Origin of the sequence: Streptomyces sp. LS1784 (assembly GCF_020103755.1) — a bacterium.
Lineage (GTDB): Bacteria > Actinomycetota > Actinomycetes > Streptomycetales > Streptomycetaceae > Kitasatospora.
In genome coordinates this window covers 38,270-79,339 of sequence record NZ_JAHSQD010000001.1, presented here as the reverse complement: position 1 = coordinate 79,339, position 41,070 = coordinate 38,270, and the positions used below count along the sequence as shown (strand labels likewise).

Sequence of the window (41,070 nt, the reverse complement as noted above, 5' to 3'; positions counted from 1 at the left end):
TCGCGGGGCGTGGCTTGGCGGTAGGCCGTTCACCGGCGGGACAGGTGCCGGAGTGGCTCGATGCAGCAATTGTTGCCAGGCCGGACCGGTCATCGACAAGACCCCCTCGCTACGACCCACCGTCGTATCCGGAGAGGCCGGCACCGCTTCAAGGGGCGGGCGCCCGGAGCGCGCCGATCCCCGCCGACCCCTCCCGGCCTGCGCAAACATCCTCAGCCACTCACCCAAACAGTCCCAAAATGGTGCAAAACGGACACCACTATCCGTCGTCGTGCACCACATTCCCGTGTGAGCGCACTCACCACACGGGCCCCGGCAACATCACCGACCGGCCCGCCGCCACCACGCTGAGTCAACGCCGGGCGGCCGCCATTGAGACCGCCACCACACCTGGCCGACGCGGGAACGGCGCCGAAGCAGTTACCGGGCGGCTCGGCCTCGCCGTTCGCCCTGGACAGCAGCTGGTCCCGGGTCCTTCTCTCCCTGGGCATGCGAAAGGGCCCGTCTCCCCGGTGCAGTCCCGTCCGCCCTCTTTCGGGCGGCCGGGCCTGCTGCTTTTGGCGACACAGGGCCGTTACGGGGCGGCCAGCGGCGTGCCGGCCGGGCTCCGCGGCCCCGGTTCCACGGCTGGCCGCTGCATCACACGAGGCGAGCCCCGCTTTGCTCCACGGCCGGTTGAAGCCGACCAGCCCGATCAAGTACGTCGGGACTGGCTCCTGCGCCGCTCCAACACGTGGTTCCGGCTTCCACGGCCGGATCCGCTCAACCACTACACGGCCTTGCGGCAACTCCTCGTCCGGCACGCGGAGGATCTCGCCAGGGCGATCGATAGGTCTCCGCTCGGCCCATGACGGTCGGGCGAAGTCCCACCACAACTCATCGCGAAGGATGAACTGGTTCACCTGTCGCACCGCCGTGCTGCCGCACCCACAACGCGCCGCGATCTCCGCTGTCTGACCAGTCACCCGGGCTCCCTGACGTTCCACTCCCGCGGCAGGTCCTCGCCGCAGAAGACGCAGACGAAGTCCTCCTCCCGCACGATGTTGAGCTCCCGGCAGGAGCGGCATCGGCGGAAGACCACCTCGTGTGTGAACCCGGACGGGCGATGAATTCCGATCCGATCCAGGGCCTCGGCCACGGCCGGCCATGAGTCGACGTCCGGGCAGTAGCCGGTCGACTGGTTGCTGACCTCCTCGACCACCCACCGCCCGGACTCCTCACGGAAGCTCATCTCACCGGCGCTCAGCACCTCTCCGCCGCCCGCACACACCACGTGTTCGCTGCGGCGCGGAGCCAGTCGCAGCACCCCACCGCCATCGACGACGAACGTGAACGGCTCGGCCGACTCATCCAGGGTCAGCGCAGAGACCCACGCGCCGAAGTCCGCCGACGAGCGGATGCTCCGGCCCTCACCACCCGCCCGGACGAGCGCCTTCGGCTCAGCCGGACCCACATACCGATACCGCTCCCCCGCGTCTCCACGCGCACCAACCTGGTGGCTCACACCTGCACCGATACGGTCCCGTGCAGAATGCGGCCCGCCCTCTGCTCCTGTTCGAACCGCCGGGTGAACGCGTCCAGACGTTCCTCGGGCCCCAGTTCGATCAGACCGGGCGGCCAGGTGCCCGGCCGCACGAGGATCACCACGACGGCGCCCCGGCCCCCCGCTGCCGCCAGCCAGCCGGGTGAGACCTCGACGCGCGTGTCCGGCTCCCACAGCTGGCGCCCGCCGACCAGCGCCAGGCGCTTCACCCGGCCGTCGCCGACCTCCACGACCCCGCTCGTGTCCGGAGGCTCACCCGCTGCAAGCGTGAAGCCGCTGTCGACCGCGGCCTCCACCAGCTCCGGATACAGGTCCGCGCCGACCTCCACGATCAATTCCGCGAACGGCGGCCCCTGCGCCGCCTCGCGCACCGCCAGCGCCCACACCATCGGAGCCCGAGCCCTGCCGTTGTCCGTCATGTCAGTCACACCCACTCAACGAGCCACGGTCACCAGCCGCTCTGATCCCGCGCGTCGGCATGCCCCTCTCGCGCACTCCCGGCAGGCCCGCACGACCGCCGTTGTCGCCGGGTGTTCCTCCGGCCCGGGACTCGTCTCCGACAAGCCGGCCGTGACCGCGGCCGGTGCCACCTCCCCAGGGTGCCGCCCCGACGGTCACACCGACGCTCCGGACGTCCGGCGCCCCAGCGTTCGGCCCTCCGATCCCTGCCGGAGCGGCCCTGCGCGACCTTCTGCCGACTGCCACCACGCTGCCCGCCGGGTGGAGGATCGGGGGCGACGGCAGCGAGCACGACACCGGCACCTACGTCTCGGACGATCCGGCCGAGCCGACGCTGGCGCAGGAGCCGTGCACCCGGATGCGCCTTGTCCGCCGGCTGGTCACCCCTCTCACCCGGCCGGTCCGCCGCAGCATCGCCCATGTCCTGTACTGGTCCCGCCGACGCCGCCGAAGCCGACACCATGCCCGGACCGACCACGACAAATGGCGAGGCCACAGCCCAAGGGCTGTGGCCTCGTCACAGTAAGCACCGTTGCAGTACTACCGGCTCACGACGGGTCGCCCTGGCCGGTCATGGCGAGGAGGAGTCGCACGACCGCTGAGGCGGTTCGTGGGTGGTGGGCCAGGCCCAGGGTGCCGGGGACCGGGCCCGGCACCGGCACTCAGGACTGGGTGACCAGCTCCAGGTACGAGTCGTGCCACAGGTCCTCGTCCCCGTCCGGCAGCAGCAGGACGCGGTCGGGCCGCAGGGCCTCGATGGCGCCGGGGTCGTGGGTGACCATCACGATCGCACCCGGGTAGGTGCCGACCGCTGCCAGGACCTCCGCGCGGGAGGCGGGATCGAGGTTGTTGGTCGGTTCGTCCAGGAGGAGCACGTTGGCGCCGGAGTGGACCAGGGCGGCCAGGGCGAGGCGGGTCTTCTCACCGCCGGACAGAACCCTGGCCGGCTTGTCGGCGTCGTCGCCGCGGAAGAGGAACGCACCGAGCACGTGCCGCAGTTCGCCGTCGGTCAGGTCGGGCGCGGCCTTGGCGAGGTTGTCGCGCACGCTGAGCGTCGGGGCCAGGGTGTCGTGCTCCTGGGCGAAGTAGCCGAGGCGTAGCCCCGTCCCGGGGACGACGCGGCCGGAGTCCGGGGTCTCCTGACCGGCCAGGATCCGCAGCAGCGTGGTCTTGCCCGCACCGTTGGGCCCGAGGACGATCAGCCGGCTGCCGCGGTCGACGGCGAGGTCCAGCCCGGTCAGCACCGGCCGGTCGCCGTAGGCCTTGGCGAGGCTGATCGCGCCGAGCGGCATCCGGCCGCAGGGCGCGGGTTCGGGCAGCCGGATCCGGGCGGTGCGTTCGACCTGCCGGACGGGTTCGAGCTCGGCCAGCATCCGGTCGGCGCGGCGGGCCATGCTGCGGGCTGTCGTCGCGGTGGCGACGCTGGCGCGCATCCGGTCGGCCTGGGCGTGCAGGGCGGCGGCCTTGCGTTCGGCATTGGCCCGCTCGCGGGCGCGGCGGCGTTCGTCGGCCGCGCGCTGGGTGAGATAGGCCTGCCAGCCGGTGTTGTGGATGTCGATGGTGGCGCGGGTCGGGTCCAGGTGGAAGACCCGGTTGACGGTCTCCTCCACCAGCTCCAGGTCGTGGCTGATCAGTACCAGCCCGCCCTGGTGGGTGGCGAGGAAGCCGCGCAGCCAGCCGACCGAGTCGGCGTCCAGGTGGTTGGTGGGCTCGTCCAGCAGCAGGGTGCCGTGCTCGGCGAACAGGATGCGGGCCAGCTCGACCCGGCGCCGCTGGCCGCCGGAGAGGGTGCCGACGGAGGAGTCCATGACCCGGGCGGGCAGCCCGAGCCCGGCCGCGACCCGGGCGGCCTCGGCCTCGGCGCCGTAGCCGCCCCGGGACTGGAACCGGGCCTCGGCCCGGGTGTAGGCGTCCATCGCCCGGCGCTCCTCCACCGGGGAGCCGGCCCGGGCCATCGCCTCCTCGGCGGCGCGCAGCGCGCGGACGGCGGTGTCCAGACCGCGGGCGGACAGGATGCGGTCGGTGACGGTGACGGCCGGGTCGGCAGCGCGGGAGTCCTGGGGGAGGTAGCCGACCGGCCCGGTGCGGGTGACCGTCCCGGCGGCGGGTGGCAGTTGCCCGGCGAGGGTGGCGAGCAGGGTGGTCTTGCCGGCGCCGTTGCGGCCGACCAGGCCGATCCGGTCGCCGGGGGCGATGTGGAAGGTGACGTCGGACAGCAGCAGACGGGCGCCGACGCGCACGTCGACACCACGGGTGGTGATCATGGGATAACGCTCCGAAACAGCTAACGGACACACGGGTGGCGTGGAGGTGGGTCCGTCGGCTAGGAAATTCGGGGCGTAGACATGCGGGCCAGGCTAGCGGCCCGCCGAAACGGCCGCATCCGAATTCAAGTACCCAACGCCGTGGGCCAACAGCACCAGCACACGGCCGCGTTGTCACCCGCACGAGCTACCCGGCCCAGAGGCACAACTGAGCCTGACGAGGCTGGTCGATTCCGGCCAGTACGGCTGTTCGCCTCATGTCGTCCGGCTTTGAACGGGGCGGGGAGCGCGGTGTGCGCGCAGGCCTTCGGCCAGCCACCGTGGCACGAGCCCGACCCTGCGGCGGACGACCACCTGCTCCGGCTGAGCCGTGACGTCACCAGGCCGGGGTTCACCGCAGCGGCTGCCCTGGATCCCCAGGACCGCCTCATCGGCTTCGCCACTGCGTGGATCACCCCGTGGCCGTTCCCCTTCGACCGCTGCCACCCCCATGCCCTCAGCGGTCCCGGTGAGCACCGAACCCACGAACTGCCGTGCAGGGCACACGCGAAGCGACACGTGACCCGGTGTCAGGCCCGGCCGGCCGTGGACTCCCGGACCTTCAGCGCCCAGTCGTGCCACCGCACGGCTCCGGGCTCGGCCGATCCTGCCAGCAGATCGCTGAGCAGGGCCGCGCACGCGCGCCCGTACTCCGACGGGCGCAGGTCGACCGCGGTGACCTGGGGGCCTGAGCCGCGCGCCGCCGCTCCGTCGACGCAGGCCGCCACCAGGAGGTCCGTCCCGACCTGCCGGCCCGCCCGTGCCGCGGCCGCCAGCACGCCGGGAACCGCACCGTCGGGGGCGCACACCACCGCGTCCGCACCCGAGGCCCCGCCGATCAGGTCGGCCGTGGCCGCCTCGGCCTCGACCGGCGTTGCCGCGAACGGCACCGTCCGCACGGCCACCTCGACGCCCTCGCGTCGGCTCCAGGCACCAGCGGCCGCCCGGAGTGCGGAGGCCCAGTCGGAGCCGGGGCCGGGAACGAGCAGGGCCGGTCGCCGGGCGCCGCGCTCCGCGAGGTGGTCCAGCAGTGCGACCAGCGAGGCGGCGTTGTCGCACACCACGGCACCGCTCGGTGCGACGTCCCCGCCGAGGTAGCGTTCGCCCGTGACCACCGGGACGCCCGCGCCCAGCAGGTCAGGAACCTCCGGGTCGTCGACCTCCGGGTCGATCACCAGCAGACCGTCCACCCGGGCGGCGAGCCCGCCGCCGGCCGCCGTGCCGGGTGCGAGCAGGACGAGGTCCAGCCCGTCCTCCCTGGCCCGCTCGACCGCGCCGAACGCCAGGTTCATGTAGTAGTCGAGGCGGGTCGCCGTACGCGGCAGGTGCAGTCCGATCGCGCCGGTGCCGGCACGGCGCAGGCTGCGCGCCGCGGTGTTCGGCCGGTAGCCGAGTTCCCGGGCCACGTCCTGGACACGCTCGCGGGTGGTCTCGGAGACCCGGCCGGAGCCGCCGAGCGCGTTGGAGGCGGTGCTCTTGGACACCCCGGCCGCCCGGGCCACGTCGATCAGGGTCACGGAGCGGCTGGTCACAGCCCGGAAGTCTAGACGCAGCCCCGCCTCGCTCTGCCCCTCCGGTTCGCGCTCCCTTGCTGGAACGTTCCAGCAATGCTTACGATGCGCCTGCTGGAACGTTCCAGCAACGGCTGCCGACTTGACCGGCCAGTGCGACGGGAAGGGTGCCCGCCGTGTACGAGCGATCGGTCCGACGCCCGGCAGTTCGCCCTGTCCGACCCGACCACCTGGGAGACACCCGCATGACGCGCGGATTCGATGTTGTGGAGACCGGTATCGCCGACCTTCGCGCGGCGCTGGAGAGGGGCGAGACCACCGCAGTCGGGCTGCTCGACGCCTACCTCGCACGGATCGACGCCTACGACCGGCCCGGCACCGCCACCGCGCTCAACGCGATGGTCGTGATGAATCCGGACGCCCGCACCGAGGCCGAGGCCTCCGACGCCCGCCGCGCCCGCGGCGAGACGCTCGGCCCCCTCGACGGCATCCCCTACACCGCGAAGGACAGCTACCTCGCCAAGGGCCTGACCGCCGCCGCCGGTTCGCCGGCGTTCGAGCACCTCGTCGCCCAGCGCGACGCCTTCGCCATCGAGCGGCTGCGCGCCGCCGGTGCCGTGCTCATCGGCCTCACCAACATGCCTCCGATGGCGAACGGCGGCATGCAGCGCGGCGTCTACGGCCGCGCCGAAAGCCCCTACAGCGCCGACTGGCTCACCAGCGCCTACGGCTCCGGCTCCTCCAACGGCTCGGGTACCGCGACGGCGGCCTCGTTCGGCGCGTTCGGCCTCGGCGAGGAGACCTGGTCCTCGGGCCGGGCGCCCGCCTCGAACAACGCCCTGTGCGCCTACACCCCCAGCCGGGGCGTGATCTCGGTGCGCGGCAACTGGCCGCTCGTACCGACCATGGACGTCGTGGTCCCGCACACCCGCACCATGGCCGACCTCCTCGAACTTCTCGACGTCGTCGTCGCCGACGACCCGGACACCCGCGGCGACCTGTGGCGCGCACAGCCGTGGGTGCCGCTGCCCGCCGCCTCCCAGGTCCGCCCCACCTCGTACCCGGCGCTGGCCCCCGCCGACGCGGCGGCGGCACGCGCCACGCTCGCCGGCAAGCGCGTCGGCGTACCCAGGATGTACATCAACGCCGACCCCGACGCCGGAACGAACCCCGAGGGCGGCATCGGCGGCCAGACCGGGCAGCGCGTCGACACCCGCCCCTCGGTGATCGCCCTGTGGCAGGCCGCGCACCGCGACCTGGAGGCGGCCGGCGCCGAGGTCGTCGAGGTCGACTTCCCGGTCGTGACCAACTACGAGGCCGACCGGCCCGGCGCGCCCTCCCTGCTCACCCGGGGGCTGGTCAGCCGCGATTTCCTCACCGTCGAGATCGAGGACCTGTCCGCCTGGGCGTGGGACGACTTCCTGCGCGCGAACGGCGACCCCGAGCTCACCACCCTGTCCGAGGTCGACGGCGACCGCATCTGGCCCCAGCAGCAGGGTGAACTCCCCGGCCGCTACGCCGGGTTCGACGACTCGATCGGCGACTACCCGCGCTTCGTGCGCGAGCGCCCGTACGCGTCCTTCACCGACATGCCGCACCTCGAACGGGGACTGCGCGGACTCGAAGAGACCCGCCGGATCGACCTGGAGGACTGGATGAACGAACTCGGCCTGGACGCCGTGGTCTTTCCCACGGCCGCCGACGTCGCCCCGGCCGACATGGACGTCAACGAAGCCTCCGCCGACCTCGGCTGGCGCAACGGCGTCTGGGTCGCCAACGGCAACCTGGTGCCCCGCCACCTCGGCATCCCGACGGTGACCGTACCCATGGGCACCATGGCGGACACCGGCATGCCCGTCGGGCTGACCTTCGCGGGCCGCGCCTACGACGACAACGCCCTGCTGACTCTCGCCGCGGCCTTCGAGGCGACAGGCAGCCGGCGGACGGTGCCACCCCGCACGCCGCGGCTCTCGGCGGAGTGACAAGGGCGGCGCGCGGCACCGCCCTCCGTGGTGCCGCGCGCGCTGCCGTTGTGACCGGGGTGGGCGACCGGTGCCTTGAGCGAACCCGTCCCCGGGTCGGCCCCGGCCCGCGCTCTCAGGGGCGGTACCGGGACCAGAGCTGGCCGTGTTCAGTTCGGGACGGGGCTTGCGGCCGGGCGGTGGTCCGTGAGCGACGCTGCGTCGGAGCGCCCGAGTGTGAGGAGGGTGTCGGCGTGGGCCGTCACCAGGGGCAGGTCGTGGCTGACGAGGACGACGGCGAGGCCCTGGTCGGTCCGTAGGCTTCGCAGGAGTTCCATGATGTCGTCGGCGGTGTCGGCGTCGAGGGCGGAGGTGACCTCGTCGCAGAGCAGGACGTCGGGTTCGGCGGCCAGGGCCCGGGCGATGGAGACGCGCTGACGCTGCCCGCCGGAGAGTTCGTGGGGGTGGCGCTCGGCGTGACCGGGTGTGAGGCCGACGGCGGTGAGCAGTTCGGCGACGCGGGCGCCGCACCGGTCGGCGGGTCGTGCGAAGTGGAGCTTCAGGGGGCGCGTGAGGGCGGCGCCGACGGTGTGGGCAGGGTTGAGGGCGCCGAGCGGGTTCTGCGGGACAAGTTGGATGCGGCGGCGCTGGTCGCGGGTGCGCCGCCGGTAGGAGGGGGCCAGGGGCTCGCCGCCGAGGCTGATGCTTCCGGCTTCGGGTCGGTGGAGGCCGGCCAGGGTGCGTAGCAGCGTGCTCTTGCCGCACCCCGATGGGCCGGTGATCCCGGTCAGCGTGCCGGGCTGCAGCGCGAGGTCGAGGCCGGCGAGGACCTGGTGGCGCGTCCGGCCGGTGCCGACCCGGGCGTCGAGTGCCGTCACCTCGATGACAGGCTCCGGCCCGGCGGAAGCCCGAATCGGTGCGGGCGCCGTCGGCGTTGCGGGCGCCGTCGGCGTTGCCGGCGTGCTCGGGGTCGTGACCGGACGAGCCGGCCACAGCGCGAGGACGTCGTCGGCGCAGCGGGCGACGAAGTCGGAGTCGTGGCTGGTGAGGGCGATGGCGGGGCCGTCACGGTCGGCGATGTCTCGGAGCAGGTCGGCGATGTCGTCGCGCAGGGCTGCGTCGAGGCCCGCGGTGGGTTCGTCGAGAAGGAGGATCGCGGGGCGGCGGGCGAGGGCACGGGCGAGGGCGACGCGCCGCTGCTGTCCGCCGGAGAGGCTCGCGGTTCGACGGTGTTCGAGTCCTTCGTCGACCGGCAGCCGGACGGCGCGCAGCAGGTCCGGTACCGGGGTTCGGCGGCGCTGCGGGGAGGTCTCGCCGATGAGCCGGTCGACGCGCATGCGGGGGTTGAGTCCGGAGCCCGGGTCCTGGCCGACAAAGGCGAGTTTGTGCCGGCGCAGCCGGCGCAGTTCCTCGGCCGGGAGGGCGAGGATGTCGTGGCCGAGGACGGTGAGGCTTCCCGCGGTTACGCGCGCGCCGGGCGGGAGGGCGCCGACGAGGGCGCGCAGCAGAGTGGTCTTGCCGGCACCGGAGGGCCCGGTGATGGCGGTGATGCGGCCGGGTGCGAGGGTGAGCGTGGCGTCGGTGAGCAGCGGGGCGTCTCCGAGGGTGACGGACAGACCGGCGGCACGGGTGGCGGGGTCGGTGGTGCTCACAGCGGGGTCTCCGGGGTGGGCCGGGCGGGGGCGAGGGCTTCGGCGGCGAGGTTGACGCTGATGGCGAGCAGGCCGATGGCGAGGCAGGGGGCGCCGACGGCCCAGGGGTTGAGGGTGATGCCGGCGGCGTTCTCGCGGATCATCAGCGCCCAGTCGGCTTCCGGGGGTTGGGGGCCGAGTTGGAGGAAGGCGGCGACGGAGACGATGTAGATGCCTTCGACGAAGCGCAGGCCGAACAGGGCGAGGACGGTGGAGCGCAGGTTGGGCAGGACCTCGTGGACGGTGAGGTGCCAGAGGTTGTCGCCGCCCGCTGCCGCGGCTTCGACGAAGCCGGTGGTGGCGATGGGGGCGGCCGCGGCGGCGGCGATCCGCACTGCGTAGGGGATGCCGAGGATGATGGCGGCGGCCGCGACGGCGAGGCGGCCGCCCCCGGGCCAGGCCAGGGCAATGAGCATGATGGCGAGGACGGACGGCAGCAGGATCGTCAGGTCCGCGGCGCGTTCGATCCATCGGCCGAGGGCCGGACGCAGAACCGCGAGGATGCCGATGGCGGTGGCCGCCGCGGTGACGACCAGGGCGATGGCCAGAGCGGTGGCGATCAACGGTGCGCCGCCGGTCAGCAGGCGGCTGAGGACATCGCGGCCGAGTTGGTCGCCGCCGAGCGGTGCGTCGCCGCCCGCTTCGGCGTAGGGGAAGGTGACCGGGGTGTCGATCGGGTGCGGGGCGAGGAGCGGCCCGGCGAGTGCGAGGGCGACGAGGGCGAGTGCGGGGACGGCGCGGATGAACACCCGTCGCTTCCGTCGGGTGGTGGGCGAGGGGGCCGCTGTCGGGGCGTCGGCGGTCATCGTCGCTCTTCTCCGAGGGTGGTGGTGCGGACGAGGTCGGCGAGCAGCAGGAGCAGACTGATGGCGGCGCCGGCCGCGGCCACGACTCCGGCGACCAGCGGGGTGTCGCGGTCGGTGATCGCTCCGGCCAGGATGGCGCCGATGCCGGGGTAGTTGAAGAGGGTCTCGACGACGACGGTGCCGCCGAGGAGCATGCCGGCGGAGGTGGCGATGCCGACGGCGATGGCGGGCAGGGCGCCGGGGAGCATGTGATGGCTGAGGATGCGGCGGCGGGGCAGGCCGTCGAGGACGGCGGCCTGGACGTGCGGCAGGGCGGCCTGGTCGGCGAGTGCTCCGCGCACGATGCGGGTGTTCCAGCCGATCTGGGGGACCGCCAGGGAGAGCAGTGGCAGGACGATCATGGCCCACGACTCGGGTCTGCCGTCCGGGCCGGTGAGGGTGACGGCGGGCAGCCAGCCGGTCCACTGGGACAGCAGCAGGAGCAGGGCGACGGAGACGACGAACTCCGGGAGGGCGAACGCGGCGGTGGACAGGGCGTCGACGGCGCGGTCGACGCGCCCGCTGGGGCGCAGCGCGGCCCAGCCTCCGAGGGCGAGGGCGCCGACGGTGCTCAGTGCGAGGGCGAGGCCGCCGAGCAGGAGGGTGTTGGGGAAGGGGCCGGCCAGGACGTCGGTGACGTGCTGGCCGCGTGCGGTGGTGCCGAGGTCACCGGTGGGCAGGCCGGTCATCCAGTCCCAGAAGCGCTCGGCCACCGGGCGGTCGAGGCCCATGGCGGTGCGTCGGGCGGCGAGGTCGGCGGCGGTGACGCCCCGGTCGGAGCTCGCGCCGGCGGCGTCGCCGGGCAGGAGCTCGATGGCCGTGAAGACGGCAGCCAGCAGGACGACCAGCATCACGAGTCGCCGGACGGCCTGCCGGGCGACCCGGCCCGCACTGGGCAGGATGCGGGCCGGGAGGCTGCGCGGCGCGCGGGCACCGGCCGGTTGGAGCGTGGTCAACGCGCCAGCCAGGTCTTCTCGAGCTGGACGCGGCCGTAGCCGGGGAGCTTGGGCAGGTCGCGGACGGCCGCGCCGGCGAGGTCGATGCCGTCGGCCATGCCCCACAGCAGGTAGCCGGACTTGGCGAACTCGATCTCCTGGAGCTGGTGCAGCAGCTTGTCGCGCTCGACGGCGTCGGCGGTGCCCATGGCCTTGCGGTAGGTCTCGTCGAAGCTCGGCTCGTTCCAGCCGGACTCGTTCTGGCCGGCGTCCGAGAGCATCGTCTTGGAGGCGAAGAAGACCACCGAGTCGTTGGTGCCCCAGTACGTGGTGTAGAGCGTGCCCTTGAGCCAGGTGGAGTCCCAGAACACCTTGGAGTCCTGCTTCACGACGTTGATCTTCACCCCGGCCTCGCGGACCTGGGTGGCGAACAGCGTCGCGGACTCTGCCAGGCCGGCGATGTCCTCGGTGGTGACCAGGTCGTAGGTCTTCGAGGTGTCGAAGCCGGCGTCGGCGAGCAGTTGCCTGGCCTTGGCCAGGTTCCGGGTGCGCTGCGGGATGTCCTTGGCGAAGGCGGGGTCGCCGGTGCCGAGGATGTCGTTGCCGACGCTTCCGTAGCCGGAGAGGGCCTGCTTGACCATGGCGTCGCGGTCGACGGCGAGCTTGAGGGCCTCGCGCACCCGTACGTCGGCGAACGGACCGTCGGCGGTGCGCATGACGATGGGCATCGCCATGTCGTTGGGGCGCCGGACGACCCGGACGTCCTTGCGGGCCTCCGCGGTACGGGCGGCGACGGCGCCGGCGTTGGACGCGACGTCGATCTGCCCGGCGAGCAGGGCGTTGGCCATGGCCTGGGGGCTCTCGAAGAGGCGCACCTCGACGGCGTCCAACAGGACCTTGCCGCCGTACCAGTTGTCGTTGCGCACCAGACGGGCGTTGCCGTCGCGGTACCAGTCGAGCTTGAAGGGGCCGGTGCCGGGCGCACCCGCGATTGCGTCGTCCTTGGTGTCCTTCTTGAGGACGAAGGTGGTCAGACGGGTCAGCAGCGGCAGGTCGGCGTTGGCGTAGTCGGAGACCAGGACGACGGTCTTGGCATCCTCGGCCGTGATGCCCTCGGGCTGGATACCGGGCAGGCGGCTCTTGCCGGCCGGGGTGTTGCGCAGGCGCTTGAGCGACCAGACGACGTCGTCGGCGGTGACCGGGGTGCCGTCGTGGAAGGTGGCGCCGTCGGCCAGGGTGAAGCGCCAGGTCTTCAGGTCGTCGGACGGCTTCCAGGAGGCGGCCAGGCGGGGAGCGGTGTTGGTCCTGTCCCCGGGTATCGCGAGCGTGTCGTAGATCAGGCTGATGATGAGGTAGTCGCTCTCATTGGCCTGGGTGCCGTGCGGGTCCCGGGTGACGGCGGAGGCCTTGCCGAGGGCACCGATCTTCAACGTCCCTCCGGGGTGGGGCTGTTGCCCGGTTCCGCCGGAGGGTGCGGCCTCATTGGCGCCATCCTTGCCGCCACCGCAGGCGGCGAGCATGCCGATCGCTCCGGCTCCGGCTCCGGCCCACAGCAGCTGTCGTCTGGTGACGCCCACGTTCGATCCTCGTCTCGAGTCCGTACTCAATTTGCTTAGGGTTACCTACCCTAAATTCGAGACGCGTCGCAAGCCGTTCGACGGGGCGCACCCAACTTCCAGCCATGCGCCCTCACCTCCAACTTGCGCCAAGGACAGGGAAGTTACCCCTGTGCGGACCGTGCACCGCCACCCGAATCCGCGACCACGTAAATATGGACATCCAGTCAGGTAAGGCTTGCCTAACTTCTAAGTCATTGCTACGTTTCCTGTCGTCCGGCCGTTCGAACCGACCCGGACCGATGCCCCACGCCCAGCTCCCGTCGCCGTCCCACACCGGCGCGGTGATGCCACGTGCCCGCACCCAGTGCTCCTTCTCCTCTCCTGTCCCCGGAAGGTCCCACCGTGCCCACCCGCCCTGCCCCGGTACGCCGTCTCGACGCCGCTGCCGTCGCGGAACTCACCACCACCGCCGCCAAGCTGCTGGCCTTCCACGGCTCCGCGACCAGCCCCGCCCTGCTGGCCGACCTGCCCGTGATGTGCGCCCAGCTCAGCGAGCCGCTGCGCCACCGGCTGCGTCCGGTCGACACCGCCGACGGCCTGTTCGTGCTGCGCGGCCTGGAGATCGACGACACCGACCTCGGCCCCACGCCCGGCCACTGGTCGACCGTCGGTGACGCCGGCGCGCTCTGGGACGTGGTGCTGCTGCTCGTCTCCACGCTGATGGGCACCCCGATCGCGTGGGACGGCCAGCAGGAGGGCAGGTTCGTGCACAACATCGTGCCCTCCCCCGGCCACGAGAGCGAGCAGACCGGCGCCTCCAGCTCCGTCCTGCTCACCCCGCACACCGAGGACGCCTTCCACCCGGGCCGCGCGCACCTGTTGCTGCTGTGCTGCATGCGCAACCACGACGCCATCGCCACCACCGCGGCCAGCGTGCGCCTCGCCGACCTGTCCGACGCCGATGTCGAGCAGCTGAAGCGGCCCGTCGCGCCGATCCTGCCCGACGACGCCTACGAGCAGGCCCGGAAGTTCGGCGGCCGGCCCGCGCCGGTGCCCACCCTGTTCGAGACGCCCGAGGGTCTGACGATGCGCTACGACCCTGCCTACACCCCGTTGGAGGAAGCGGACGAGGCGTGGCGCGACGCATACGGGCGCCTCGGTGAGGAACTCGCCCGAGTCTCGGTCGCGGTGAGCCTGGAGCCGGGAGACGTCCTGATCGTCGACAACGACCTCGTCGTCCACGGCCGCGTACCGTTCCAGGCCCGCTACGACGGCACCGACCGCTGGCTCAAGCGTGCCTCCGTCCGCGTCGAGCACCGCCCCACCCGCCCGGCCGCCGAGAACGACGAACACGGCTACGGCCAGGCCGCCCTCACCGCCTGGGCCGCCTGAACCACCAACTGCCGCCGCCCCACCACACCTCGAAAGGGCACCCTCATGGACCGGGACGACACCACCCTGCGCGTACTGTCCACCAGCGACCTCGCCGGCCTGGACATCACCCTCGCCGACGTCGTCGACACCGTCGAACAGGCCTACCGCACCCTCGCCGCCGGGCAGTCCGAAAACCCGCGCAAACTCACCGTCAGGCCCGCCGACGGCCACTCCGTCTCCTACGCCATGCTCGGCCGCGACGGCGTGCGCAACGTCGTCGCCATCAAAACCTCCTACAAGCACGGCCTCGACGAGAGCCGCGAGAACCAGCACTACTACACGACGCTGACCATCTACGACGACGTCACCGGCCTGCCCGTCGCCATGATGGACTGCTCCCGCATCGGTTCCCTGCGCACCCCGGCCGTCTCCGCCCTGCTGGCCCGCGAGTGCGCCGCCCCCGACGCGTCGACCGCGCTCGTCATCGGCACCGGCACCCAGGGCCGCCTCGCCCTGCCGTTCCTGCTCACCACCCTGCCCGAGCTGGAGCGCCTCCTGCTGTCCGGCACCCACCCCGACGGCATCGCCGCGGTCCGAACCGAACTCGCCCGGCACTTCCCCGACCGGGAGATCGAACTGGTCACCGACCTCAAGGCCGCCGCCCGCGACGCCGACGTCATCGTCGCCACCGCCGGCGGACACACCCCGGCCGCCGTCGAGGCCGACTGGCTCAAGCCAGGTGCGGTGGCGATTCTCGTCGGCCACGGCCTCGCTCCCTCCACCCTCCACCGGGCGGACCGGGTGATCGCCACCAGCGAGGCCCAGATGCGCGTCACCGGCACCGACATGGCCGACGCGGACGGCAACCTCCCGGCCGTCGACCTGGAGCTGCCCGTCATCATCTCCGGCGTCTCCAGGGCCCGAACCGCCCCCGAGCAGCGGATCTTCGCCTACAACAGCGGACTCGTCGTCACCGACATCGCGCTGGGTCACCGCTTCGCCCAGCTCGCCGCCGACCAGAACCTCGGCGCCGAGGTGGCCCTGTGGCGCTGACCCTGCCCGCCCACTTGGACCCGCTCACCGACCGGATCCACGGCAGCGGCCTGCTCCACGAACTCGCCCATGGCCTCCGGGGCCCCTTCCACTACCTGCTGCCCGAGCGGTTCGACGCCAATCTCGCCGCCTTCCGCGCCGCCTTGGCCGACGCCGAGGTGGAAGGCCGGGTCTACTACGCGAAGAAGTCCAACAAGGCCTCCGTGTTCGTGGAGCGCTGCGCCGCAGTCGGCGCCGGAGTCGACGTCGCTTCGCTCGGCGAACTGCGCGACGCGCTCGGCCACGGCGTGCGCGGCGAGGACCTCGTCGTCACCGGCCCCGCCAAGTCCGAGCAACTGCTGCGCGTCGCCGCCCAGCAGGGCGCACTGATCGCCGTCGACGCCCTCGACGAACTGGAGCGCCTGCTCGGCCTCGGCGGCAACCGCCCCGTCCGGGTCCTGCTGCGCCGGTACCCACCGGCCCAGCCGCGCAGCAGGTTCGGCCTGAACGACGCGCAGCTGCACCAGGCGTTGGAGCGCTGCGTCGCCGCCGGGGACACCGTACGGATGGAGGGCCTCAGCTTCCACCTCTCCGGCTACGCGATCCAGCCGCGCGCCGACCTCGCCGGAGAGCTCGTCGAGCTCTGCCTCAAGGCTCGGTCGTCGGGCCTGCGGGCGGACCGGATCAGCATCGGCGGCGGCTTCCCCGTCGACTACGTCGCCGCCGATGCCTGGGACGCCTTCCTCGCCGAACAGGGGCCCGGGCACTACCACGGCGAGAGGTCCTTCGCCGCAGGCGACTTCTACCCTTACCACTCCCCCGCCGCCGGCGCGGACGCGCTTCGGGCGATCCTCTCCGCCAGCCCCGGCGGTACCGGTCCGAACCTTGCCGAGCGGCTGCGGCAGGCCGGCGTGATGCTCCTGCTGGAGCCCGGCCGCGCCCTGCTGGACCGCGCCGGCTCGTCGGTGTTCCCCGTCCAGGGCGTCAAGGACCGCTCCGGGTACGGGATCATCACCGTGGACGGCACCAGCCTCAGCCTGTCCGAGCAGTGGTTCAACAGCGAGTACCTGCCCGACCCGGTCCTGCTCCGCGACCGCACCGGCGGCACCGACCACACCGACCGCCCGTACCCGGCGTGCGTCGGCGGGACCTCCTGCCTGGACTCCGACCTGCTGACTTGGCGCAAGATCGCCTTCCCCGCCCGGCCCCGCGTCGGCGACCTGCTCGTCTACCCCAACACCGCCGGCTACCAGATGGACTCCAACGAGTCCCCCTTCCACGAGCTCCCGCTGCCGCCGAAGGTCGTCGTCGACCACCACGGCGACCGCCCGCGCTGGCACCTCGACCGCTGACCCCCGCCCCGCCGTCCCCACGGAGCCCCACCATGACCGACGCCCTGAACCGCCCCCCGGTGGTCAGCCGGATGTCCGACCTCATCGGCTGCACCCCGCTGTTCGAACTCGCCCGCGCCGACACCGGCGCCCGGCTCCTCCTCAAGCTGGAGATGTTCAACCCCACCGGTAGTGCCAAGATCCGCATGGCCCGCCAGATGGTCCTCGACGCCGAGGAGCGCGGCGACCTGCGCGAGGGCGGTCACATCATCGAGTCCACCTCCGGCAACACCGGCCTGGGCCTGGCCGTGGTCGCCGCCGAACGCGGCTACCGCTTCACCGCCGTCGTCGACAACCACGCCGCCGCCGACAAACTGCGCGGCATGAAGGCGATGGGCACCGAACTCGTCCACGTCGACGCCGACACCGACGGCGAGGAACTCCACACCGCGGCCCGCGAGGAACTCGCCGAGGAGATGGCCCGCGGCAAGGACAACACCTTCTTCACCGAGCAGCACAACAACCCCAGCAACGCGGTCGGCTACTACGCCGTCGGCCGCGAGATCGCCCAGGCCCTCGACAACCGGGTCGACGTGCTGATCGGCGCGGTCGGCACCGGCGGCGGACTGTGCGGGACCGCCCGCGAGCTCAAGAAGTCCGTGCCCGACGTCGCCGTCGTGGGCGTCGAGCCGAAGGGTTCGATCGCCTTCGGGCCGCCCGCCCACGACTACTACCAGTCCGGCACCGGCACCCCGGAGGGAGCCACCATCGGGCTGCTGGTCGACTACGACCTCATCGACGAGGGAGTGAAGGTCGGCGACATCGAAGCCTTCGCAACCGCCCGCGTCGTCGCCCGCCGAACCGGCCTGCTCATCGGCGGCTCCGCCGGGGGCGTCGTCCACGAGGCCCTGAACCGCCTGCAGACCCTGGCGCCGGATGCCGTTATGGTCGCCTTCATCAACGACGGTGGCGAGAAGTACATGGACACCGTCTTCAACGATGACTGGATGAACGCCCGCGCACTGCTCGACGAGGCCGTGGAGGCCGACATCGACGAGACGCTCACCAAAGTCCGCAGGCCCTGACTTCCGAGAAACGTGACACCCACGATGCAGCAGCTAGCCACTCTCGCCCGCGACAGCCGCGCACTCGCCGCCCTCGCCGTCCCGCTCGCCCTCACCCAGCTCGCCCAGGTCGCCCTCACCACCACCGACACCATCATGATGGGCGTCCTCGGGACCGAGGCCCTGGCGGCCGGCGGCCTCGCGCTGGTCATCTTCAACCAGCTGCGGACCATGGGCGTCGGGCTCGTCACCTCCGTCGGCAACCAGGTCGCGGCAGCCGCGGCCCGCGCCGAACGGGCCCAGGGCTCCAAGGACGAGAGCACGGGCGACGACGACGTACGAGACCTGGTGCGGGCGGCAATGGCGGCCGCCACGCTCGCCGGCCTCGCCGGCGCCGTCCTGATGGTCCTCATCGGCCAGGCCGCAACCTGGCTCGGTCAGGACGCCGCCGTCGCCCACCGCGCTCAGGGCATGCTCGCCGCGCTGGCGCCGGGTCTGCTGCCCTGCCTCTGGTTCCAGGCGATCCGTCAGTTCACCGTCGGCATGCGCCGCCCCCAGGCGCTGCTGCAGATCACCATCGCCTCCGTCGCCGTCAACGCCGGGCTCAACTGGATTTTCATCCACGGCACCTGGGGCATGCCCAAGCTCGGCCTCACCGGCATCGGCGTCGCCACCAGCAGCGTCTACCTGCTCTCCTTCCTCGCCCTCTACGGCTCCGCCCGCCGCGACCCGCAGCTGGCGCCGCTGCTGAGCCTGGACTTCTGGCGTGCCGACGCGGCCACCGTACGCCGCCTGCTCGGCCTCGGTGCCCCGATCGCCGCCACCTACGGCTCCGAGGCCGGATTCTTCTCCGTCACCGCACTGCTCGCCGGCAGCTTCGGCGCCGCCGCGCTCGCCGCCCACACCGCCGTCAACCAGCTGATCTACATCGTCTTCCAGGTCGCTGTCGGCCTCTCGCACGCGGCGTCCATCAACGTCAGTCGGGAGCTCGCCCTCGGCGAGTACGCCGTCGCCCGCCGGATCAAGAACACCGCCCTCGCCTGCGGCGCCGTCGTCACCACCCTCGTCGGCATTGCCTACCTCGTCGTCCCCGACCTCGTCCTGCGGCCCTACTTCGACGCCGGCTCGGCGGCCGACCAGCAGGGACTGGAGATCGCCACCGGCCTGCTGGCCGTCGTCGCCGTCCTACAGTTCTTCGACTGCGCCCAGAACATCGGCGTCGGCCTGTTGCGCGGCCTCGACGACACCAGGAGCGGCTTCCGCATCACCCTCATCGGCTACTGGCTCGTCGGCCTGCCCGCGGCCTGGCTGCTCGCCTACCCCCTCGGCGGCGAGACGCGCGGCCTCTGGCTCGGCCTGCTCATCGGTCTCGCCACCACCGCCGTCCTCCTCCTGCGCCGCTACGGCCTCGCCCTCGCCGCCAAGGCCGCCACCATTCCCGAAGCGGCCGTCGCCGGCTGATCCGGCTCCCCGGGGGACCGGGCCCCAGGAGGTCCGGTCCCCGGAAAGCACGGTTCCCGACACCCACCACCCGTCCCCGCCGGCCGCCCGCGAGACCGAGCTTCCCCTCCACCTCACCGGCTGCCCCCGGACCTGGCCGCCGCACTCACAGACCGTCTCGGCGCCCGCGAGCCACTCGACCTCGTCCGGGTCGTGCCCTGCGCCCGGACCGACACGGCATCGCACTGCGCTGAGACACACGCGCACCCACAGGGCGTGCGCCTTCCGTTCCGGACCCGGCATCGGCGCGGTCCTTCTCCGCCGTGACCCAGACGGTGAGGCGATCCACCGAGTCCTCGGCTACCTGGTCCGCCTGACCACGACGTGCCGCCTACACAGACAACCCCACCTGCACCAAGGCGGACGGAAACGGTACCCAGAGATCCGGCTCTACCTTCGAGAAGGGTTGAGATCAGTCTTGAACGTGGATACTTCGAGTGATGCGCCCGTGTTGGGCGACGTGCTGCTCGGCTTCTGGTCGGCCCGGGACCGCTTCCTGGAGGCGGGCTTGGCGACCAACCGCAGCGACCCGATCGGCGGCCTCGCGGAGTCTCTTGCCGCTGCAGCGTTTTGGCCGAGTGCCTCGGCGCGGGCGGCCTACGAGAGGGCGCGCGGCGTCCGCACTGGGATCGACCGCTCAGGCGAGTTCGGGCCGGCGCTCGGCTCCATGCCCGTGGCGGGGAACGGTCGTAGGAACTCACTGGCTGTCGAAATCGAACAGGGCTGAGGCCTGGGAGAGTGATCCACTGAGGGTGATGCGGCTGGTCGATTCCGACCAGGCATGCTGCTCGTTCGTCCGCTCGTAAATCGGCTGGGGAGGGCGGGGCCAAGAGCGCGCTCTGCCAGGGCTGGTGCGGAAAACTCGTTGCCCTGGAGCCCGTTAGCACTGGTAGAAAGGGGCATGGACGACAAGATCATTCCCCCGGTCGAGCGGATGCTCGCGGAACGCGCCTGCGAGCGCATCATCGTGGACTTCATCCACCGCCTCGACCTCGGTGACCCGAGCTCGGTGGCCGAGCTGTTCACCTCGGACGGCTTCTGGCACTGGCCCTACGGGGACCGGCGCATCGAGGGACGCGAGGCCCTGCGCCGCTACTTCGCCTCCCGCCCGGCGGACAGGCTGTCCCGTCGTCTGATGACAAACATCCTGGTCACGGTGGAGTCCGAGACGACGGCGCGGGCCGTCTCGTACCTGACGACGTACCGGGTCGACGGCTACGCGGGCGGAATGATCGAGCCCAGGCTCCCGGCCAACGTCGGCCACTACGAGGACACCTTCCGCAAGATCGACGGCGCCTGGCTCCTCGCCGGCCGCACCGTCTTCCTCCCCTTCGGCGCCGACACCGAGCGACTCCCCGCCCCGACTGCTTGACTTCCTCCCCGTGCTAAGGCACGGGGATTCCGGCCGCGCGTGCCGCGCAAGAACTTCGCCCCGTGCGTGCGCGCGTCGCCGGTGGTCGGCGCTTCACGGACCGCCTCGCGGCGAGGTCTCCACGCCCTGATGGGACTCGTCGGGCCGTGAGGGAGACTACGGTCCGTAGCCGCCAGTGGGTGAGCACTTTCACGCCCGGAGCCACTATGAGTTCGAGCCACGGGAACTCCCGCTTCGCCTCCACCAGCTCGATCGCGCCGCTTCGCGGCTCCGGCACAGCAAGAGCCAACCCCCAGCTGAAGCAGGGGGTCTGCGCTCAAGAATTCGGATCAAGTCAGCCTGTGGGGTGGGTGGCGGCGCGCCAGGACCGCCGCCGGGGGATGCTGCGGTCGAGGAATTCCTGCAAGGCGGTCGGGGTCCTGGGCCGGGGCTTCGGCGCGGGGGGCAGCTGAGAGCCGATGCGTTCGAGGTTGACCGCGATGGCAGTCAGGACGTGCTGGACGTGGGCCTTGTCATCGCTGCGGTAACGGCACTGGCGCATGCCGTGGCCGTTGACGAACTCGTTGATGGTGCTCTCAACTCCGGCCCGCAGGGAGTACCGCGACAGCCACTCCTGGGTCTGCTGCTCGGTCCGGGACTCGGACTGGATGTCCAGGAGTTCGCGGGGCAGGAAGGTCAGGACACGGCCGTCGCTGCGGGTGCAGGCTGCCTTGAGCGAGCACTGGCCGCAGTCCTTCTTGGAGAACTTCACCTGAAGGTAGGGCGTGCGATGGACGGGCGCTCCAGCAATGCCCGGCCAGTCTTGCCTGCCTGCAACTCGGCCTCCACGAACGGCCGGTCCTGGTACTGCTCGATCAACTGCCGTCCGTGCTCCGGAGAGCAGGCGGTGATGAATCTCTTGCCGTCGAGGCGCGGGTCGGTGCGGTGGGTGACCGAGGAGTCCCGCACGAGGGCGTGGTACTCGCTTCCGTCGGAGATCACCGTGCCGCACAGATCGCGGAGCTCCGGCAGGGCCTCGTCTTGGTCCTCGGTCTCGCTCACGCTCCATATCCACCCCGGCAGTGCCCTTTTCCCTGCTCAGACGGACCGAGCAGATCCGAAACCGGCACTGGATCACAAACTCATCAGCTCCGTCAACGAGGCGATCACCCGGATACCGGCGTCCACGGCACCGGAACCTCCGGAAGCCGAGCGGTCCAGCCAGATGGCCTGCAACCCTGCATCCCGCGCCCCGACCGCGTCCTTCTCGTAGTCATCACCCACGTAGGCCACCTCGGCGGGCGCCAACCCCAGGGCCTCGCAGCCCGCAAGGAAGATGCTCTCCGCCGGCTTGGCGGAACCGTGTTCTTGGGAGCAGACCAACGGCTCCGTAAAGTAACCGAGTAGCCCGATCGCATCCAGCTTCGCGCGCTGGTGCGCGGTCACCGAGTTCGAAACGACGCCGAGCCGGAATCGACCCGCCAACGCGCCCAGCGCCGGCTGAGCATCGTCGAACGCCCGCCGGCCCGCATCCCTCCGCAACGCATAGCTCGCGAACCACGCCGTAGCCGCCTCGTCCGTCAACTCAAGTGCGCCGACCACCCCGGCCTGTGCGAGAAATCGCCGTATCCGTGCGGCCTTCTGGGCGGCGAACGTCAACTCGCCGCTCAGGAACCGCGGGTACTCCTCCTCCCTGACTTCCCGCCACACACGCAGCGCCTCCGCTGGCGACGCGAACCGGTCGGAGAGCCCTTCGGCAACCAAGTGCTCGTGAAGACCGGCCTCCTCGGCCTCCTCGTACGCATACAGGGTCCCATCGACATCGAACAGCACTCCACGGACCGTCATACCGATCATTCTGGCGGGCAACACCGATCCGGACAGTCCCATGATCAAGAGTGACCTTCGACAACAGGCTCTCACCAGGGCTCGAATGCACTCCGGGACGTAAGCGACAGCCGCCGGGTAACGAGAGCACAGAGGTCAGGCCGTGTCTACCGGACACGGCCAGGCCTGGACCAGGCGAAGCGATCGTGTTCTGTCTGGTTGATCCGGACCGGCCAGTGACCGGGCGGTTCCTCGGCGGCGAAGAAGAACCCCCTGCTGGCGGGCAGCAAGGGGTTCTCGCGAGCCGGGTAGTCCAGGTGCCCGATGTACAGCGCGCCGGCGATGGCCGGCCCGGCCTCTTTCCTGGACCTCACGTGCGAGAGCTTCGGCGAGGGATTCGCCGGTCTCGACGCCGCCGCCGGGCGGTTCCCAGCGACCGGCCCAGGAGTCCGAGGTCGTATGTCGGAGCATCAGGAGCCGACCGTGGCGGACGATGAGTGCACCCACACAGAAGGCGTCGTATCCGTCTACGCGGGCCAGGTCAATGAGCTCACGGTTCCTGCTGTCGGTGTTCCTCGCCACCGCCTGGCGCGGCGAGCTGACGAACACCGAGCCGGGCAAGCACCTCGCCGTCACCTGGACCCCGGCCGACGCGCTGCCGCTGCCGATGTTCCCGACCTCCCACGCTGCTCTGATCCTCTACCTGTCCGGGGGACGGGGCTTCTCCACCCACGGCTGGGACCGCGAGCCCTTCGACCCCCGCACCCTGGTCCGCATGTGAGAGCGGTGAGCCGACACCGCCGGCCTCCCCCAACCGCAGTTGTCGGCCGATGCCGGCACCCGGCTGCGCGCCATCGCCGGCGAACAGTCCGTCGAGGAGGAAGGAGTCGTCGTCTTCCCCGGCAGCACCGTCCCGTACGTCTACCGAACCGTGCACCGGCCGGATGGCGGAACCGACAAGTGTGCGGCGGCGGTCATACCGGTTCCGGGATTGAGGGGCTTCCGGACCCTCGGCACCTCAGGCCGGGATTGGAGGGCCGGGTCGGCGCCCGGTGCGGCCTCGTGCCGGTCCTGAGCGTGGCCGGAACGATGTCGACCATGATCAAAATCGCCAGAAGGGCCCCTGGCGCCCTATCAGCCGACCAGCCAACCCTTCATACCAACCACGTACCGAAAGGCGCTAGAAGGGGGCTTTCTGTAGGCCAATTTTCCGACATGGACATGCAATCGGGAGGGTTCGGCCCGCCCCGAGGCGCGGCAGCGGCCTCCTGGGCACCCCTGACCGCCGCCACCCAAACTCGAAGCCTGACAAACGGTCCAACGTACCGTCAGAACGACGACTCCTCGCTGCGCCCCTCGTCGCCGCCGGCGGCAGCCTTCTTGCGCTCCTCCCAGCCCGTCCAGAAGCGCTGCTCTCCCTCCCGCTGGGCGGCCACATCGGGAAGGACGTCAACGGCCTCGGCAAAGCGCCCCTGCCGAAACAGCAGTCCGGCCAGGTCGGTCGCGGCCCGCACGCCGGGCAGCGGGCGCAGGCGGGCGATGGACTCCCCCACCTGCCTGTCCTGGGCGAGCAGTCAGACGATGGTTACGGCCCGGGGAGCTATTCCTGGACGATGACGCGCTCTCCCTCGCCGGTGGGTTCCTCGAAGTTGGCGAAGTAGCGTTCCAGGAGTTCATCGGAGACGGTGACGCTGTTCGCGTCGTTCCGCTGGTTGCGGCTCGCCAGTCGGCGTCGCAGGGTTTCAAGATCGGCCTTGAGATGGATCAGTTCCCATCGGCATCCATGGGTCTCGATCGCGGCCTTGTAGCGGTCCCGGGTGGCCCGGCTCCAGAAGCTGTAGTCGATGACAACAGGGAGCTTCGCCTCCATCAAGCGGATCAGCTCTTCCCACAGCTCCCGCTCGACGGCGGACTTGAGGCGCTCGTACTCTGCCGGGTCGAGGTCGGCCGCGTCGTGACCGATGCGCTCCCACACCACCTCGTCGATCGACAGCCTGGTGTAGCCGCGGCCCTCAAGGGCCTGCGCGTAGGTGCTCTTGCCCGCGCCGGACAGGCCGCACATCATCACGACGACGCCGCGCTCCGTCCCGTCCAGATGCGGCAGGAGATCCACTTCTTCCACACAGGTGAAGCTAACGGACAGGCGGGCGGTCGCGCTCGGGATTTCCTCAGCGCCCACCTGCCTGGTCCTCGACTTCAAGGGCTCGCTGCGCGAGCGGCGCCGCGGGGACCGGCGCGCTGCCGGGGCCGACCCCTCTCGCAAGCCGGTGTTCGTGGACCGGCTCCCGGTCCCGTTGGTGCACCTGCGGTTGGGGCTGCCGCACGCGGCGCTCACCCAGTTGTACGGGGTCGACCGTTCCACCGTCTCCAGTGCAATCCGCGAAGTCCGGCCGCTGCCGACGGGCTGCGGCCTCGCTGTTCCCGACCGGCCCGGAACCGGTCGTACCCGCTCCGCCGGGGCCCGAACTCGGCAGGCAGGTCACGCCAAGGGCTGCCGACACGGAAGCGCCACATCACCCCCGGTCCAGGCCGGCGGGCGCTGGGTGGCCGAGCGCACGAGCTCCTGGATGAACAACTTCGGCAAGCTCCGCCGTTGCACCAAGCGACGAAGAACCGCAGTCGAGTTCTTCATCGCCCTGGCCAGCGTCATCGTCACCGTCCGCTGCCTGATCCGACGCGCCTGGACGCTCTACCGCTGGAACACCCGCCCAGCGCAGCCGCCGCATCCGGTGACCGCACTCGGCGGACGCAGACGGGCAGGAAGTCGTCCGGCACGGTGGGCGAGGAGTCTCGTCATGGTGGAGGACGCCTTCACATGGTCACCACAGGTACGCCGTCAGGGCGGTTGGCAAGCAGGGCCGCGATGTGGTCCGCGCAGCGCAGGGCCGCCGTGGCCATGGCGTTCCTGGTCATCCCGGCGACATGAGGGGTGAGCAGGGCGTTCGGCAGGCCGAAGAGCGGCGAGGCGAAGGCTTCGTGCTCGTGCTCGAAGGTGTCGATGGCGGCTGCCGCGAGCGGGTGTGCGGGGTCGCGCAGCGCATCGGCCAGCGCCTGCTCGTCAACGATCCCGCCCCGGGCGGTGTTCAGCAGGACCGACCCCGGACGCATCAGCGCAAGCTCCGCCCGCCCGACCATCCCTCGCGTCTGCGAAGTGAGCGGCAGGTGCAGCGAGACCACATCACTGGTCGCCAGCAGCGCGGTGAGGGAACGGGCCCGGGGCACCGATGCCTCGGGCGGTCGCCGCGAGAGGCCCTGGACCTCCATGCCCAGGGCGGTCGCCCGCTCGGCCAGTGCCAGGCCGATCCGCCCGAGCCCGACAATGCCGAGGGTCAGCTCCGACAGCTCTACCGCCGGTGCGACTGGTGCACGCCATCTGCCGCGGTGCGCGGCCTCGTTGTGTGCCGGGAGATCCCGGGTCAGGGCGAGGAGCTGGGCGAGAGCGAACTCGGCAACCGCATTCGCGTTGGACCCCGGGGTATGGGTGACGGCGACCCCGTGACGGGCTGCGGCCGCCAACTCGACGTGATCGGTGCCAGCCCCGGCCCGGCCGACCACACGAAGCCGGTTCGCGAGCTTCGCGTCCGTCGCCGCCGTGAGAAACGCCGCGCGCAGCGGCACACCGGCACGGGACTTGACCGCGTGGTAGCCGAGTCCGTCCCGGACAGTCTCGGCAAGCAGCGCGGGCTCGTCGAAGGCATCGAAATCGGTGAAGTCCACCCGGCCGGCCCAGGCAGTCCGCGCCCCGGCGCGATCGGTAACCCGCTGAAGATTCAGCGTGACGGCCAGCCCGTGGCCAAGCAACTCGCCAGGAGCCGCATCCAGCAGCAGGACTCGGGCTCGCTCCATGTGGCCCCCCTTTCCCCTTGCGTGGACCCTACTGCGGTCGAGGGACTGGTCACCGAGAGACCCCATGCCCAGCCCGATCCCGCACTTACTGGCGGACGCTCTTGACCACAATTCCTGACAACTGCTCGAACTGGCGGATCCGAGAGAGGCGCCGGGGCACTCGGACCGACGCGACTTTCGGTCGGTTACACGGCAGGATCTCCGCCGGCTGCGGGCCCCACCCGGCGGGTTCCAGGCCCATGTTGTCCGCGGACAACACAGTGGCGTGCTTCGTGGTCGCGACGGCAGGCTCCTTCGGTGGGGATGCGATGTTGTCCGCGGACAACATCTCGGGCACCTTCCGCCGAGCGAGGTGCTCGGTGTACTCGCCATCGGGGGCCAGCTGCAGTGGCGTCAGAAGCAGCACGAAAAGGGGTTGAGCCACCCGGGAAGCAAGACGGCCCGACACCTTCAGGTGCCGGGCCGCCGGTTGGGGGCTCTCTTGCTGATCAGCTGCCGGCCGTAGGCTCCGGCGCATACTCGTCCAGTCGGTCCAGCACCGTGGTGGCGACGACCCTCAGCTCGTCGGGCTGGAGAAAACGGCAGAGCCAGGTCGCCACTCCTTCGAGGTCACGCCAGTCGGGAACGCCGGTTCCACCTGACGCGACCTGCTGGGCCCTCTGCAGCAGGCCCACAGAGGGCATCTCCTCAGAAGACGCAGCTCGGCCGTTCTCATCGGTACTGGCGTCACGCTGGTCCGGCAGACCCGAGGTGTAAACGCCGTTTACACCAGAGGCCCCTTCCGGCGAGCGGCCCTCGGAGGACTGGACCGTAGCCGGCGTGTAAACGCCGTTTACACCGTCCTCGGCACCGTCGCCCCCACTGGTGGGCGTCGAGACGCGGTTGGTAGGCGTCGAGGCGCGGTCCGCCTTCTCCCCCGCCGGACGGTCCGCGCACTTGCCCGCTCGTGCCGCCTTCGCCGCCAGCTTGTCGGCTGCCATCTTCTTCGCGGACTCGGCCCGGTCGAGCTGCTCAGCCGGGGTGATCTTCCCCGACCGCGCCTCTGCACCGATCCTGCGCGCATCCTCAATGGCCAGCTCCCCGGCTCCCGCCTGCTCCTGAAGCTCGGGGGACAGGTGCAGCAGCGCCAACCGCTGTCCCACCCACGCACGGGACTTGCCCAGCGCCCGCGCCACAGCGGCCTGGTTGCCGTCGTAGACCGAGTCCAGCAGCTGCTCGATCGCCTGGGCTTCCTCGAACGGCGACACGTCCTCGCGGTGGGCGTTTGCGATCAGAGCCGCCTCGACCATGTCCGAAGCGCGGGAGACCAGATCGTCGTTGAGGTCCACACGCAGGGTCTTGAGGCCCGCCTTCTGCGCGGCCCTCAGACGCCGGTTGCCGTCGAGCGCGACGAAGTCCGCCTCACCGATCACCTCCGCCTGGTCCGGATGTGCGTCGAGGAACGCGCCACGGCTCACCACGGTGACCGGAACGATCTGCTGGCGAGCCAGACTCTCGGCGAGCTCGTCGATCGACTCGCTGTCGATGGTCTTCCGCGGGTTGAGCGGGTTGAAGACGATCGAGGACACGGGCGCCGACGACGCACGCCGCACCCGGCCCGTGGCGTCCAGTGCCTCGCTGCGCGCCCGTACCTCGTCTCCGCGGGCCGCGCCCTGGGCCAACGCCCCGAACGACCCTCCGCCGGCCTGCAGCTTCTTGGCGATGCTCACGCGAGCCTCCGTCGGATCTCGCGCATGCGCTGCGCCTGGATGGATGTGGGGGCGTACATGAGCAGCGGCTGCTTGACGTGGACGGCCTCGCGCTGCTCCTTGAGGTCGGGGACGACGGAGACGACGGGCGGTGTGCCCAGCGACTGCCAGTTCTGGAGGGAGTGGGTGGCGACGTAGCCCTTGCGCTTGTCGAACTTGTTGACGACGAGTCCGAGCCGGTCGATGTCGACCTCGTAGTCGAGGCTGACGGTGCGGACCTGGCTGTCGAGCATGGCGTAGGCATCTGCGGAGGAGTCCTCCGCCTCGACCGGGATGAGGACGCCGGAGGCGCCGGGCGCCTCGTTCTTGCGGCGGTGCCCGTAGTAGAGGCCGGCGTCCATTGCCAGGCCGAGGTTCGGGGGGGCGTCGATCACGATGACGTCGAAGTGCTCCTCGAGTGGGGCGAGGGCACGCTGGAGGCTGGTCTCGCGGGGCCCGCGGACGGACCCGAGCCGGGAGTCGAGCAGGAACGCGTCGAAGCTCGAAGGGAGCAGGCTGAGTCGTCCTTCGAAGTGGTCCGGCTCGATCTCCACGACCTGGTCGAGCAGCGAACCGGCCACGCGGTCCCGGTCGACCATGTGGGTCACCAGGCTCTCCTCGCCCGGGGCGATCTGCTTGACGCCGAGCTGGGAGGTCAGGTGGCCCTGCGGGTCGTAGTCGACGAGCAGGGTGCGCAGCCCCGGTAGCGAGGGAAGCTTCGAAGCGCCCGTGCTGGCGGGCAGGCCCAGCGCTATGGCCTGGCCTGTCCCGGCGGCGATCGTGGTTTTGCCGACGCCGCCCTTCTGGTTGCAGACGACGATCCGCCGCGTGTACCTGGGGATCGTCAGCTCGGCGAGGGAGACGTTGTGGGAGTCGATCCACGCCCGGATGGCCTGGGCGAGGCCTTGTACGAAGGAGATGCCGCGGCTGGCGCAGTCCTTCTTGAACGCGTCGTACAGGCCGGTAGGGAGCCACGTGTTCCAGCTCTCGGCCCCGGACGTGTCGATGGTCGGGTTGCTGTCCGCCGGCCGGGCACGCCACTGCTCGACGGCCTGGGCGACGGCGTCCTGCATGTCGATGCCGAGCTGGGCGGCCCGGGTCTTGAGTTCCTGGCGGAGGGCTACAGGAAGCTTCGACGCAACCTTTTCCCGCTCTCCTTCGGAGTTTTGAGACGTCATGACGTCACCATAGTGGCGCCGGGCCGGTTTAGGCACATCACGCAGCCCGTGTGTCGTCCGGTCTCTCTTCCCCTCCGGTGTAAACGGCGTTTACACCGTTGCTTCCGACCAGGCCGCCACCCAGCCGATCCGACGTCATGTTGTCCCGTGCCACCGGACCTTGAGATGTGGACAAGGACCTGACGTCAGAAGCAGTTGTACAAGCGGCCAAGACCGCAGTCGAGCTCCGGCGCGGGCATCCATAAACCGGACTCCCACGCCCGCAACGCCCGCCTGACAGCTCGCGTCCAGCAACTGGAGAGACGGCTCTCCCAAGCCCTGGGAGAACAGGCGTGGCGGGAGTCCGGCCTCGGCGCGCCCGCCGACGTCGACGAACTCCACCGCACCATCACCCGGCTGCAACAGCGGACCGTGGAACTGGCAGGACAGCTGGAGGAGGCGCGCGCCGACCTGGACGCCGCACGGTCGGCCAACCGGGACCTGACCCGGGCCTCAACCAGCGCAACTGAACGGATCCAATCGACCCGCTGGCCTGCTGAAGCGGGCCAGCGCCTTCATCTCACGGGGCGAAGGATGCCTTCGGAATCGGCGCGTGCGCTCGCGGCAAACTCCTGGAAGTCCATGTTCCCGATCGACAGATTCGCGTGCACGTCATGCACGGCGGCCGGGGTCGTACGGAACTCGCGGGCCGACGGGGAGTCGATCAGTTCCTGGTAGTACACGGGGTCGAGGTCCTCGTCCTCGTGGAAGGGATCGAGGGCGAGAAGGGCGTACTGGGCGGACTTCATCGTGGTGTCGTCGGCGATGAAGACCACGCTGAGATCCTCGTCCCGCTTCACCGCGGTGACGGCTGCCTCAATCGTCGCTCCGGCCCAGGCCGGGTCGTCCACCAGGTGGATCTCGGCCTCATACTCTCCGCCGGGCCCCCACGGCCGGGAAACCTCCTCCACTACCGCCCGCCACGCCACCTCATCCTCGTAATCGGTTCTGATGATCAGAGCAGCGAACTCCTCGCGTCCAACGATCTCGGGCAACCCGTTCACGTGTATCGCTGCTCGCCTCGGCCTTCAGCCAGCACACAGGAATCAGCAGTCATAGCGGTGGATCGTGGGCCAGTTGGGGCAGGCACGGCAGACGAAGACGTGGATGCCACCGGCGTCGCCCATGACCATCCCGTGGCTGTTGTCCTGCCGGGCGTCGGACACCTCCCAGCCGGAGCCGGGACTCGTCCGCTCCTCGACTGGCAGCCATCGGCCGCACGACTCGCTCGCCGAGATCGTCAGGAGGTGCTCCATCCGTTCGCCGCAGACGCACTCGGGCCACCTCGGCGCCTGGGTCCAGCCCGGATAGCCGCCGACCTTGCTCTGCCTGGTGGTGAACGCGTCGAAGTAGGAGATGCCTGTGGTCTCCTCAACCTCGTCGCTCCACTCCCCAACGCGCTCGACCAGATTGTCCGGTAGGTCCCAGTTCGGGTACTCAACGGCCTCAGTCGGGTGAACAACGCAGGGCCGAGGCACGTACTCGTCGTCGAACTCGTACGGCTTCGGCGCCTCCCCCCGCAGCTGCCCGGACGCGGCTTCCACGGCGGACCGCCAACGCAAGGCAGGCACAGGCGACCACTGGTCGTACTCAGAGTGGATCAGCGGGCACCAGAGCACCTGGAGCACATCGGTCCCAGCCGGAAATGTCAGCGCTGGAACATCCTTGGCGAAGAGTTGAACCACGGACACCATGGCCACGGGGTCCGGCCCGACCACCGCACGTCCGCGCGCAGGGTTGTAGTGGTCCGGCGCGGCACATGTCGGCCACAGCTCGTCAGCCGGCCACAACAGCGGTCCACCAAGCGAGCTCTCCCACCGACCGGGGGCACCGGCACGCGGGTACAGCAGAGTGGTGGACCGGGCATGTGGAACCAGGTCCGGGAAGTGGTCCGCTATATCGAGTGGCGGCGGCGGAACGGTGAAACTCATGAGGCCTCCAAATCGCCGCATGGTAGCGCGGGCCACAGACACCACCTGGCGGGGGATCAGCCCGGGGCGACTCGTGCGCAAGACGGCCAACGCCCACCCACCCCGGCGATGGCACCACAGCTGTCGCATTCGCTAGCGTCACCTTCACCGCTGCTGACCTGCACTGCTCTACCCGCCACGCGTCATCAGCCCCAGAGAAAGGTGACCCACCCGGCGACGGCATCGTGGAATCGGCGGTGGCGGGCGGTGTAGTTATGTAGGTCCACCCGTTCTGTCCGTTGTCCGCCGCTCAGGTAGTACTCACCCGGGTCCCTGCTTGTCACTGATCAGCGGCACACTGCGCGCATGAGTACTGATCGACATGCCATCCGGTTTGCCCCTGATCTGGCCTGGGTCGAATCCATGGGTGGTCCGCTGGTCGTTGTCCCGGTGTCCGCACTGCAGCACTGGGGTGGCTGCACCGAGGACGGCGTGATCATTGGTGACGGCGATCAGCCCGACGACTACGACCGGGCCTGCGGGATCGAGGGCCTGGCTGACGTGATCGGCCTGCGCGGCCACGGCAGCGCCTCCGCGCTGGTGCTGGGCGACGAGCCCGCCACCACCTGCTACCTGTCCGAGCCGAGGGCCTTCATGCGCTGGCTCGCTGCCGACTCCGACGCCGAGCTGCTCGCCGCCACCGAAGCCGCGCTGAATGACCCGGCGACGCCGTGGGAGGAGTGCGGCCTCTGGGAGACCGACGGACCGGCGGTTCTCATGGATTCGGCCGAAGCCGGAAAGAATCTCGGCATGCCCTACCCGGACGGCAGGGGCCAGCCGGAGCAAGCCCCCGTCCACCTGCCCGCAGGACGCTGGAGAGTCCGCGCGTTCCACACGTGTGCCGACGAGTCCGTCTGGGTCGGCGTGGTCCAACTCCTCCCGGAGGCCGACGCCCAGTCGACAACGACTCCTTGACTCGGACACCGAGCCCGCCCCCGTAGCCCCGAAGGGACGGTCACGGACGCTGGGACGGTTCGAAGTGGCCCCACCGTCGCCCATCAGGCGTTCATGATCGGTACGCGTCGTGATACCTGCGCAGCCGGGGACCACGGATCGCGGGCAGCCTGATCAGGGTGTCCCTGAAGGCGCCGTCGTGGGGTTCCAGGGGGTACCAGGGGCGCGATGGCAGTGGGTAGTCGTCGCGCAGGACACCCTCCGGGAGCACCCCGGTGGCGGGCGTCGGCGAGGTCTCCCCGGGGCTGGTGAGGTACGCCCAGACTCCGCTGTCCAGCGGCACCACCGTCGCATCGCCATCGGGTGGGCACCACGGTTCGCCTGTTCCGGGGTGGCGGGGGACGAGGAGGATGTCGGGGCGGGGCCGGGGCTCGGGGATGCCCGGGCCGGCCAAACCCACTGAGCGGGGGTCGGGCCCGGGCGGGAGGTAGCGGGCCACGGTGTGGCCGAGCAGCTCGGCGGCAGGGCCGGCGGGAAGGGTCACCGGATGGTTCTCGGTGGCCGCCACGAGGTGAGCCAGCGCGACGCCGACCGCGGCCTCCCAGCGGCGGCTCCACGACCCGTCGGGTTCGACGGGCGGGATGCGGTGCTCGGCACGCTCCAGGTCCGCCCAGTCGGGTAGCGGGTCGGCCGGGGACCCCGAGGGACGGCGGACGACCGCGTCGGGCTCCAGCCACACTGTCTGCCACGAGCCACAGTCGTCGATCCGGGTCGCCACGGCCCGTCCGCACCCCGCACAGGCCAGGTTGGGCCCGGCCCGGCCGTCCACGCCCCGGCAGTAGCCCTCACACTTCTCCAGGATCAGAGTCATCGATCGGGAGTCACCGGGCGCGATGACGATCCTGCCCCGCGCGCCGAAGGAGAAGGAGTACACCGGCGCATATACCCCCTGTCGGGCGGCGGCTTCCTCTCCGACTTCCTCCCACAATCGCCAGGGCGGTCCGGTGGGCTGTGGGTCGACGGCGTACGTCGCCGCCTCCAGCATCGGAGGATGAAGTTCCTCCCAGGCCCCGTGGTGGGTGTGGACGGGTAGTGCGACCCGGGACACCGGAGCCGTCAGCTCGGTGCAGCACCCGGCACACGCGAATATGTCCAAACAAGCTCCCCCTCGCCGCGGTTCCCGGGGATTGTGCCTCGCTTGCGGCGGAGGATCCATCGGATTTCGGAGCGGTTCCAGGGCTTCCGGGGCGCGCGTCATCCCGAGGTTGATGGCAGGGCGGCCCCGCCCCACTGGGTGCGGGGCCGCCTGGTGGGCTGGCGGTTGGTCAGGCCGGGTGGCTGGCGGGGCGGTGCAGGGGCATCTGGAGGACGGCGGTGGTGTTGGGGTGCTCACCGGTCACCGGCCTTCCGCAGCTCCAGCAGGCGGCTTCTCCCCCGGTCCTGGAGCTCTCGCAGGACGCGCAGGTGTGGTGGCGTCGGCCGACGGGTCCGGCGTACGGGTCGGTGGCGACGATCGGGATGGCGATCAGGACCGGCTTGTGGTCGGCGGCCGGGGCGGTGTGGTGCGTAGCGATGCGGGCCATGGCTGTGGTCTCCCTGATCTGGACGGCGGGGTGGTGAGGAAGGCGGCGGGCCTGTCCTCGTGGAGGCTGGCCCGCCGTCAGGTGGTTACAGGCGGCCGTCGGCCCAGGCCTCGGCCTCGTGGCCGCGCTTGTCGTCCTCGTCGGCCTCGTCGGCCTCGTCGTCCTCGTCGGCCTGGCTTCGGTAACCGCGTCGGTGGGGCACAGTTCGGCAATGGTGAGGTCCCGGCCGAGGGCGGACCACGGGTACGCGCCGGACCCGAGCCACTTCACAATGCGCGGCAGAGTGTGGTGGGCGATCTCACGGTTCAGGAGCTTCGAGCTGGGCCGGACGAGGTCGTCGGCGGCAGGCGTGGCCATCAGTTCGACGGCCACGTTGGCTCTGAGCGGCTCCGGGAGGGCCTCGATCTGCGAAGCGCTCGGGGGCACGGCCCCGCTGGGGACGTATCGCTCCCACATCAGGTGAAGACGTCGGGTGCGGCGCGCAGGCGGCTGCCTTTGCCACCGGCCAGGACCAGGGCGACGGCGCCGGCGGGCAGGGAGACGAGCGCGCTGCTGTGGGACGGGGCGGTGGTGTCGGTGGTGCTCTGTCCGGTCACGAGGTTCCTCCCGGATGGCGGGTGGGTGAGGCGGCTGCCGAACCGCCCGCCCCCCAGGGGAACTACAGGAGGTTCAGCACGTCCAGGGCGAGATAGGCGGCGGCGGTGTCGGTCATCTCGCCGCTGCGGAGCACGCGGGTGCGGAACTGCGCGAGGTCGAGGGTGACGACGTCGATGAACTCGGTGCGCTCGGGGATCGGTTCAGCGGCCTTGACGCAGCCAGTGGCGAAGAAAGCGAAGCGGCGGGCGTTGGAGTAGGCGTCCAGCCAATACGGTCCGACGGCGTGGACCTCGCCCTGGTAGCCGGTTTCCTCCAGCAACTCCCTGGCGATGGCGTCCAGCGCTTCCTCTCCCGGTTCGAGGAAGCCGCCGGGCAGTTCGTAGAGCACCTGGTCCGGGCCGGGCCGGTACTGGCGGGCGAGGATGACCTTCTGTTCGGTGGTGAGGGCGAGCACCGCACCGGCCGGGCGCTCGGTCTTGAGGTAGAACTCCTCCTTCCGCCCGTCGGGCAGCTCGAACTCGACACGGTCCACGGACCGGCCGAACTTGCTGAACACGGTGGTGCGCTCGATCTCGCGCCACGACGCGGTGGTGTCGGTCGTCATGGCCAGGACGGTACGGCCCCGGGCCGGCGCGCGGTGGCCGCTCCGCTGCCGGTTGCCGGCCGGTTCCTGGCGGAGGGTGGGGCATGTCCGGGAGACCACCGGCGAACGGCGGCCCGATGGAGACCGCCACTGACGGTTCACCAGCCCACAGCACTCACCACGCCGGCTCTGAGCAGGCAAAACATCGAAGTCCTGCTGGAGTGTCAGCCCAAGGTCGTAAAAATTACGGTTGCGCAGCTGGTGGCAAGGGGTTTAGAACGGCGTTGTTGCCCAGGACGAGTCGTTGGGGCTCCACGGTCCGGTCACAGGCTGGCGGGGTGTCCCCGGAGGAGACCAGATTGATGACCGCGCTCTCGCTGCCCTTCAACACCGAACGGCTTCTTTTGCGTCCGTTCACGCCGGACGACCTCGATGACCTGTACGCGTACCAGAGCCTCCCCGATGTCGCTCGCTACCTCTACCGGCAGCCGCTCACCCGCGAACAGTGCGCGCAGAGCCTGACGCGGCGCGCGGCCGGCACGGCATGGGCCGAGGACGGCGACGACCTCGTGGTCGCCGTCTGCCCGGTCGGCGAGGCAAAGGTCGTCGGCGAGGTTGTCCTGAAGCTCGCGAGCGCGCGGGCGCGCCAGGTCGAGATCGGCTGGACCTTCAACCCGGCGTACGGCGGCCGGGGTTACGCGACCGAGGCGGCACGTGCGACCGCCGCACTGGCCTTCGCCGAGCTGGGCGCCCACCGGCTCTTCGCCCGCCTCGACGCACTCAACACCGGATCGGTGCGCGTGTGCGAGCGCCTCGGCATGCGCCGGGAGGCACACCTTGTCGAGAACGACCTCGACAACGAGCGCTGGGGCAGCGAGTACGTCTACGCGACGCTCGCCCGGGAGTGGAAGGCCGGCCGGGCTCAATAAGCCTGGCTGGAGGGCCGGGGCGGGCGTCCTGAGGAACACCGCCATCGCGGAATGCCCTGCGCTGTGCGGTAGGCCGTCGGCAATGGCGGTACGTGGCGCGCGCTCCCGGCGGACTTCCCCTGGTGGCGGGTGGTGTACGACTTTCCGAAAGGGTTCGCGGTACTGGCGCACAGGTGGGTGGTGGAGAGGACCCTGGGGGTGGCTCTCACGCGCCCGCCGGCCAACCGTGTCCACGAGCGCCGCCCCGATCACCACCCGCAGACGATGTGCTGGGCCGCCCTGATCACACTCACGCGGAGAATGGCGCGCGCCGGCACCTACACTGGCCCGAGTACCGTCCACACCGGCTGTAATCCCTCGGCTACACACCGTTTCAGAGCTGGAACAACGGCCACAGCTGGCGGCTCGGGACGACCTACCTGGTCTTCGAACAGTCCCCGGCGCTCACCGCGGACCAGCACGAGCGGTGCCGGCCCGGCCTGAACCATCTCGCATTCCACGTTGAGGACCACCACACCGTGGAGACACTGGTCTCCGAGGCCGCGCAGCACGGCTGGACCTTGATGTTCCCCGACCGGCACCCGCACGCCGGCGGCGAACAGACCTACGCCGCCTATCTGGAGAACACCGACGGGTTCGAAGTCGAACTCGTCGCCATCATCCCGATCGAATCAGACTGACAACGATCGCCCATCCACAGGTCTTGACGATGACTCGTTGTGAGGTGTGGTCCTGACCACATACCGGCTCGGCCGCCCTCGCTCACATCCAGGCTCGTCATGAAGGCTGTCCCCTGCGCGTGCCAGCTCAACGCCTTCTCGATCCCCACCAGGAGAGCGCATCCCAGCCGCTCTCAGGCGGCCGAGCAGCCGCACCGATGAGAGTGTGGTCCGGGGCGGCGGGCTTCGCCGAGGTGCGGCGCGTGTCCCGCACCGACGGCTTCGGCGAGGGAACCGGCTTTGCAGGGGGGTGCCGCTTTTTGCCACCCACAGGGAGCGGTCACGCAGCAGTTCGTCCTGTGGCCGCGGCGGGGATGCTCGGTCCCGAGCTGTGAATGCCGAGCCGGCTGGACGGCCAGGGGAGTGCCGGGCCCGCGCGCACTCGGGTGGTACGACGGTGATGCGGGAGCCTGCCTGGTGACCCGGGCCGTTCACGGCCTGCGCTTCCACCTCCACCTCGACCCGCTCACTTGGGGCTGACCTCTCGGCCCAGGAAGCTGATCGAGCGGCCCGCCACACGGTTTCTTCGTGATCAAGGAGCGAAGCCGTGCGGCCCCGTCTCAAGTCGCTCGGCACACTCAGCCCCTCAATCCCGGGCTGAGTCGTAAGCCGCGCAAGCCGGCTGGATCGGGTACGGGGGCGGCCCGGACAGCCGGCGGTCAACAGGCGCGCGCAGGCCTCGACCGGGGGCAGCTCGCTGAGGGGTGGCAGGTACACAGGCAAGTCGGTGCTTGGGTCGCTTCGGTCGCTGAGTCGCTGGACGACATGTCGTTCACTGAACCGACGGCCTGGCAGCAGGGTCGGGGAGTCCGGTCTCGCGGATCTGGTGCAGCACCTGGAGGGCGGCAGCGACCCAAGCGACTGGCGGCAAAAGGTCTCGGCCGCTACCTGGGGCGAGAACCTGCCTGCTCCGGTCCCCGCATGGTTCCACTCCTCAAGGCCGGGTCGCTGGAGCTACTGAAGCTACCGAAGCGACCCAAAGCGACCCACCTCCGGCCCTTCAGGCGTGCCTGACACGGGCGACACGCCGGGGGAAGCGCCCCGAGAGACTCAGTCGCTTTCAGTCGCTGGGCTTCAGTCGCTCAACAAAACCCCAGGTCAGGGCACATATACTCGCCACAACAGCGACCGAAGCGACTCAAGGTTGGGTATATGAAGACATTCCCGTGTGCGTGTGCGCGTTATAGACCCGGGCTTCAGTCGCTTCAGTCGCTGTTTGCTGTGAAAATGGCCTCTGACCTGCGTAAACGACGGAGTACCCAAACCAGCGACTGAACAGGCTCAGTCGCTTCCCCAGGGCTTGGTCGCTGAGTTTGCCCGCAAGCCCCGGTAGTAACGGTTCGCACGTCCTCGCTCGGCTAGTCTGTGTGAGCTATCTTCTGGACTTCGGTCGCTTCAGTCGCTGATCCGATACCCACCAGTGCCCTGACCTGGCTTTTTGCCTTCAGCGACTGAACGAGCGACTCAAGTCTGAGCAGCTACCGAACAACGAGCAGCTACCGAACAAGGGGAAGGGACCAGCGTGACGGCGCCGATGGCCGTGGGGAGCGACCGAGCGGACCGCCAGCCTGCTGCGCTGGCAGTCGCCCGCTGGTGTGCCGTCCAGGGCTGGCCTGTCCACCCTCTAGCCCCCGGACGCAAGACCCCGCCCGCCAACTGCCGGCCCTGCCAGGAGTCCCCGCACTCCCCCGCCGACTGCCCCTGCCCCGCAGCAGGCCGTTGGTGCCACGGGTTCCATGCAGCGACTCTGGACCAGGGCGTCCTCTCCGCCTGGTGGCGCGTCAACCCGGACTTCGGAGCAGGCGTCGCCTGCGGGCCGGCCGGCCTGGTGGTCATTGACGTGGACAGCCACACCGACGTCGTCCCCGCCCGGGACCGCATCCTGCCCGGCATCCCCATCCACGAGGACGTCGACCTCGAAGGGCTGGAGAACGGCTACCACACTCTCGCCCTGCTGGCCGCCCTCCGCCGTGCTCCCGACCCCACGACGGACGAGGGAACCCTGCGGGTACGCACGCCCTCCGGGGGCCTGCACATCTGGTACCAGGACCACACCGACCGCCGGTTCACCTGCTCCACCGGCTCCTCCGCGGGCCGCGCCCTGGCCTGGCAGGTCGACGTCCGGGCCCACGGCGGCTACATCGTCGCCCCCGGGACCGTCACCGCCGCCGGCACCTACACCCCGCTTCCCGGAGCCCGGACCCCCGCCCCACTGCCCGACTGGCTCAGCGAGGAACTCATCCGTACCGGACACCTCAAGGACCGGCCCGGCCGCCCGAGGGTGCCGCAGCCGGCTGTCCCCGACCGTGCCCGCCAGGCCGTCGTCGCCGCGGGTGGTGGCAAGCAGGGCGCGGAAAAGGTGCTCGACACCGTGCTCCAGGAGGTCACCGACTGTGCCACCACCCCCGAGGGCGCGGGCTTCACCGGCAAGCTCAACCGCGCCGCCTACACCGTGGGAGGCCTGGTCTCGGCCGGCCACCTCACGCACGCCGCCGCCGAACAGCTCCTCCTCGACGCGGCCCGCACCGCCCGTCCCGCCCAGGACCGGCACAACTCCGCCGTCATCCGTTCCGGCCTGGCAGCCGGGACCCGGCAGCCCCTGCACATCGGGAAGGCCCGCGGATGACCGACAGCACCCGCCGCAAGAGGACGGTCTTCGACCCCGTGGCCACGGCGCAACAGATCCTGGAATACCCGCCCGTCCCAAGCCCCTCGCAGCCGCCCTGGCACGGCACTGCCGTCCAGGAGAGCCTCCTCGACCCCACGCCCACAGCAGCCGCTGCCCCGTTTCCGCAGGCGGCCGTGGAGCCCGTCCAGGCCACGCAGGCCTCTGCGGGGGGCCCGCAGGCGACCCCCCACGGCCTGCTGCCCGACTCACTCTCCGACCGCGGCAACGCCAAGCTCTTCGTCCACCTCTACGGACGCGACTACCGCCACGTCCCCGGCCTCGGCTGGTACCGCTGGTCCGCCCACCGCTGGCAGCTCGACGAGGACGACACCGTCCTGTGGGCCGCCGGCGAGATGGCCGAGAGCATCGCCACCCACGACCCGCGCGGCCTCTACACCAACACGGACCTGCGCCGACACCGCCGCCGGGCGCTGTCCACCTCCGGTATGAACGCCATGCTCGCCCAGGCCAAGTCCGCCCCCGGCATGGTCCTCAACGCCGCCCTCCTCGACGCCGACGCCTACGCCCTGTGCACCCCCGGCGGCGTCGTCGACCTGCGCACCGGCGCCATCGTCCCGCCCGACCCGAAGGTCCACCACCACTCGCGGTCCACCACCCTGGCCCCCGCCCGGATGCCCACCCCGCGCTGGAACCGCTTCCTGACCGACACCTTCGGCGACGACAAGGAAGGCCGCCAGACCCGCGACTTCCTCCACCTGCTGCTCGGCTACTCGATCAGCGGCGACGTCGGAGCCCAGGTCATGCCCTTCCTCTACGGCCAGGGCAAGAACGGCAAGTCCGTCCTGCTCGACGTCATGATCCAGCTCCTCGGCGACTACGCCGACGCGGCCCCGCCAGGCTTCCTCATGGCCAAGACCTTCGACGGCCACCCCACCGACCTCGCCGAACTCCACGGCCGCCGCATCATCGTCTGCTCCGAGCTCAAGCCCGGCGACCGCTTCGACGAGGCCCGGGTCAAGCTGCTCACCGGCGGTGACAAGATCAAGGCCCGCCGGATGCGCCAGGACTTCTTCTCCTTCGAGCCCACCCACAAGCTCTGGCTGCTCGGCAACCACCGCCCCGAGGTCGGCACCGGCGGCTTCGCCTTCTGGCGGCGCATGCGCCTGATCCCGTTCGAGCGGGTCGTCCCCGAGGAACGCAAGATCGACAACCTGGCCCACGTCCTCGTCGCCGAGGAGGGCCCCGGGATCCTTGCCTGGCTCATCGAAGGCGCCCGCCGCTACTTCGCCGGAGAGAAGGACCTCGCCGGCCCCCAGGCCGTCCAGACCGCCACCACCGCCTACGCCGAGACCGAGGACCACGTCGGCCGCTTCCTCAAGGAGGCGTGCGTCACAGGCGAGGGCATGCGTGCCGAACAGTCCCAGCTCTTCGGCGCCTACACCCGTTGGTGCGGCTTCGAGGGAGCCAATCCCGTATCCGGGCGTGCATTCGCCGCACGAGTCCGAGAGACACTGGGTATGACCTCTCCCAAGGAGATGGTCCTGTCCAACAGCCGCAAGTACTACCCGGGCATCGGCCTGATCACCGACGACACAGAGGAGCACAACGCGTGAGCGCGCTGATCGACCCGGCCGAGCTCGCCCACGAAACCGACCTCGTCTGGCTGGAGGACACCTCCGACCTCGACTACGTCCGTCAGTCGCTGGACCGCCTCACCACCCGCCGCGGCCGCCCGGCCTACCACCGCGACGGCCGCATGGTCGGCTACGCCATCCTCGGCCCCGACGCCAAGTCCTCCCGGGCCTCCGGCACCTTCCGCCGCCGCGTCTTCTGGCTCCTGCCGCACGACCGCGACCAGGACCCCGAGGGCCTCTACTCCACCGGCGCCCCCTCCGAGGCCGTGGACCCGCGCACCGTCGCACCCCGGGTCAAGGGCTACAAGACCGAGCGCTCCGAGGGCGGCCCGGCCTCGCCGGCGATGCTCGAACTGGGGATAACGCTCCCGAAGGCCTGATCGCTGTCATGCGGTGGTGGGGGCCCCGGCGGCCAAGGCCCGGGCCCCCCACCCCATGGGGGGCAGCCACACCGAC

38 protein-coding genes and 5 pseudogenes are annotated in these 41,070 nt (G+C 70.8%); 18 read left to right on the top strand and 25 right to left on the bottom strand.

Annotated elements, in window-relative coordinates:
- Positions 1-961: 961 nt before the first annotated feature.
- From KS423_RS00380 to KS423_RS00365, 4 genes are all read right to left on the bottom strand, one after another.
- Positions 962-1,453, bottom strand: coding sequence for a hypothetical protein (locus KS423_RS00380; protein ID WP_224273216.1), 492 nt, complete (start codon positions 1,451-1,453; stop codon positions 962-964).
- A gap of 47 nt (positions 1,454-1,500) precedes the next feature.
- Complete coding sequence (locus KS423_RS00375; protein ID WP_224273214.1) at positions 1,501-1,962, bottom strand: hypothetical protein; 462 nt, start codon at positions 1,960-1,962, stop codon at positions 1,501-1,503.
- Between the two features lie 702 nt (positions 1,963-2,664).
- A complete protein-coding gene (locus KS423_RS00370; protein ID WP_224273212.1) occupies positions 2,665-4,266 on the bottom strand; it encodes an ABC-F family ATP-binding cassette domain-containing protein in 1,602 nt (533 codons plus the stop codon).
- 569 nt (positions 4,267-4,835) lie between these two features.
- Positions 4,836-5,837: a LacI family DNA-binding transcriptional regulator gene (locus tag KS423_RS00365; protein WP_224273189.1), complete on the bottom strand. Its 1,002-nt coding sequence runs from the start codon at positions 5,835-5,837 to the stop codon at positions 4,836-4,838.
- Between the two features lie 224 nt (positions 5,838-6,061).
- Between KS423_RS00365 and KS423_RS00360 the strand changes: the two genes are divergently transcribed.
- Positions 6,062-7,798 (top strand): amidase, encoded by a 1,737-nt coding sequence (locus KS423_RS00360; protein ID WP_224273187.1) that lies wholly within the window; start codon positions 6,062-6,064, stop codon positions 7,796-7,798.
- A 149-nt stretch (positions 7,799-7,947) separates the two neighbouring features.
- Here the strand turns inward: KS423_RS00360 and KS423_RS00355 are convergent, their stop codons facing one another.
- The 4 genes from KS423_RS00355 to KS423_RS00340 are packed head-to-tail and all read right to left on the bottom strand — an operon-like array spanning position 7,948 to position 12,825.
- Positions 7,948-9,429, bottom strand: a complete 1,482-nt coding sequence (locus KS423_RS00355; protein WP_224273185.1) for an ABC transporter ATP-binding protein — start codon at positions 9,427-9,429, stop codon at positions 7,948-7,950.
- Complete coding sequence (locus KS423_RS00350) at positions 9,426-10,274, bottom strand: ABC transporter permease (protein ID WP_224273183.1); 849 nt, start codon at positions 10,272-10,274, stop codon at positions 9,426-9,428. Before KS423_RS00350 ends, KS423_RS00355 begins: the two co-directional genes overlap by 4 nt.
- Positions 10,271-11,269 carry an ABC transporter permease gene (locus KS423_RS00345; RefSeq protein WP_224273175.1) on the bottom strand — a complete coding sequence of 333 codons (999 nt, stop codon included), beginning with the start codon at positions 11,267-11,269 and terminating at the stop codon, positions 10,271-10,273. Before KS423_RS00345 ends, KS423_RS00350 begins: the two co-directional genes overlap by 4 nt.
- A complete protein-coding gene (locus KS423_RS00340) occupies positions 11,266-12,825 on the bottom strand; it encodes an ABC transporter substrate-binding protein (protein WP_224273173.1) in 1,560 nt (519 codons plus the stop codon). Before KS423_RS00340 ends, KS423_RS00345 begins: the two co-directional genes overlap by 4 nt.
- 384 nt (positions 12,826-13,209) lie before the next feature.
- Here KS423_RS00340 and KS423_RS00335 point away from each other — a divergent pair, with 384 nt between their 5' ends.
- The 7 genes from KS423_RS00335 to KS423_RS00305 all read left to right on the top strand — a co-directional run bounded on the left by KS423_RS00335 (position 13,210) and on the right by KS423_RS00305 (position 20,480).
- Entirely contained in the window at positions 13,210-14,199 is a 990-nt protein-coding gene (locus tag KS423_RS00335) for a TauD/TfdA family dioxygenase (RefSeq protein WP_224273170.1), read from the top strand.
- A gap of 45 nt (positions 14,200-14,244) precedes the next feature.
- Entirely contained in the window at positions 14,245-15,234 is a 990-nt protein-coding gene (locus KS423_RS00330; protein ID WP_224273168.1) for an ornithine cyclodeaminase family protein, read from the top strand.
- Positions 15,225-16,565, top strand: a complete 1,341-nt coding sequence (locus KS423_RS00325; protein ID WP_224273160.1) for a Y4yA family PLP-dependent enzyme — start codon at positions 15,225-15,227, stop codon at positions 16,563-16,565. Before KS423_RS00330 ends, KS423_RS00325 begins: the two co-directional genes overlap by 10 nt.
- A gap of 32 nt (positions 16,566-16,597) precedes the next feature.
- Positions 16,598-17,629: a cysteine synthase family protein gene (locus tag KS423_RS00320; RefSeq protein ID WP_224273152.1), complete on the top strand. Its 1,032-nt coding sequence runs from the start codon at positions 16,598-16,600 to the stop codon at positions 17,627-17,629.
- Between the two features lie 24 nt (positions 17,630-17,653).
- Positions 17,654-19,069, top strand: coding sequence for an MATE family efflux transporter (locus KS423_RS00315; RefSeq protein ID WP_224273150.1), 1,416 nt, complete (start codon positions 17,654-17,656; stop codon positions 19,067-19,069).
- A gap of 487 nt (positions 19,070-19,556) precedes the next feature.
- The gene (locus KS423_RS00310; RefSeq protein ID WP_224273141.1) at positions 19,557-19,835 is read left to right on the top strand and encodes a hypothetical protein; all 279 of its coding nucleotides are present in this window, start codon (positions 19,557-19,559) and stop codon (positions 19,833-19,835) included.
- Between the two features lie 174 nt (positions 19,836-20,009).
- A complete protein-coding gene (locus KS423_RS00305; RefSeq protein WP_224273139.1) occupies positions 20,010-20,480 on the top strand; it encodes a nuclear transport factor 2 family protein in 471 nt (156 codons plus the stop codon).
- 334 nt (positions 20,481-20,814) lie between these two features.
- Here the strand turns inward: KS423_RS00305 and KS423_RS47820 are convergent, their stop codons facing one another.
- The 5 genes and pseudogenes from KS423_RS47820 to KS423_RS48345 all read right to left on the bottom strand — a co-directional run.
- Complete coding sequence (locus KS423_RS47820) at positions 20,815-21,231, bottom strand: transposase (RefSeq protein ID WP_224273137.1); 417 nt, start codon at positions 21,229-21,231, stop codon at positions 20,815-20,817.
- On the bottom strand, positions 21,228-21,521 hold the full coding sequence (locus KS423_RS47815; protein ID WP_224273135.1) for a hypothetical protein: 294 nt from the start codon (positions 21,519-21,521) through the stop codon (positions 21,228-21,230). The genes KS423_RS47820 and KS423_RS47815 overlap by 4 nt, the downstream gene beginning before the upstream one ends.
- A 72-nt stretch (positions 21,522-21,593) precedes the next feature.
- On the bottom strand, positions 21,594-22,292 hold the full coding sequence (locus KS423_RS00290) for an HAD family hydrolase (RefSeq protein WP_308020113.1): 699 nt from the start codon (positions 22,290-22,292) through the stop codon (positions 21,594-21,596).
- A 161-nt stretch (positions 22,293-22,453) separates the two neighbouring features.
- Positions 22,454-22,660 (bottom strand): hypothetical protein, encoded by a 207-nt coding sequence (locus KS423_RS00285; RefSeq protein ID WP_224273252.1) that lies wholly within the window; start codon positions 22,658-22,660, stop codon positions 22,454-22,456.
- Between the two features lie 46 nt (positions 22,661-22,706).
- Positions 22,707-22,757 (bottom strand): annotated as a pseudogene (locus KS423_RS48345) (hypothetical protein); the annotation flags it as partial.
- Between the two features lie 73 nt (positions 22,758-22,830).
- On the opposite strand from KS423_RS48345, the gene KS423_RS00275 reads away from it, so the two are divergent.
- The gene (locus tag KS423_RS00275; RefSeq protein WP_224273133.1) at positions 22,831-23,067 is read left to right on the top strand and encodes a hypothetical protein; all 237 of its coding nucleotides are present in this window, start codon (positions 22,831-22,833) and stop codon (positions 23,065-23,067) included.
- Positions 23,068-23,614: 547 nt separating this feature from the next.
- Here the strand turns inward: KS423_RS00275 and KS423_RS00270 are convergent.
- Complete coding sequence (locus tag KS423_RS00270) at positions 23,615-23,839, bottom strand: hypothetical protein (RefSeq protein WP_224273131.1); 225 nt, start codon at positions 23,837-23,839, stop codon at positions 23,615-23,617.
- A gap of 47 nt (positions 23,840-23,886) precedes the next feature.
- Entirely contained in the window at positions 23,887-24,465 is a 579-nt protein-coding gene (locus KS423_RS00265) for an ATP-binding protein (RefSeq protein WP_224273129.1), read from the bottom strand.
- Here KS423_RS00265 and KS423_RS48340 point away from each other — a divergent pair.
- Positions 24,413-24,670, top strand: a pseudogene (locus tag KS423_RS48340) (hypothetical protein); the annotation flags it as partial. The gene KS423_RS00265 and the pseudogene KS423_RS48340 overlap by 53 nt on opposite strands.
- Here the strand turns inward: KS423_RS48340 and KS423_RS48335 are convergent.
- The gene (locus KS423_RS48335) at positions 24,618-24,800 is read right to left on the bottom strand and encodes a hypothetical protein (RefSeq protein WP_374119884.1); all 183 of its coding nucleotides are present in this window, start codon (positions 24,798-24,800) and stop codon (positions 24,618-24,620) included. The pseudogene KS423_RS48340 and the gene KS423_RS48335 sit on opposite strands and share 53 nt — an antisense overlap.
- Before the next feature lie 5 nt (positions 24,801-24,805).
- On the opposite strand from KS423_RS48335, the pseudogene KS423_RS00255 reads away from it, so the two are divergent.
- Positions 24,806-25,006, top strand: a pseudogene (locus KS423_RS00255) (IS5/IS1182 family transposase); the annotation flags it as partial.
- Between the two features lie 91 nt (positions 25,007-25,097).
- Here the strand turns inward: KS423_RS00255 and KS423_RS00250 are convergent.
- The 5 genes from KS423_RS00250 to KS423_RS00230 all read right to left on the bottom strand — a co-directional run bounded on the left by KS423_RS00250 (position 25,098) and on the right by KS423_RS00230 (position 30,620).
- On the bottom strand, positions 25,098-26,132 hold the full coding sequence (locus tag KS423_RS00250; protein ID WP_224273125.1) for a D-isomer specific 2-hydroxyacid dehydrogenase family protein: 1,035 nt from the start codon (positions 26,130-26,132) through the stop codon (positions 25,098-25,100).
- Between the two features lie 488 nt (positions 26,133-26,620).
- Positions 26,621-27,841: a ParB/RepB/Spo0J family partition protein gene (locus KS423_RS00245; protein WP_224273118.1), complete on the bottom strand. Its 1,221-nt coding sequence runs from the start codon at positions 27,839-27,841 to the stop codon at positions 26,621-26,623.
- Positions 27,838-29,037: a ParA family protein gene (locus KS423_RS00240; RefSeq protein ID WP_224273116.1), complete on the bottom strand. Its 1,200-nt coding sequence runs from the start codon at positions 29,035-29,037 to the stop codon at positions 27,838-27,840. Before KS423_RS00240 ends, KS423_RS00245 begins: the two co-directional genes overlap by 4 nt.
- A 554-nt stretch (positions 29,038-29,591) precedes the next feature.
- Positions 29,592-30,080 carry a hypothetical protein gene (locus KS423_RS00235; RefSeq protein WP_224273108.1) on the bottom strand — a complete coding sequence of 163 codons (489 nt, stop codon included), beginning with the start codon at positions 30,078-30,080 and terminating at the stop codon, positions 29,592-29,594.
- Between the two features lie 42 nt (positions 30,081-30,122).
- A complete protein-coding gene (locus KS423_RS00230) occupies positions 30,123-30,620 on the bottom strand; it encodes a hypothetical protein (protein WP_224273106.1) in 498 nt (165 codons plus the stop codon).
- Between the two features lie 732 nt (positions 30,621-31,352).
- Between KS423_RS00230 and KS423_RS00225 the strand changes: the two genes are divergently transcribed.
- On the top strand, positions 31,353-31,961 hold the full coding sequence (locus tag KS423_RS00225) for an Imm21 family immunity protein (protein ID WP_224273099.1): 609 nt from the start codon (positions 31,353-31,355) through the stop codon (positions 31,959-31,961).
- 91 nt (positions 31,962-32,052) lie between these two features.
- Here the strand turns inward: KS423_RS00225 and KS423_RS00220 are convergent, their stop codons facing one another.
- The 4 genes from KS423_RS00220 to KS423_RS00205 form a co-directional block, all read right to left on the bottom strand.
- Positions 32,053-32,811: a hypothetical protein gene (locus KS423_RS00220; protein WP_308020112.1), complete on the bottom strand. Its 759-nt coding sequence runs from the start codon at positions 32,809-32,811 to the stop codon at positions 32,053-32,055.
- A gap of 454 nt (positions 32,812-33,265) precedes the next feature.
- Positions 33,266-33,523 (bottom strand): hypothetical protein, encoded by a 258-nt coding sequence (locus tag KS423_RS00215; RefSeq protein WP_224273090.1) that lies wholly within the window; start codon positions 33,521-33,523, stop codon positions 33,266-33,268.
- 455 nt (positions 33,524-33,978) lie between these two features.
- Positions 33,979-34,119, bottom strand: coding sequence for a hypothetical protein (locus KS423_RS00210; RefSeq protein WP_224273088.1), 141 nt, complete (start codon positions 34,117-34,119; stop codon positions 33,979-33,981).
- Between the two features lie 62 nt (positions 34,120-34,181).
- Positions 34,182-34,724 carry an NUDIX hydrolase gene (locus tag KS423_RS00205; RefSeq protein ID WP_224273086.1) on the bottom strand — a complete coding sequence of 181 codons (543 nt, stop codon included), beginning with the start codon at positions 34,722-34,724 and terminating at the stop codon, positions 34,182-34,184.
- Positions 34,725-35,065: 341 nt separating this feature from the next.
- Here KS423_RS00205 and KS423_RS00200 point away from each other — a divergent pair, with 341 nt between their 5' ends.
- From KS423_RS00200 to KS423_RS00175, 6 genes and pseudogenes are all read left to right on the top strand, one after another.
- Complete coding sequence (locus tag KS423_RS00200) at positions 35,066-35,632, top strand: GNAT family N-acetyltransferase (RefSeq protein ID WP_224273084.1); 567 nt, start codon at positions 35,066-35,068, stop codon at positions 35,630-35,632.
- Positions 35,633-35,985: 353 nt separating this feature from the next.
- A pseudogene (locus KS423_RS00195) lies at positions 35,986-36,312 on the top strand (glyoxalase); the annotation flags it as partial.
- 393 nt (positions 36,313-36,705) lie between these two features.
- Positions 36,706-36,792: pseudogene (locus KS423_RS00190) on the top strand (aminoglycoside O-phosphotransferase APH(3'')-Ia); the annotation flags it as partial.
- 1,093 nt (positions 36,793-37,885) lie between these two features.
- Entirely contained in the window at positions 37,886-38,977 is a 1,092-nt protein-coding gene (locus KS423_RS00185) for a bifunctional DNA primase/polymerase (protein ID WP_224273242.1), read from the top strand.
- Positions 38,974-40,593: a phage/plasmid primase, P4 family gene (locus KS423_RS00180; protein WP_224273074.1), complete on the top strand. Its 1,620-nt coding sequence runs from the start codon at positions 38,974-38,976 to the stop codon at positions 40,591-40,593. The genes KS423_RS00185 and KS423_RS00180 overlap by 4 nt, the downstream gene beginning before the upstream one ends.
- Entirely contained in the window at positions 40,590-40,994 is a 405-nt protein-coding gene (locus tag KS423_RS00175) for a DUF6009 family protein (protein WP_224273067.1), read from the top strand. The genes KS423_RS00180 and KS423_RS00175 overlap by 4 nt, the downstream gene beginning before the upstream one ends.
- Positions 40,995-41,070 lie beyond the last annotated feature (76 nt).

Coding starts and splice junctions, on each gene's coding strand:
- KS423_RS00350 (WP_224273183.1), bottom strand. CDS start 10,274: ATGACCGCCGACGCCCCGACAGCGGCCCCCTCGCCCACCACCCGACGG.
- KS423_RS00205 (WP_224273086.1), bottom strand. CDS start 34,724: ATGACGACCGACACCACCGCGTCGTGGCGCGAGATCGAGCGCACCACC.
- KS423_RS00225 (WP_224273099.1), top strand. CDS start 31,353: ATGAGTACTGATCGACATGCCATCCGGTTTGCCCCTGATCTGGCCTGG.
- KS423_RS00180 (WP_224273074.1), top strand. CDS start 38,974: ATGACCGACAGCACCCGCCGCAAGAGGACGGTCTTCGACCCCGTGGCC.
- KS423_RS00305 (WP_224273139.1), top strand. CDS start 20,010: ATGGACGACAAGATCATTCCCCCGGTCGAGCGGATGCTCGCGGAACGC.
- KS423_RS00215 (WP_224273090.1), bottom strand. CDS start 33,523: ATGGCCCGCATCGCTACGCACCACACCGCCCCGGCCGCCGACCACAAG.
- KS423_RS00250 (WP_224273125.1), bottom strand. CDS start 26,132: ATGGAGCGAGCCCGAGTCCTGCTGCTGGATGCGGCTCCTGGCGAGTTG.
- KS423_RS00240 (WP_224273116.1), bottom strand. CDS start 29,037: ATGACGTCTCAAAACTCCGAAGGAGAGCGGGAAAAGGTTGCGTCGAAG.
- KS423_RS00200 (WP_224273084.1), top strand. CDS start 35,066: ATGACCGCGCTCTCGCTGCCCTTCAACACCGAACGGCTTCTTTTGCGT.
- KS423_RS48335 (WP_374119884.1), bottom strand. CDS start 24,800: ATGTGGCGCTTCCGTGTCGGCAGCCCTTGGCGTGACCTGCCTGCCGAG.
- KS423_RS00375 (WP_224273214.1), bottom strand. CDS start 1,962: ATGACGGACAACGGCAGGGCTCGGGCTCCGATGGTGTGGGCGCTGGCG.
- KS423_RS00315 (WP_224273150.1), top strand. CDS start 17,654: ATGCAGCAGCTAGCCACTCTCGCCCGCGACAGCCGCGCACTCGCCGCC.
- KS423_RS00185 (WP_224273242.1), top strand. CDS start 37,886: ATGGCCGTGGGGAGCGACCGAGCGGACCGCCAGCCTGCTGCGCTGGCA.
- KS423_RS00220 (WP_308020112.1), bottom strand. CDS start 32,811: ATGACTCTGATCCTGGAGAAGTGTGAGGGCTACTGCCGGGGCGTGGAC.
- KS423_RS00370 (WP_224273212.1), bottom strand. CDS start 4,266: ATGATCACCACCCGTGGTGTCGACGTGCGCGTCGGCGCCCGTCTGCTG.
- KS423_RS00275 (WP_224273133.1), top strand. CDS start 22,831: ATGAGCTCACGGTTCCTGCTGTCGGTGTTCCTCGCCACCGCCTGGCGC.
- KS423_RS00360 (WP_224273187.1), top strand. CDS start 6,062: ATGACGCGCGGATTCGATGTTGTGGAGACCGGTATCGCCGACCTTCGC.
- KS423_RS00330 (WP_224273168.1), top strand. CDS start 14,245: ATGGACCGGGACGACACCACCCTGCGCGTACTGTCCACCAGCGACCTC.
- KS423_RS00320 (WP_224273152.1), top strand. CDS start 16,598: ATGACCGACGCCCTGAACCGCCCCCCGGTGGTCAGCCGGATGTCCGAC.